This window comes from Thalassococcus profundi (genome assembly GCF_003344785.1).
GTDB classification, from domain to species: Bacteria; Pseudomonadota; Alphaproteobacteria; order Rhodobacterales; family Rhodobacteraceae; genus Puniceibacterium; species Puniceibacterium profundi.
In genome coordinates, this window is sequence record NZ_QPMK01000002.1 from 277,192 (window position 1) to 333,744 (window position 56,553).

The 56,553-nt window shown below is 66.2% G+C and carries 54 protein-coding genes (2 of these 54 cut by a window edge); 28 read left to right on the forward strand and 26 right to left on the reverse strand.

Going from position 1 to position 56,553, the window contains the following annotated elements:
- From DU478_RS03685 to cysQ, 5 genes are all read right to left on the reverse strand, one after another.
- A protein-coding gene (locus DU478_RS03685) for a glycosyltransferase family 4 protein (RefSeq protein WP_114509582.1) crosses the window boundary here: on the reverse strand, positions 1–655 show its 5' portion. The gene continues 524 nt to the left of window position 1, outside the view; 655 of the gene's 1,179 nt are visible here — the first part of the coding sequence; the start codon lies at positions 653–655; its stop codon lies off the left edge, out of view.
- Positions 645–1,628 (reverse strand): UDP-glucose 4-epimerase GalE, encoded by a 984-nt coding sequence (gene galE, locus DU478_RS03690; protein WP_114509583.1) that lies wholly within the window; start codon positions 1,626–1,628, stop codon positions 645–647. Before galE ends, DU478_RS03685 begins: the two co-directional genes overlap by 11 nt.
- Positions 1,629–1,634: 6 nt before the next feature.
- Positions 1,635–2,528 carry a UTP--glucose-1-phosphate uridylyltransferase GalU gene (gene galU / locus DU478_RS03695; RefSeq protein ID WP_114509584.1) on the reverse strand — a complete coding sequence of 298 codons (894 nt, stop codon included), beginning with the start codon at positions 2,526–2,528 and terminating at the stop codon, positions 1,635–1,637.
- 149 nt (positions 2,529–2,677) lie between these two features.
- Positions 2,678–3,907, reverse strand: coding sequence for a glycosyltransferase family 2 protein (locus tag DU478_RS03700; RefSeq protein ID WP_114509585.1), 1,230 nt, complete (start codon positions 3,905–3,907; stop codon positions 2,678–2,680).
- Positions 3,908–3,911: 4 nt separating this feature from the next.
- A complete protein-coding gene (gene cysQ, locus DU478_RS03705) occupies positions 3,912–4,709 on the reverse strand; it encodes a 3'(2'),5'-bisphosphate nucleotidase CysQ (protein WP_114509586.1) in 798 nt (265 codons plus the stop codon).
- 126 nt (positions 4,710–4,835) lie between these two features.
- Here cysQ and DU478_RS03710 point away from each other — a divergent pair, with 126 nt between their 5' ends.
- Positions 4,836–5,666 (forward strand): ABC transporter permease, encoded by an 831-nt coding sequence (locus DU478_RS03710; RefSeq protein WP_114509587.1) that lies wholly within the window; start codon positions 4,836–4,838, stop codon positions 5,664–5,666.
- Entirely contained in the window at positions 5,663–6,262 is a 600-nt protein-coding gene (locus tag DU478_RS03715; protein ID WP_114509588.1) for a COG3650 family protein, read from the forward strand. Before DU478_RS03710 ends, DU478_RS03715 begins: the two co-directional genes overlap by 4 nt.
- 20 nt (positions 6,263–6,282) lie before the next feature.
- On the opposite strand, the gene DU478_RS03720 is transcribed toward DU478_RS03715, so the two are convergent.
- The gene (locus tag DU478_RS03720; protein WP_114509589.1) at positions 6,283–6,888 is read right to left on the reverse strand and encodes an alpha-ketoglutarate-dependent dioxygenase AlkB family protein; all 606 of its coding nucleotides are present in this window, start codon (positions 6,886–6,888) and stop codon (positions 6,283–6,285) included.
- Positions 6,889–7,109: 221 nt separating this feature from the next.
- Here DU478_RS03720 and dnaK point away from each other — a divergent pair, with 221 nt between their 5' ends.
- Positions 7,110–9,023 carry a molecular chaperone DnaK gene (dnaK, locus tag DU478_RS03725; RefSeq protein WP_114509590.1) on the forward strand — a complete coding sequence of 638 codons (1,914 nt, stop codon included), beginning with the start codon at positions 7,110–7,112 and terminating at the stop codon, positions 9,021–9,023.
- Positions 9,024–9,102: 79 nt separating this feature from the next.
- Entirely contained in the window at positions 9,103–10,260 is a 1,158-nt protein-coding gene (dnaJ, locus tag DU478_RS03730) for a molecular chaperone DnaJ (RefSeq protein ID WP_114509591.1), read from the forward strand.
- Between the two features lie 140 nt (positions 10,261–10,400).
- Here dnaJ and DU478_RS03735 read toward each other — a convergent pair whose 3' ends face one another.
- Both DU478_RS03735 and DU478_RS03740 read right to left on the reverse strand, forming a co-directional pair.
- Positions 10,401–10,769 (reverse strand): histidine triad nucleotide-binding protein, encoded by a 369-nt coding sequence (locus DU478_RS03735; protein WP_114509592.1) that lies wholly within the window; start codon positions 10,767–10,769, stop codon positions 10,401–10,403.
- A gap of 13 nt (positions 10,770–10,782) precedes the next feature.
- On the reverse strand, positions 10,783–12,360 hold the full coding sequence (locus tag DU478_RS03740; RefSeq protein WP_114509593.1) for a DUF5928 domain-containing protein: 1,578 nt from the start codon (positions 12,358–12,360) through the stop codon (positions 10,783–10,785).
- A gap of 141 nt (positions 12,361–12,501) precedes the next feature.
- Here DU478_RS03740 and DU478_RS03745 point away from each other — a divergent pair, with 141 nt between their 5' ends.
- Positions 12,502–13,320 carry a sulfotransferase family protein gene (locus DU478_RS03745; RefSeq protein ID WP_114509594.1) on the forward strand — a complete coding sequence of 273 codons (819 nt, stop codon included), beginning with the start codon at positions 12,502–12,504 and terminating at the stop codon, positions 13,318–13,320.
- Positions 13,321–13,429: 109 nt separating this feature from the next.
- Here the strand turns inward: DU478_RS03745 and DU478_RS03750 are convergent, their stop codons facing one another.
- Both DU478_RS03750 and DU478_RS03755 read right to left on the reverse strand, forming a co-directional pair.
- Complete coding sequence (locus DU478_RS03750) at positions 13,430–14,224, reverse strand: TIM barrel protein (protein WP_114509595.1); 795 nt, start codon at positions 14,222–14,224, stop codon at positions 13,430–13,432.
- 3 nt (positions 14,225–14,227) lie between these two features.
- Positions 14,228–14,818: a DUF1285 domain-containing protein gene (locus DU478_RS03755; protein ID WP_114509596.1), complete on the reverse strand. Its 591-nt coding sequence runs from the start codon at positions 14,816–14,818 to the stop codon at positions 14,228–14,230.
- Between the two features lie 70 nt (positions 14,819–14,888).
- On the opposite strand from DU478_RS03755, the gene DU478_RS03760 reads away from it, so the two are divergent.
- From DU478_RS03760 to DU478_RS03775, 4 genes are read left to right on the forward strand one after another with little or no spacing between them, the layout of a single operon-like run.
- Entirely contained in the window at positions 14,889–15,896 is a 1,008-nt protein-coding gene (locus DU478_RS03760) for an AAA family ATPase (protein ID WP_114509597.1), read from the forward strand.
- Positions 15,893–16,768 carry a DUF58 domain-containing protein gene (locus DU478_RS03765; protein WP_114509598.1) on the forward strand — a complete coding sequence of 292 codons (876 nt, stop codon included), beginning with the start codon at positions 15,893–15,895 and terminating at the stop codon, positions 16,766–16,768. The genes DU478_RS03760 and DU478_RS03765 overlap by 4 nt, the downstream gene beginning before the upstream one ends.
- Positions 16,765–19,527, forward strand: a complete 2,763-nt coding sequence (locus DU478_RS03770) for a DUF4159 domain-containing protein (RefSeq protein WP_114509599.1) — start codon at positions 16,765–16,767, stop codon at positions 19,525–19,527. Before DU478_RS03765 ends, DU478_RS03770 begins: the two co-directional genes overlap by 4 nt.
- Complete coding sequence (locus DU478_RS03775; protein ID WP_114509600.1) at positions 19,524–21,566, forward strand: glutamine amidotransferase; 2,043 nt, start codon at positions 19,524–19,526, stop codon at positions 21,564–21,566. The genes DU478_RS03770 and DU478_RS03775 overlap by 4 nt, the downstream gene beginning before the upstream one ends.
- A 62-nt stretch (positions 21,567–21,628) precedes the next feature.
- Here the strand turns inward: DU478_RS03775 and DU478_RS03780 are convergent, their stop codons facing one another.
- Genes DU478_RS03780 through DU478_RS03790 form a run of 3 tightly spaced genes read right to left on the reverse strand, consistent with a single transcriptional unit; the run spans position 21,629 to position 23,164 of the window.
- Positions 21,629–21,991, reverse strand: a complete 363-nt coding sequence (locus DU478_RS03780) for a hypothetical protein (protein ID WP_114509714.1) — start codon at positions 21,989–21,991, stop codon at positions 21,629–21,631.
- Between the two features lie 37 nt (positions 21,992–22,028).
- Positions 22,029–22,754 carry a DUF599 domain-containing protein gene (locus DU478_RS03785; protein ID WP_114509601.1) on the reverse strand — a complete coding sequence of 242 codons (726 nt, stop codon included), beginning with the start codon at positions 22,752–22,754 and terminating at the stop codon, positions 22,029–22,031.
- Positions 22,754–23,164, reverse strand: coding sequence for a CopD family protein (locus tag DU478_RS03790; RefSeq protein WP_114509602.1), 411 nt, complete (start codon positions 23,162–23,164; stop codon positions 22,754–22,756). The genes DU478_RS03785 and DU478_RS03790 overlap by 1 nt, the downstream gene beginning before the upstream one ends.
- 117 nt (positions 23,165–23,281) lie before the next feature.
- Between DU478_RS03790 and DU478_RS03795 the strand changes: the two genes are divergently transcribed.
- The 7 genes from DU478_RS03795 (at position 23,282) to DU478_RS03825 (ending at position 29,911) form a co-directional block, all read left to right on the forward strand.
- Positions 23,282–24,730, forward strand: coding sequence for an FAD-linked oxidase C-terminal domain-containing protein (locus DU478_RS03795; protein ID WP_114509603.1), 1,449 nt, complete (start codon positions 23,282–23,284; stop codon positions 24,728–24,730).
- A gap of 48 nt (positions 24,731–24,778) precedes the next feature.
- Positions 24,779–25,882, forward strand: a complete 1,104-nt coding sequence (glcE, locus tag DU478_RS03800; protein ID WP_199488285.1) for a glycolate oxidase subunit GlcE — start codon at positions 24,779–24,781, stop codon at positions 25,880–25,882.
- A complete protein-coding gene (locus DU478_RS03805; RefSeq protein ID WP_114509605.1) occupies positions 25,879–26,217 on the forward strand; it encodes a hypothetical protein in 339 nt (112 codons plus the stop codon). Before glcE ends, DU478_RS03805 begins: the two co-directional genes overlap by 4 nt.
- Positions 26,218–27,585, forward strand: coding sequence for a glycolate oxidase subunit GlcF (gene glcF / locus DU478_RS03810; protein ID WP_114509606.1), 1,368 nt, complete (start codon positions 26,218–26,220; stop codon positions 27,583–27,585).
- Between the two features lie 118 nt (positions 27,586–27,703).
- On the forward strand, positions 27,704–28,468 hold the full coding sequence (locus DU478_RS03815; RefSeq protein WP_233501105.1) for a trypsin-like serine peptidase: 765 nt from the start codon (positions 27,704–27,706) through the stop codon (positions 28,466–28,468).
- Entirely contained in the window at positions 28,465–29,307 is an 843-nt protein-coding gene (locus tag DU478_RS03820) for a trypsin-like serine peptidase (protein WP_233501097.1), read from the forward strand. The genes DU478_RS03815 and DU478_RS03820 overlap by 4 nt, the downstream gene beginning before the upstream one ends.
- Before the next feature lie 136 nt (positions 29,308–29,443).
- Entirely contained in the window at positions 29,444–29,911 is a 468-nt protein-coding gene (locus tag DU478_RS03825) for an Hsp20 family protein (protein WP_114509608.1), read from the forward strand.
- Positions 29,912–29,967: 56 nt separating this feature from the next.
- Here the strand turns inward: DU478_RS03825 and DU478_RS03830 are convergent, their stop codons facing one another.
- Positions 29,968–30,939, reverse strand: coding sequence for an NAD(P)-dependent alcohol dehydrogenase (locus tag DU478_RS03830; RefSeq protein ID WP_114509609.1), 972 nt, complete (start codon positions 30,937–30,939; stop codon positions 29,968–29,970).
- Between the two features lie 162 nt (positions 30,940–31,101).
- Positions 31,102–32,577 carry an NAD-dependent succinate-semialdehyde dehydrogenase gene (locus DU478_RS03835; protein WP_114509610.1) on the reverse strand — a complete coding sequence of 492 codons (1,476 nt, stop codon included), beginning with the start codon at positions 32,575–32,577 and terminating at the stop codon, positions 31,102–31,104.
- A 78-nt stretch (positions 32,578–32,655) separates the two neighbouring features.
- Here DU478_RS03835 and DU478_RS03840 point away from each other — a divergent pair, with 78 nt between their 5' ends.
- On the forward strand, positions 32,656–33,447 hold the full coding sequence (locus DU478_RS03840) for an alpha/beta hydrolase (protein ID WP_114509611.1): 792 nt from the start codon (positions 32,656–32,658) through the stop codon (positions 33,445–33,447).
- Positions 33,448–33,668: 221 nt separating this feature from the next.
- Positions 33,669–34,874, forward strand: coding sequence for a M24 family metallopeptidase (locus DU478_RS03845; RefSeq protein WP_114509612.1), 1,206 nt, complete (start codon positions 33,669–33,671; stop codon positions 34,872–34,874).
- A 48-nt stretch (positions 34,875–34,922) separates the two neighbouring features.
- On the opposite strand, the gene DU478_RS03850 is transcribed toward DU478_RS03845, so the two are convergent.
- The 4 genes from DU478_RS03850 to DU478_RS03865 form a co-directional block, all read right to left on the reverse strand.
- The gene (locus DU478_RS03850) at positions 34,923–35,477 is read right to left on the reverse strand and encodes a hypothetical protein (protein WP_114509613.1); all 555 of its coding nucleotides are present in this window, start codon (positions 35,475–35,477) and stop codon (positions 34,923–34,925) included.
- 77 nt (positions 35,478–35,554) lie between these two features.
- Positions 35,555–35,890: a cupin domain-containing protein gene (locus DU478_RS03855; RefSeq protein ID WP_114509614.1), complete on the reverse strand. Its 336-nt coding sequence runs from the start codon at positions 35,888–35,890 to the stop codon at positions 35,555–35,557.
- A gap of 140 nt (positions 35,891–36,030) precedes the next feature.
- Positions 36,031–36,843: a cyclase family protein gene (locus DU478_RS03860; RefSeq protein WP_114509615.1), complete on the reverse strand. Its 813-nt coding sequence runs from the start codon at positions 36,841–36,843 to the stop codon at positions 36,031–36,033.
- A gap of 85 nt (positions 36,844–36,928) precedes the next feature.
- Positions 36,929–37,357 (reverse strand): organic hydroperoxide resistance protein, encoded by a 429-nt coding sequence (locus DU478_RS03865; protein ID WP_114509616.1) that lies wholly within the window; start codon positions 37,355–37,357, stop codon positions 36,929–36,931.
- 131 nt (positions 37,358–37,488) lie between these two features.
- Between DU478_RS03865 and DU478_RS03870 the strand changes: the two genes are divergently transcribed.
- From DU478_RS03870 to DU478_RS03910, 9 genes are all read left to right on the forward strand, one after another.
- Positions 37,489–37,935 (forward strand): MarR family winged helix-turn-helix transcriptional regulator, encoded by a 447-nt coding sequence (locus DU478_RS03870; RefSeq protein WP_114509617.1) that lies wholly within the window; start codon positions 37,489–37,491, stop codon positions 37,933–37,935.
- Between the two features lie 115 nt (positions 37,936–38,050).
- Positions 38,051–39,127, forward strand: coding sequence for a hypothetical protein (locus DU478_RS03875; protein WP_114509618.1), 1,077 nt, complete (start codon positions 38,051–38,053; stop codon positions 39,125–39,127).
- Between the two features lie 4 nt (positions 39,128–39,131).
- Positions 39,132–39,395 carry a hypothetical protein gene (locus DU478_RS03880; protein WP_114509619.1) on the forward strand — a complete coding sequence of 88 codons (264 nt, stop codon included), beginning with the start codon at positions 39,132–39,134 and terminating at the stop codon, positions 39,393–39,395.
- 84 nt (positions 39,396–39,479) lie between these two features.
- Positions 39,480–40,598, forward strand: coding sequence for a hypothetical protein (locus tag DU478_RS03885; protein ID WP_114509620.1), 1,119 nt, complete (start codon positions 39,480–39,482; stop codon positions 40,596–40,598).
- Between the two features lie 15 nt (positions 40,599–40,613).
- Positions 40,614–42,548 carry an AAA family ATPase gene (locus DU478_RS03890; protein WP_114509621.1) on the forward strand — a complete coding sequence of 645 codons (1,935 nt, stop codon included), beginning with the start codon at positions 40,614–40,616 and terminating at the stop codon, positions 42,546–42,548.
- A 274-nt stretch (positions 42,549–42,822) separates the two neighbouring features.
- Positions 42,823–44,169: a DUF6638 family protein gene (locus DU478_RS03895; RefSeq protein WP_114509622.1), complete on the forward strand. Its 1,347-nt coding sequence runs from the start codon at positions 42,823–42,825 to the stop codon at positions 44,167–44,169.
- Between the two features lie 4 nt (positions 44,170–44,173).
- Complete coding sequence (locus tag DU478_RS03900; RefSeq protein ID WP_114509623.1) at positions 44,174–44,440, forward strand: hypothetical protein; 267 nt, start codon at positions 44,174–44,176, stop codon at positions 44,438–44,440.
- Positions 44,441–44,452: 12 nt separating this feature from the next.
- A complete protein-coding gene (locus DU478_RS03905) occupies positions 44,453–45,103 on the forward strand; it encodes a DUF1523 family protein (protein WP_114509624.1) in 651 nt (216 codons plus the stop codon).
- Between the two features lie 122 nt (positions 45,104–45,225).
- Positions 45,226–46,143, forward strand: coding sequence for a calcium-binding protein (locus DU478_RS03910; RefSeq protein ID WP_158545733.1), 918 nt, complete (start codon positions 45,226–45,228; stop codon positions 46,141–46,143).
- A gap of 2 nt (positions 46,144–46,145) precedes the next feature.
- Here DU478_RS03910 and DU478_RS03915 read toward each other — a convergent pair whose 3' ends face one another.
- The 7 genes from DU478_RS03915 to xsc form a co-directional block, all read right to left on the reverse strand.
- Positions 46,146–47,018, reverse strand: coding sequence for a dimethyl sulfoxide reductase anchor subunit family protein (locus DU478_RS03915; protein WP_114509626.1), 873 nt, complete (start codon positions 47,016–47,018; stop codon positions 46,146–46,148).
- Between the two features lies 1 nt (position 47,019).
- Positions 47,020–47,766 (reverse strand): 4Fe-4S dicluster domain-containing protein, encoded by a 747-nt coding sequence (locus DU478_RS03920; protein WP_114509627.1) that lies wholly within the window; start codon positions 47,764–47,766, stop codon positions 47,020–47,022.
- Entirely contained in the window at positions 47,763–47,915 is a 153-nt protein-coding gene (locus DU478_RS22845) for a hypothetical protein (RefSeq protein WP_158545734.1), read from the reverse strand. The genes DU478_RS03920 and DU478_RS22845 overlap by 4 nt, the downstream gene beginning before the upstream one ends.
- 115 nt (positions 47,916–48,030) lie before the next feature.
- Positions 48,031–50,871 (reverse strand): molybdopterin oxidoreductase family protein, encoded by a 2,841-nt coding sequence (locus tag DU478_RS03925; RefSeq protein WP_114509628.1) that lies wholly within the window; start codon positions 50,869–50,871, stop codon positions 48,031–48,033.
- Positions 50,872–50,998: 127 nt separating this feature from the next.
- Positions 50,999–52,075, reverse strand: a complete 1,077-nt coding sequence (locus DU478_RS03930; RefSeq protein WP_114509629.1) for an acetate/propionate family kinase — start codon at positions 52,073–52,075, stop codon at positions 50,999–51,001.
- The gene (locus DU478_RS03935; RefSeq protein ID WP_114509630.1) at positions 52,072–53,004 is read right to left on the reverse strand and encodes a phosphate acyltransferase; all 933 of its coding nucleotides are present in this window, start codon (positions 53,002–53,004) and stop codon (positions 52,072–52,074) included. The genes DU478_RS03930 and DU478_RS03935 overlap by 4 nt, the downstream gene beginning before the upstream one ends.
- A 264-nt stretch (positions 53,005–53,268) precedes the next feature.
- The gene (gene xsc / locus DU478_RS03940) at positions 53,269–55,041 is read right to left on the reverse strand and encodes a sulfoacetaldehyde acetyltransferase (protein WP_114509631.1); all 1,773 of its coding nucleotides are present in this window, start codon (positions 55,039–55,041) and stop codon (positions 53,269–53,271) included.
- A 265-nt stretch (positions 55,042–55,306) separates the two neighbouring features.
- On the opposite strand from xsc, the gene DU478_RS03945 reads away from it, so the two are divergent.
- Positions 55,307–56,553, forward strand: the 5' portion of a protein-coding gene (locus tag DU478_RS03945) for a hypothetical protein (RefSeq protein ID WP_114509632.1). Its footprint extends 148 nt past the window's final position; the window shows 1,247 of its 1,395 coding nt (coding positions 1–1,247); the start codon lies at positions 55,307–55,309; the stop codon falls past the right edge of the window.

Genomic DNA, 56,553 nt, shown 5'->3' on the forward strand with positions numbered 1-56,553 from the left:
CCTCCGGTACCGATACCCCCAGATGCGCCACCACCGTGCGCGGGCGGTGCGGCGCGGCCAGGCGCAGCACGTCCGCCTCGGTCGCCTTGGAATTGCACAGGATGACATCGGCGCGCGCTGCGGCGGTGTCGAGGAATGTCCGGGCGCGGGTCACCGATTGCGGGGTCTGCACCTCGGGATGGTCGATGGGGATCGTGTCGTGGATCATCACCGTCGAAACGGCGCCGCAGCGGTCCAGAGCGGTCCAGAAGCCGCGTGCGGGCCGGGTGTTGCCGACGTTGAAATACTGCACCCCGCGCGGCAGATGCCGCCGCAACATGCGCCTCAACCCGGCATGGGTGCAGCGATCCAGCGCGATGCGCCTCATGTCGGATTCCGCCCGCGCCCGCAGCGGCGCATCGCGGCGGCGCAGCCGCGACAGCAGGTCCCGGCGTCCCCAGTCCTGCGCCGCGATCCGGCGCGCCAGGTCGCGGCAGCCGTCGCCGTCCAGAAGCAGGTACCCGAGGTTCGTGCGCAGCAGTCCGAACAGCGGCCCGAACTCCGGCAGATGTGTCAGGTAGGCGTGTTCGACCCGGTCCACCCCGGTAAAGGCCTGTCCCGTGCGGCTGACCAGCCGGGTCAGGTCCAGGAGTTTTACCGGTCCGTCATCGCTCATAATGCCCGGTCCGCTGCCAGCGCCACGCATCCGCGATCATCTGGTCGAGAGTCGAGCGTTGCGGCTGCCAGCCCAGCTCTGCCTCGGCGCGGGTGGAGCCCGACACCAGCTTGGTCGCGTCGCCCGCGCGGCGCGGGCCTTCGGTGATCGGCACTTCGGTATTGGTGACGGCACGCGACGCGTCGACCACCTCGCGCACGGAAAAGCCGCGGCCGGTGCCAAGGTTGAAGACCCGGCTGCCGCGCTTGTCCTGCAGCCATTTGAGCCCCAGCACATGCGCGTCGACCAGATCGCAGACATGCACGTAATCGCGGATACAGGTGCCGTCGGGCGTGTCGTAATCGGTGCCGTGCAGGGTCAGCGCCGGACGCTTGCCGGCGATGGCGTCCAGCATCAGCGGCACAAGGTGCGTTTCGGGCTGGTGAAACTCGCCGACCTCCGCTTCCGGATCGGCACCGGCGACGTTGAAATAGCGGAAGATCACATACTTCAGCCCGAAGGCGTAGTCGAAATCCCGCAGGATATCCTCGATCGCACGCTTGGACGCGCCATAGGCGTTCAGCGGCTGCTGCGGGCTGTCCTCGTCCAGAACAACGTTGTCCTGTTCGCCGTAGGTGGCGCAGGTCGAGCTGAAGACGAAATCCAGGCACCCGGCCTCCACCGCCGCTTCGATCAAGGTGAGCGACCCGGTGACGTTGTTGCGCCAGTAAAGCCCCGGCTTGGTCATCGCTTCGCCCACCTGGCTCAGCGCGGCGAAGTGCATGACGGCCACTGGTTGCCAACGGCCGAAAACGGCGTCGAGCCGCGCGCGATCCAGCAGATCGCCCTGTTCGAACGGACCGAACTTGACCGCATCCTGCCAGCCCGTCGACAGATTGTCGTAAACAACCGGGGTGAACCCGGCCTGCGCCAGTGCCTTGCAGGCGTGCGAGCCGATGTAGCCCGCGCCGCCGGTCACAAGGACATGGCTCACGCCCCGTTACTCCGCCGCTTTGTCGAGCGCCACGATCTCGTGGATATAGCGCCGAAGATCATCCTTCAGGTCGTCGCGCGCCAGGCCGAAGGCGACTGTCGCCTGGAGGAACCCGGCCTTGGACCCGCAATCGAAGCGCTGGCCGCCGAAGCGCAGGCCATAGACGCCGTCATTGCCGCCGATCTCTTGCGCGATGGCGTCTGTCAGCTGGATTTCTCCGCCCGCGCCGGATTTCATCTTGTTGAGATTCTTCAGGATTTGCGGCGTCAGGATGTACCGCCCGATCACCGCGAGGTTCGACGGCGCCGTGCCCTTCTTGGGCTTTTCGACCATGCCCTTGACTTCGACCAGATTGCCGTTGTCTTCCTGCACATCGAGGATGCCGTATTTCTCGGCCATGTCCGCGGGCACTTCCATCGCCGCGACCATGTTGCCGCCGGTTTCCTCGTAGGCTTCGACCATCTGCTGCAGGCAGGGCTTCTCGGCCGCGATCACGTCGTCGGGCAGCATGACCGCGAAAGGTTCGTTGCCGACCAGACGCCGCGCGCACCAGACCGCGTGGCCCAGACCCAGCGCCTTGTGCTGGCGGATGTAGGCGATCTCGCCCGAATCCATGTTGGTAGATTTGAGGATCTCCAGAAGCTCGGTCTTCTCGGCCTTGCGCAGTTCTTGTTCCAGTTGCGGCGCATGGTCGAAATAATCTTCGAGCGCGCCCTTGCCGCGCGAGGTGACGAAGATGAACTCCCGAATGCCGGCGGCGCGCGCTTCGTCGATGGCGTATTGCACCAGCGGGCGGTCGACCAGCGTCATGATCTCTTTCGGCACCGATTTGGTCGCGGGCAAGAAGCGCGTCCCCAGCCCGGCCACCGGAAAGATCGCCTTGGTCACCTTGTTTCGCATTTACCCGCTCCTTGGTTTCAATCGCTTACGCGGCAGCCTCTCGCCGCCTTTGCCGCATGTCATACCGCAACGCGGCATCACACGGCCATAGGCAAGTTTTATCATACGCCGGCAAACGCGCGAAACCGGCGGGTCGTTGCAATTTCCGGTCAGAAACGCCGTAATTCAGCGAAAAGCGCCTTTTCCTGGGCAACCCTGCCCGCCAGAGTGCGCGCCTGGACCAGTGGCTCCGCCCGATCGCTGCGCCCGAACTGGCCGCCAGTCTGTTCCCAGAAACCGTCTGGGTGAAACCGCATCCGGTGATACAGCGCCGTCGGCGAAAAGCGGAAGACCGTCACGATCTGACCGGCCGCGACCGCGCTTCGCGCCTGCTTTTGCAGGATCGCGCGCTGCCAGCTGCGGCCCGAAAGCGCCAGATGCGCCGCGCCGGGGCGGGCGGGAAAGTCGAGAAACGGCCCGGAGGGCTCCGGCAGGGGGGCGGGCGCAGACAAGGCACGCCCCTGCCCGTCCTTCCAGCCGCGCCGCAATCCAAGCAACAGGCGCGCCACATCGCCGGCACCCAGAGGCCCGCGCTGCATCCAGGCCAGCAGCCGCGCGCGCTGCGCCCTGCGAAAGGCGTTCCAGGCAGGACCCCGTGCCGCTTCGTCGCAATGCTTGCGCAGGAACACTGCCAGCGACGCCCCGATCTCCGTCAGGTCGCGCGGGCTGCGGTCACGGTTGCGACGTGCGCTGGGGGCATAGCCATGGTGCACCTGCGCCATCGGCACCAGGACCGTACCATAGCCGGCGCGGTGCAGCCGCATGTTGAGATCGGTCTCGTCCAGGTAGAAACGGAAGGCCGGATCGAAGCCGCCAAGCTCTGCAAGCACCTGCCGGCGCACCGCCATGTTGGTGCCCTCGGTCTTGACCGCGTGGCCCGCCGGCACGTCGGGTTCGAACGGCTCCGTCCCCGGCTCGGACAGGGGATGGGCGGTGCCGGTCGCGTCGACACTGCGCGCCCGCCACTGAAAACCGATGCCGTTGCGGCCGCGCACAAAGCCGCCGGTGGCCGCGATCCCGGGGTCGTCGAAGGGGGCCGTCAGGTGGCGCAGCCAGGACGGTTCGGCCACCGCATCGTCGTCGATGAAGGCGACGATATCCCCGGCCGCCGCCACGATGCCCGCGTTGCGCGCGGCCGAGATGTTGGCCGCGTCGAAGGGGATGCACTTGATGCGTGCCGAATCGTCGCGGGCATCCACCGCGGCGGCCCCGCGCGGACAGGTGACGGCGATCACCTCGATGCGCGGATGATCGAGTTGCGAGAGGCCCGTCAGGCAAAGGTCGAGCGCGTCGGGCCGGCCGCGGCTGACGACAACGACGCTGACGCTTGGCCCGGCCACCGGGTCAGCCGTCCTTGAGCGTGATCCCGGGGGCGTAGGCGATGAAGAAGGGATTGGCGTAATTGAGCTTGCCATAGGCCAGCGGCGTGTGATCGTCGAAGCGCACGACGCGCCCGCCCGCCCCGGCCAGAACCGCATGTCCCGCCGCCGTGTCCCATTCCATCGTGCGCCCGAGGCGGGGATACAGATCGGCCTCTCCGGTCGCCACAAGACAGAACTTGAGCGACGACCCGGCGCTGGTCATGTCCTTGACCTCGTATTTCGCGATGTAGTCGTCGGTCGCCTGGTCGCGGTGGGATTTCGACGCCACCACCATCAGCGCGCTGTTGTTCGGGGTCGACACGCGGATCGGCCGCGTTTCTCCGGGCGTTTCGGGATCGAATTCCCCGGTTTCCTCGACCGACTTTCCGACGCTGTCGGTGTAGAACATGCGTTTCTTGGCCGGTGCGTAGACCACGCCGCGCACCGGGCAGCCATCTTCGACCAGCGCGATGTTCACGGTGAAATCGCCGCGGCGGTTGATGAATTCCTTGGTCCCGTCCAGCGGATCGACGATCAGGAAGGTGGTGGCATCCACCCTGTGGCTCGCCGCCTGTTCCTCGGTCACCAGCGCGACGTCGGGAAAGGCGGCGCGCAGCCCGTCCGAGATCAGCTCGTCCGCGGCCTTGTCGGCGGCGGTCACCGGGCTGTCGTCGGCCTTGACCTCAACGTCCATCTGGTCGGCGTCGTAGATCTCCATGATCTTGACACCGGCCTCGATCGCCAGGCGGCGCATTTCTCGGGTCAGGGTTTCGTAATTCATCGGGCCATCCTTCCGCCGCGGCTGCTCGGATTCATTGATTTAAAACACTCCGCCCCTTATGCTGCGGCAAAAGCGGATGGGCAAGGCACGCTTGCCGCAACAAGCCGCGCAGTCGGAGCAGGCCACATGTTTCAGCAATCCGCCCCCAAGACGCGGCTGGGATCGGCGATCTACATCGCCGAGCTTGTCTATCACAACTCGGTCCGGGCGGTGCGAAAGACCCACGGCAATGCCGTGATGTCGATCCTGATGAACATGCTGCAGACGGCGATCTTCGTGCTGGCGTTCTACTTCATGTTCATGATCCTCGGGCTGCGCGGCACGGCCCTGCGCGGCGATTTCATGATCTACATCATGACCGGCATCTTCCTGTACATGACGCATTCCAAGACCCTGGGCGCCGTCGCCGGGTCCGAGGGACCCGCCAGCCCGATGATGCAGCACGCGCCGATGAACACCGCCATCGCCATCCTTTCGGCGATGCTGTCGACGCTCTACATCCAGATGCTGTCGCTCTTCGTGATCCTGTTCATCTACGACGTGGCCTTCAATCCCTTCGTGCTCGAGGAAATCCACGATCCCATCGGCTGCATCGCGATGATCCTGCTGGCGTGGTTCTCGGGCGCGGCCATCGGCATGGTGCTGCTGGCCGCGAAACCGTGGTTCCCGACGCCGGTGTCGATCATCTCGACCGTCTATCAGCGCGCCAACATGATCGCGTCGGGCAAGATGTTCGTCGCCAACACGCTGCCACCCGCGATGCTGGCGATGTTCGACTGGAACCCACTGTTCCATGCCATCGACCAGTCGCGCGGCTATGCCTTCATCGACTACAACCCGCGCAATTCCAGCTGGGAATACGCGCTCTATTTCTCGCTCGTCTTCCTGATGATCGGGTTGATGGGCGAATTCTACACCCGCAAACACGCATCCGCCTCCTGGAGCGCCCGCCGATGATCCGCTTCGCCCTCGCCCTGTGTGTCGCCTGCCTCGCCGCCCTGCCCGCCCTAGCGCAGGACATCCGCTATCCGGCGCTCTTCGACGTCGCCGGCGTGGCGGCGAACGACGTGCTCAACATCCGCGCGGAACCCGACAGCGGGGCCGAAATCCTGGGCTCCTTCGCCCCGAAGGAAACCGGGATCGAGGTTCTGAGCCTCAACGACACCGGGCGCTGGGGCCTCGTGAACGTCGACGAACGCTCGGGCTGGGTGTCCATGGCGTTCCTGCGGCCGCAATTCCCCGGCACCGGCGCGCTGCCGCAGACCTTCGTCTGTTTCGGGACCGAACCGTTCTGGCGGCTGGACGCGACGCAGAACGGCACCAGCGCCTTCGGCGAGGTCACCGATCCCCCGACCGAGTTCGCCACCGGTCCCGTCATCGACGCCCGGGGCCGCACCGATGTCATGGCGCTGACCGCCGACGGATTGGTCGTCGTCCTGCGCCGCAACCTGTGCAGCGACGGCATGTCCGACCGCGCCTACGGCCTGTCGTCCGACATCGTCGTGAACGGCGAGGCGGTCTATTCCGGCTGCTGTACGGTGTCGCAGAAATAGCGACCCGGCGCCGCGCCCGTTCAGGTCACCACCCTCAGGGTCAGGTTGATCCGCCCACCGTTGGGCAGCAGCGTCGAGGACCCGAACCTGATCCGGTCCACGCCGTGATGGCGCAGCCGCGCATCGCCGCCCATCACCACCACGTCGCCCGATCCCAGCCAGACCGATTCAGTTTTGCCGCCGCGCTCCGCGTTGCCCATGCGGAAGAGCCCGTCGTCGCCAAGGCTCACCGACACCACCGGCTGGCTGAAATCGGCCTCGTCGCGGTCCTGGTGCAGGCCCATGCGCGCGCCCTCTCCGTACCAGTTGATCAGGCAGCATTCGGGCTGGCGCGGCGTCCCGGCGACCGCATCCCAGATCGCCAGCACCGACGTCGGGATCGGCGGCCAGGGCACGCCCTGCGGATGCGTTTCGGCATAGCGATACCCCTTGCGGTCGGTGATCCATCCGAAACGCCCCGCTGCGGACATGCGCACCGACATCGGCCGCCCGCGCGGCGTCACCGGCTGCACCAGCGGCGCCGCGGCCAGGACGGCGCGCAGATCGGCCACCAGCGCCTCTTGCGCCGCGCGGTCGAGGAAGCCCTGGTGAATCTCGAAACCCCGGAGTCGCAAAATCGTCGCCATGGCGGAGATATCCCGCAAAGCCCTGCGCAAATGCAAAGAAAAAGCCGCCAATTCGCGGATTCGGCCAGTTCGGGCCGCTTGCAGCACCCTGACCCCCTCCTTATATACCCTGCGAAGCGCGGGCCGGGTCCGTCTCGGCAGCGCGGAACCATCGGGGCAAGGATGCCGTAACGGGTCCGCGTTCCGCTCATCGCCTTGAATGACTAGAAGGGATCGAAAACATGGCCAAAGTGATTGGTATCGACCTCGGCACCACCAACAGCTGCATCGCCATCATGGATGGCTCCCAGCCGCGTGTGATCGAGAACTCCGAAGGGGCGCGCACGACGCCCTCCATCGTCGCCTTTACTGACGACGAACGCCTCGTGGGCCAGCCGGCGAAACGCCAGGCGGTCACAAACCCCGAAAATACCATCTTCGGCGTCAAGCGCCTGATCGGCCGTCGCAACGACGACAGCGATCTGGCCAAGGACCGCAAGAACATGCCGTTCGAGGTGATCGACGGCGGCAACGGCGACGCATGGGTGCGCGCCAAGGGTGACAAGTACAGCCCCTCCCAGATTTCCGCCTTCATCCTGCAAAAGATGAAGGAAACCGCCGAGAGCTATCTTGGCGAAGAGGTGACGCAGGCCGTCATCACCGTGCCCGCCTATTTCAACGATGCCCAGCGCCAGGCAACCAAGGACGCCGGCAAGATCGCGGGCCTCGAAGTGCTGCGCATCATCAACGAGCCGACCGCGGCGGCGCTGGCGTACGGTCTCGACAAGAAGGAAGCGCGCACGATCGCGGTTTATGACCTTGGCGGCGGCACCTTCGACGTGACCATCCTCGAGATCGACGACGGCCTGTTCGAAGTGAAGTCGACCAACGGCGACACCTTCCTGGGTGGCGAAGATTTCGACATGCGGATCGTCAACTACCTGGCCGACGAGTTCAAAAAAGAGAACCAGGTCGACCTGACCAAGGACAAGATGGCGCTGCAGCGTCTCAAGGAAGCCGCCGAGAAGGCCAAGATCGAGCTGTCCTCCGCATCGCAGACCGAGATCAACCAGCCGTTCATCTCCATGGGCTCCAATGGCCAGCCGCTGCACATGGTCATGAAGCTGACCCGCGCCAAGCTGGAATCGCTGGTGGGTGATCTCATCAAGGGGTCGATCAAGCCCTGCCAGGCGGCTCTCAAGGACGCGGGCCTGTCGACCTCGGACATCGACGAGGTGGTTCTGGTCGGCGGTATGACCCGGATGCCGAAAGTCATCGAAGAGGTGACCAAGTTCTTCGGGAAAGAGCCGCACAAGGGTGTGAACCCGGACGAGGTGGTGGCGATGGGCGCGGCCATCCAGGCCGGCGTTCTGCAGGGCGACGTCAAGGATGTCGTGCTTCTCGACGTGACCCCGCTGAGCCTGGGGATCGAAACGCTGGGCGGTGTCTTCACCCGCCTCATCGACCGCAACACCACGATCCCGACGAAGAAGAGCCAGATCTTCTCGACCGCCGAGGACAACCAGAACGCGGTGACCATCCGGGTCTTCCAGGGTGAGCGCGAGATGGCGTCCGACAACAAGATGCTCGGCCAGTTCAACCTCGAGCAGATCCCGCCGGCACCGCGCGGCATGCCGCAGATCGAGGTGACCTTCGACATCGACGCCAACGGTATCGTCTCCGTGTCGGCCAAGGACAAGGGCACGAACAAGGAGCAGAAGATCACCATCCAGGCATCGGGCGGCCTGTCCGACGATGACATCGAAAAGATGGTCAAGGACGCCGAAGCCAATGCCGAAGGCGACAAGAAGCGCCGCGAGCTGGTCGAGGCCCGCAACCAGGCCGAAAGCCTCATCCATTCGACCGAGAAGTCGATGGAAGAGCATTCGGACAAGGTTGACCCGACCACGATCGAGGCGATCGAACTGGCCATCGCTGCGCTCAAGGACGATCTGGAGAACGACGATCCGGACAAGATCAAGTCGGGCATCCAGAACGTGACCGAAGCCGCGATGAAGCTGGGTGAGGCCATCTACAAGGCCCAGGCCGACGAGGGCGACGACGCCCCCAAGGCCGCGGACGAAGGCGGGGCCCGGGGCGACGACGACATCGTCGATGCCGATTTCGAAGACCTCGACGACAGCAAGCGGGCCTGACGCCGCGCCTCGGAACCAATCAGGGGCCGGTCCGGACACCGGGCCGGCCCCTCGACGTTTCGTGCCAAAGGAGGGCTAGATGTCCAAACGCGATTATTACGATGTGCTCGGCCTGAAAAAAGGCGCATCGCCCGACGAGATCAAGAAGGCCTATCGCACCAAGGCCAAGGAACTGCACCCGGACCGGAACGCCGACAATCCTCAGGCGGAGAACCAGTTCAAGGAAGCCAACGAAGCCTACGAGGTCCTGAAGGACGCCGACAAGAAGGCCGCCTATGACCGCTATGGCCACGCCGCGTTCGAAGGCGGCATGGGCGGCGGCGGCGGTCCGCGCGGCGGCGGTTTCCCCGGCGGCGGACAGGGCGACTTTGCCTCGGCCTTTTCGGATGTGTTCGACGATCTCTTCGGCGATTTCATGGGCGGCGGACGCGGCGGCGGACGCCAGCGCGCGGCGCGCGGCGCCGACTTGCGCTACAACCTGCGCGTCACGCTCGAGGATGCCTATAACGGGCTGCAGAAATCGATCACCGTTCCGACCTCGGTGCAATGCGGATCCTGCAACGGCTCGGGCGCCGAAGGCGGTGCCGAGCCCACCACCTGCCCGACCTGTTCGGGCATGGGCAAGGTGCGCGCGACGCAAGGGTTCTTCACGGTGGAACGGACCTGTCCGACCTGTTCGGGTCTGGGCCAAATCATCAAGAATCCGTGCAACAGCTGCGGCGGCGCGGGCCGGGTGCAGAAGGAACGCGCCCTGTCAGTGAACATCCCCGCAGGCGTCGAAACCGGCACGCGCATCCGTCTTGCCGGCGAAGGCGAGGCCGGTATGCGCGGCGGCCCTCCGGGCGACCTCTACATCTTCATCGAGGTCAAGCCGCACGACCTGTTCGAACGCGAAGGCAACGCGCTGCACTGCCGGGTGCCGGTCTCCATGGCTTCGGCGGCCTTGGGCGGCGATATCGAGGTGCCGACCATCGACGGCGGCCGCAGCCGGGTGAAAATTCCGGCCGGTAGCCAGTCGGGCCGCCAGATGCGCCTGCGTGGCAAGGGCATGCCGGCCCTGCGCGGTGGTGCGGCGGGCGACATGTTTATCGAACTGGCGGTGGAAACCCCGGTGAACCTCACATCGCGGCAAAAGGAACTGCTGCGCGAATTCGAGGATCTCTCCGAGGACAACAACCCGGAATCGAAAAGCTTCTTCTCGTCAGTGAAAAGCTTCTGGGATTCGATGAAGGGCTGACGCGCCCCGTTATCCTGGACGACAAACGCCGCGTCGGCCCCACCGGCGCGGCGTTTTTTTCGTCACGTCACGTCGGCCACAGGCGTGGCGGGCCGCGCCCGCCGAATCCAGCGTGCGCGCAGGGCGCGCACTCCGCCGGATCACGCCTTGGCCAGCATCCGGCCCAGCGGACGGCCAGACAGGATGTGCACATGCAGATGCGGCACCTCCTGCACCCCATGCTCCCCGGCGTTCGAAATCATCCGGAACCCGTCCGTCGCCACGCCCTCCAGTTCGCAAACCTTGCCGATGGCGCGGGTGTAATCGACGATCTCGGCATCCGTCGCCTCCTGCGCAAAATGGTCGTAGCAGACGTACGGCCCCTTGGGGATCACCAGAACATGGCTGGGCGCCTGAGGATAAAGATCGCGGAACGCCAGCGTGTGTTCGGTCTCCAGCACCGTGGTGTTGGGAATCTCCCCGCGCAGGATCTTGGCAAAGATGTTCTGGTCGTCATAGGCATAGGCCATCGTCGCGGGCTCCTCAGTCAGCGAAAAGATAGTCGGTCATGGCGATCTCCATCGCCCGGTCCTGCGGGATCGTCAGGAAGTCTGCGATCAGACGCGCATTGGTTTCCGGCGGGTCGATCTCGCGCATCCGGGCATGGTTCTGGAACCCGGCATCGCGGATGCGGTCGGATTCGTGGGTCATGTCGTGGCGGATCGTCGGCAGCAGCCGGGCCAGCGTCTCGCGCGGGGTGCGGTCGCCCGCCAGCCCCACCCGCATGGCATGGCCGATCAGATAGTCGTCGCTGAACTGGCATTCGACTTCCAGAAGCCGCGTCACCGACCGGTCGCCGCAGAAATCCTCCAGCAGGTCGAGGTTCGCCGGGTCCATGCAGACGATCAGCCGGTCGGTTTCGTAGTAATCGAACAGCATCCGCATCAGCGCTCGCCGGTGCCGATGCCGCTTGCCCAGCGTCGACTGGATGCCGCCCAGGTCGGGCAGCGCCGTGCTCTCTTCGTTGAAGAGATATTCGATGGCGGGCACGTTGGTCACCTGACGGATGCGCTCAAGCAGGCGTTTGGCCACATGCCATTTCTTGCAGACCACGATCAGCAATTCGCGTTCGCGCCCCAGAGAGCTTTCGGTTTCCCAGAACCGCGAGGCAAAACGCCGCCCGATCCGGCCCTTGCTGGTCAGGAACTTGTAGAGCGACCGGCCCTCGTTCGAGATCTGGAACCGCGTGCCTTCAGAGGAATAGAGCACCCCGAGACGGCGCTTGAGCTCCGTCGCCTCGGGGCTGATCTTGCGGGCGAACAGGAAATCCTGGCTCAGCAGCAGGTCGTAGTGATCGTTGTAGAAGGTCACCGGCATGCCGTAGTCGGAAAACATCAGAAACGTCAGCGTCCGGCTGTCGATCTCGTTCTCGGGCACGAGGTGGCGCACGAGGGTCTGGAAAAACGTCTCGTCCGGGATCCAGGTGGTTCTGAAGAACCGCATGACATCCGGCCGGTCGCGGCAGAAGTCGAGGATCCATTCCACAGTGCGTCGGCGCAGACACCACCATTGGCTGCCGATCTGGAGTTGCAGATCGTCCGGGATCGCCCGCGTCAGTCCCAGCTGTTTCTGCAATGCGAAGGCGGCGTAGAACCGGCGTTTCTGGGTGCGTTCGTTGAACCAGTGCCGGTAGATCAGCCGCTCTTCCTTCCAGCCGGTCTTGATCCAGTCCGACGCGAAATAGTCGAAGCTTTCGATATAGTCGACCTCGCGCCGGTCGAGGAATTCATGCGCGTATTGCGCAGACTTGATCGCCATGCAGTCGCCCGACAGCATGTAGAAATGCGTGGCGCGGGGAAAAGCCTCCACCGCCGCCTCGGTGGCCAGCAGCGTCGCCTGCACCAGGCTCCATTCGCCCCAGCCGCATTTGATCCGTTTCTTCGCGAAGGTGACGTTCGGATTGGCATCGAGCGCCTTGCGGATGCGCGCGAAATCAACGGCCTTCGCGCGGGCATCGAAATGGATCGAAATGTAATCGCCCACGGCCGTCAGGCTCTGCGCCTGCTTGATGATGGCGTCAGGATCCTTGTGGCACAGCAGAATAAACGCAATTTTCGCCATATCCGAAACAGTCTGCCTTATTCTTGCCCGATTGTTTATGTTGATACGGGTGAACAGGCGTTGAACAAACCCGGTTTGTTTGCTTTTTTGGCGCTATAAGCCGCCCGTGACAAGTGCGGCACGGATTTCGGAGGCAGGAGCATGGGGTTTCCAGGGACTTGGATGACCGAGAGCGAGAGCGTGGTGTATCGGGTCGTGCCGAAATGCGCCTGCTCCACCATCGGTCAGATCATGTTTTATTCGGACCATGGAAAGTTCTTCGACGGCGACATTCACGACGCCGAGAAGGGGCTGCACAAATGGGCCCGCGAGGACAGCCAGAAGCTGATCAACGCCAACGTCAAGACCCACACGTCCTATGCCTTTACCTGCGTGCGCAATCCGTACACGCGCATCCTGTCGTCCTTCTTCGACAAGATCTGCGGCATCCAGCGTAACGGCAAACGCTACCGCGGAAACCTCGTACCGCTGTTGATCCAGAAATACGGGATCGAGGTCGGCGGCGACGACGGCAAGGAAGAGTTCGACCAGATCCGCAGCTTCCGCCGGTTCCTGCTCTTCGTGCGCGACACCATCCGCTGGCGCCGCCCGATGGAGCCGGACATCCACTGGTCGGCGATGTCGGGCCATGTCAGCACCTTCATCGTCAACGGCGGCCGCTACAACAAGATCTTCTGGACCGAGGCCTTCAACGACGGGATGCAAGATGTGCTGAGCGCCATCGACACCCCGCACAAGGTCGACCTGGGCAGCATCCCGCGTTTCAACGAATCGGAAGGCCACGGACCCAAGCGGGCGCATCCGGTAGAAGATTATTTCGACGACATGGCCATGCACCTGATCTACGAGATCTACCGCCGCGATTTCGACCTGTTCAAATACGACTTCGAAAATCCGGCCAACAAGATGCCGATCGGCGAGATCGACCTGGACGAGGTTCATGCCAAGTTGGGCGACTGACCGCGCCGAAAATGTTTCGCATCAATTCGGACTCACTTTACTCTGCCTGAAGCCAAGGATTTCAAAGCGTTGAGTGACGCTTTCCGTTTCGGGTCACACGCAAAACGCTCTAGTTCAACTGGTTGCCGTATTCCTCGAACGCGTCCTGCACCCCTTTGATCCAGTCCGGGGGGTCATCCGGCCATGGCGTGAATTCGGCACTGATGGTGCCGTTGTAGCCGCTTTGCAGGATGTCGCGCAGCAGTGCCGCCTCTTCGGCGCGCGCCATGTTCGGGGCGCCGCGTTTTTCCAGCCCGGCGATCTGCACATGGGTAGCGCGGTGGCCGTAATCCGCCCAGACCTGCCGTGCGTTGCCGTGGATGCGGCTGGCGTGCCAGGCGTCGAACTGCAAACCGACGTTGCTGCGATCCACGGCATCGAGGATTCGCGCCGCCAGCGCGAAATCGCCCAGAAAATAGCCGGGCATGTCGCCGGGATTGAGCGGTTCGATGGTCAGCCGCCGGTCCGGAGTCCAGTCGGCCGCCAAGCGCAGATTTTTCACGAAAGTGTCAAAGGCCGCGGGGTCGGTCGTCCGCCCGGCCATCACGTGGATGCACCCTACCCCGAGATGCCGGGCATAGGTTCGCGCGATGGCGAATTGCGTCATGAACCGCGCCGTCGCGCCGGGGACCGCCGCGCAGCCCCGCGCGCCTCTCTCCCACTGGTTCTCCGCGGTGTTGACCAGAACCATCTCGGACCCGCTGGCGGTCAGCGCGCGGTCCCATGCCGCCAGCGAATGGTCGTAGGGAAACAGACATTCCACCGCATCAAAGCCGGAATCCCGCGCCAGGGACGGGCGGACCAGCAGCGGCGCATCCCACGTCAGCGTGGTGATGTTGGCAACAAGTCGCGGCGTTTTTGGCATGGCTCACCCTGGAAGATCGTCCGAGGGTATCATGGGAAAGAACTGCCCGCCCGACCAAAGACCGAACCAGCGCTTTCCATCGACCTCGTGGTGCGCGCCCAGCTCCACCAGCCGGTAAAAGCTCTTGCGGTCGATCAACGCCTCGAGATTGGCCCGGATCAGCACGTAGGGCGACGGCTCTCCGGTCTCGGCGTCGCGGACCACGCGGATCGGATGGTCCGGCCCGGCGGCGGCGGAATCGCCGACATGAGTGTGAAAGGTCAGGAGCTGGTCTTTTCCATCTCCCTCGGCCTCGAAATCGGTGGCGACGAACGGCGCGTCATCCACGGTGATTCCGACCTTTTCCACCGGCGTCACGAGGAAATATTTGTCGCCGTCCTTGCGCAGGATGGTCGAGAAGAGCTTGACCAGCTCGAATCTGCCGATCGGCGTTCCAAGATAGAACCAGGTGCCGTCGCGGGCGATCCGCATGTCCAGATCGCCGCAGAACGGCGGATTCCATTTGTGCACAGGCGGAAGGCCTTTCGCCTTGGCGCTGCGCACCGACGCCGCGATCCCCTCTGCCGAGGGTGTCACAACATTTTGTGTGCTCATTGCTTTTGCCATTTCTCTGCTGCGCGATACACTCTCTCCTATTCGAGGTAGCCTGCACAGGAGAATTTCCATGGCCGACGCCGAAAATCTGGTCGCCGACATTGAGGCGCTGGAGCGCAAGCTGGCGGAAGCCAAGCAGGCGATCACCAAGCGGTTCATCGGGCAGGAGCGTGTCGTGGACCTGACCCTGTCGGCCTTGCTCTGCGGCGGACATGCGATCCTGATCGGCCTGCCCGGCTTGGGCAAGACGCGCCTGGTTGAGACGCTGAGCACGGTCATGGGCCTGAACGGCAACCGCGTGCAGTTCACGCCCGACCTGATGCCCGCCGACATCCTCGGCTCCGAGGTTCTGGAAACCGGCGCCGACGGCAGCCGCGGGTTCAAGTTCATCCCCGGCCCGATCTTCTGCCAACTTCTGATGGCGGACGAGATCAACCGCGCCTCGCCCCGCACGCAGTCTGCGCTCTTGCAGGCGATGCAGGAAAAGGTCGTGACCGTCGCCGGCATGGACCGCAAGCTCGACGCGCCGTTCCACGTGCTGGCGACGCAGAATCCGATCGAACAGGAAGGCACCTATCCCCTGCCCGAGGCGCAGCTTGACCGCTTTCTCGTGCAGATCGACGTGGCCTATCCCGACCGCGCCACCGAACGCGACATCCTTCTGGCCACCACCGGCACCGAGGATGCGCAGTCGCATCAGGTGTTCGACACCGAAAGCCTGCTTGCCGCGCAGACCTTGCTGCGCCGGATGCCCGTGGGCGACGCGGTGGTCGAGATGATCCTCGATCTGGTGCGCGCCTTCCGCCCCTCCGATCCGTCGGCGGGCGAGCGCGTGCGCGAAACCGTGGCCTGGGGCCCCGGCCCGCGCGCCGCGCAGGCGCTGATGCTGACCGTCCGCGCCCGCGCGCTTCTTCAGGGCCGGCTGGCGCCGTCGCCCGAGGATGTGCTCGACATGGCGCGCCCGGTGCTCACCCACCGCATGGCGCTGTCCTTCTCGGCCAAGGCCCGCGGCGAAGACCTCGGCGCGCTGATCGACCACGTGGCGCAGGGCATGATGCGCACCGAGGCCGCTGCGTGATACCAGCCCTCGCCCTAAGGCAGCAGGCAGAAGAGGAGGCGGCCCGTCTGCCCGCGCTGCTCGCCCGCGCCGAGAAACTGGCGGGCACCGTCCTCTTGGGCGAACATGGCCGCCGGCGGGCGGGCCAGGGCGACGATTTCTGGCAGTACCGCCCGCTGCAACCGGGCGATTCCCGCCGCAGCATCGATTGGCGCCGTTCGGCAAAGGGCGATTCGGATTTCGTCCGCGAACGCGAATGGCAGATCGCGCAAAGCGTGCTGCTCTGGCTCGATGGCGCGGCCTCGATGCGGTTTTCCAGCGACAAGAACCTGCCCACCAAGGCCGAACGCGCGCGGCTGCTGACCCTGGCGGCGGCGATCCTGCTCATCCGCGGCGGCGAACGCGTCGGCCTGACCGGCTGGACCCTTCCACCCCGGCGCGGGCAGGAACAGGTGCTGCGGCTCGCCGAAGCCTTTACCACGGACGATCCCGACGATTATGCCACGCCCGAGGCGCGCGGCATGCTGCCCCACGCCCGCGCCATCTTTGTCTCGGACTTCCTCGGCAACCTCGATCCGGTCGAAGCGGCGCTGACCAAGGCCGCCGACCGCGGCGTTCGCGGCGTCATGCTGCAGGTTCTCGACCCGGCCGAAGAGGCGTTTCCCTTCGAAGGCCGCACCATCTTTGAAAGCGTCGGCAAGTCGGTCGCGCACGAGACGCTCAAAGCCGGCGACCTGCGCAGCCGCTATCTAGACCGGCTGGCCGAGCGCAAGGCGCGGCTCGACACGCTGTGCCGACTCACCGGCTGGCAATACCGCTGCCATCACACCAACGCATCGGCGCAATCCGCGCTCCTGTGGATCTACCGCGCCATGGACGGAGGTCACGGATGACCCTTTTCGGCGCGCTCGGTTTCACCGCGCCCTGGCTGCTGCTGGGGCTGCTGGCCCTGCCGATCCTCTGGCTGATCCTGCGCGCGGTGCCGCCCGCGCCGATCCGCCGCCTGTTTCCGGGCGTGGTGCTGCTGCTTGGACTCAAGGATGACGAACAGGTCAGCGACCGCACGCCCTGGTGGCTCTTGCTGCTGCGCATGCTCGCCGTGGCGGCGGTGATCCTCGGCCTCGCCGGTCCTGTGCTGAACCCTGAACCCGAAGCCGCCGGATCGGGCGATGGCCCGCTGCTGGTGGTGATGGACGCCAGCTGGGCCAGCGCCGCCGACTGGCGCGCCCGGATCGAAGCGACGGACGCGCTGCTGGTGCAGGCGTCGCGCGCCGACCGCACCGCCGCGCTGGTGCGCCTGACCGATCCGGAGCCGCCGGTGTTCCAATCAGCCGACAGCCTGCGCAGTTCGCTGCCCGGCGTTGTGCCCGACCCCTGGCAGCCCGGTCCCGAAGAGGTGGCGCGCTTCATCGCCGCCCTGCCCGAGGGTGGCTTCGACACCTTCTGGCTCTCCGACGGGCTGGCGCGCGACGACCGCGAAGAGATGCTGGCGGCGCTTGAGGATCGCGGCGCGGTCACGGTCTTCGAAAGCCCGCGCAGCCTCTATGCGCTGCAACCCGCCACCTATGCCGACGGCAACGTGGTCCTGAACCTGCGCCGCCTGCGCCCCGGCCCCGAGGCCGAAGTCTCCATCGCCGCGCACGGTCTGGACCCGGCGGGCAACCCGGCCATCCTCGCCCGCATTCCGGGCCGGTTCGAGAGCGATGCGCGCGAGGCCACCGCCGAGCTATCGCTGCCGGCGGAACTGCGTGCCCGCATCACCCGCTTCGAGATCGAGGGCCAGCGCAGCGCCGGAGCCGTGGCGCTGCCCGACGATTCCCTGCGCCGCCGCGAGGTCGCGCTGATCGCCGGCAGCCAGGACCGCGAGGGGCTCGAACTGCTCTCGCCGTTGCACTACCTCACCCGCGCGCTGGAACCCAATGTCGATCTGCTGGACGGCGCTCTCATGGACATCCTGCCCGCAAACCCGGACGTGATCGTGCTGGCCGATGTCGCCACGCTCAGCGCCGCCGAGGAAGACGCGGTGCTGGAATGGATGGAGAACGGCGGGCTGCTCCTGCGCTTTGCCGGGCCGCGGCTGGCCGCAAGCGACGTCAGCCGCGACTCCGAAGATCCGCTGATGCCGGTGCGCCTGCGTGCGGGCGGCCGAACCGTCGGCGGTGCGATGAGCTGGGGCGAGCCGAAATCGCTGGCGCCCTTCGCGTCGGAAAGCCCGTTCTTCGGGCTGGAGATCCCCGAGGACGTCACCGTCACCGCCCAGGTCATGGCGCAGCCCGACCCGACGCTGGCCGACCGCGTCATTGCGCAGCTCGACGACGGCACGCCGCTGGTCACCCGCAAGCGCGTTGGCCAGGGGCAGGTCGTGCTGGTGCATGTCACCGCCAATGCCGAATGGTCGTCGCTGCCGCTCTCGGGCCTTTTCGTGCAGATGCTCGAACGTCTGGCCGTCTCCTCGACCCCCGCCATGCCCGAGGTGCAGGACATGGAGGGCACGGTCTGGCAGCCCGAGATGGTGCTCGACGCCTTTGGCGCGCCGCGCGATGCGGGCAACCTGCCGGGCGTCGCGGGCGAGGACCTTGTCACCGCGCCGCTGGGTCCCGACCTGCGCCCCGGTCTCTACCAGGGCGCGGAGCGGAGCCTTGCCCGCAACGTGGTGACCGCAGACACGGCGCTGGAGCCGGTCGTCTGGCCGCAAAACGTGCCGGTGCAGGGCATGATCCGGGCGCAGGAAACGCCGCTGGCGGGCTGGCTGCTGGCGCTGGCCATAGCCCTGCTGCTGGCGGACGTGATCGCGTCGCTGGCGCTGTCGGGCCGGTTGCGCAGCGCACGGGCCGCGGCGACCGTGCTTGCGGCTCTGATGCTGATGCCGCAGACCGGGCGCGCGCAGGATACGACCGACGCCATGGCGCTGGCCGCGACCTCAGAGGTGACGCTGGCGCATGTGCTGACAGGCGACGACCGCATCGACGACACCGCGCAGGCGGGGCTGCGCGGCCTGTCGGACACGCTGTTCTTCCGCACATCGGTCGAACCCGCCGACCCCATGGGCGTCGACCTCGAAACCGACGAACTGGCGTTCTTCCCGTTCCTCTACTGGCCGGTGACACCCGACCAGCCGACGCCCTCGGCCGAGGCCTATGCCAAGCTCAACACCTACCTGCGCTCGGGCGGCATGATCCTCTTCGACACCCGCGACGCCGACGTCGCCCGGTTCGGCGGATCGAGCCCCAACGGACGCAAGCTGCAGGCGCTGGCGGAACCGCTGGACATCCCGCCGCTGGAGCCGATCCCGCAGGACCACGTCCTGACCCGCACCTTCTACCTGTTGCAGGACTTCCCGGGCCGCCACGCCGGCCGCGACGTCTGGGTCGAAGCGGCGCCGCCCGATGCGGAGCTGATCGAAGGCATGCCCTTCCGCAACCTCAACGACAACGTCACACCCGTGGTCATTGGCGGCAACGACTGGGCCACCGCCTGGGCAACCGACGCGCGCGGCAACCCGAGCTTTCCCGTAGGCCGCGGTTTCGCCGGAGAACGGCAGCGCGAGATCGCCTACCGCTTCGGCGTCAACCTGGTCATGCACGTGCTGACCGGGAACTACAAATCCGACCAGGTGCACGTGCCTGCGCTTCTCGACAGGCTTGGACAATGACCGGAACCATCCTCTTCGACCCGCTTCTGCCCTGGCCGCTGGTGGCGGCTCTGGCCGCTTTGGCAGCTCTTGGCGTGGTGCTGGCGCTTTGGCGCGGGCTGTCGGGCTGGGCCTTGCGCGCGCTTGCGGGCCTGGTGCTGGTCGGCGCGCTGGCGCAGCCGTCCTACCAGGTCGAGGACCGCGCGCCGCTGTCGGATATCGTGCTCATGCTCGTCGACACCAGCGCCAGCCAGCGGCTGGCCGAGCGCGCGGGCGTCACCGAAGAGGCCGCGACAACGCTCGAGGCGCGGCTTGCAGGCCGTCCCAATACCGAGGTGCGCCGCATCGAGGTCGGCGACGGCGAGGAGGACACCGGCACGCTGCTGATGTCGGCGCTGAACGCGGCGCTGGCCGAAGAACCGCGCGCCCGGATCGCGGGCATCCTGCTTCTGTCCGACGGGCGGCTGCATGACCTGGAACGCGCGCCGGATTTGCCCGCGCCTATGCATCTTCTGATGACGGGTCTCGAGACCGACTGGGATCGCCGCCTGATCGTCCGCAACGCGCCCGCTTTTGCGATCCTGGGCGAACCGGTGCAGCTGACCCTGCGGATCGAGGATGACGGGGCCGCACCGGAGGTGGACAGCACGACGCTGAACATCTCTGTCGACGGGGCCGAACCGCAAAGCTTCGAGGTCGCCGTGGGGCAGGACATCGAATTGCCCGTGACCCTGCCGCACGGCGGGCGCAACGTGATCCAGTTCACCGTGCCCGAGGCCGACGGAGAGCTGACCGACCGCAACAACTCGGCGCTGGTGCAGATCAATGGCGTCCGCGACCGGCTGCGCGTGCTGCTTGTCTCGGGCGAGCCGCATGCGGGCGGGCGCACCTGGCGCAACCTGCTGAAATCCGACAGTTCGGTCGACCTCGTGCATTTCACCATCCTGCGTCCGCCGGAAAAACAGGACGGCGTGCCGGTCACCGAACTGTCGCTGATCGCCTTTCCAACCCGCGAACTGTTCCTCGAGAAGATCGAGGATTTCGACCTGATCATCTTCGACCGCTACAAGCGGCGCGGCATCCTGCCGTCGATCTACCTCGATAACGTGCGCAACTACGTCGAGAACGGCGGCGCCGTGCTGATCGCCGCCGGTCCCGATTTCGCCAGCGCCGACAGCCTGTACCGATCGCCCCTGTCCGAGGTGCTGCCCGCGGAACCCACGGCGCGCGTGGTCGAGGAAGGTTACCGTCCCGCCATCACGGACCTTGGCGAACGCCACCCGGTCACCGCCGGCCTCACCGGTCAAGAGAGCTGGGGCCGCTGGCTGCGCCAGATCGAGGTGACGCCCGGCGACAGCGGCGACGTTGTGATGTCCGGCGTCGAGGATCGGCCTTTGCTGGTGCTCGACCGCGTGGGCGAAGGCCGCGTCGCATTGATGGCGTCGGATCACGCCTGGCTCTGGAACCGTGGTTACGAGGGCGGCGGACCGCAACTGGAGCTGTTGCGCCGGCTCGCGCACTGGATGATGAAGGAACCCGAGCTGGAAGAAGAGGCGCTCTTTGCCGAGCCCACCGGGCAGACTATGCGCATCATCCGCCGCACGCTGGAAGAGTCGGTCGGGACCGTGACCGTCACCCGCCCCGATGGCGAGACCGAAGAGGTCACGCTGGAAGAGGTGAGTCCCGGACGGTTCGAGGCGATCTATGAAGGGCCGCAGATCGGGCTCTACCGGCTGAGCGAGGGCGACCAGAACGCCGTCATCGGCCTAGGCCCCGCCGCGCCGCGCGAGTTCGAGCAGACCATCGCCTCGGCCGACGCGCTGGAGCCGGTGATCGACACCATGCGCGGCGGCGCGCCGCGGCTCGAAGACGGGCTGCCGCAACTGCGCGAGGTCAGCATGGGCCGCCCCGCCGCCGGGCGTGGCTGGATCGGCCTGACACCGCGTGACGCCTACGAGACGCTGAACGTCACGCAGACCCCGATCCTGCCGGCCTGGCTGGTGCTGCTGCTGGCCTCGGCGCTGATTGTCGGCGCCTGGCTGCGCGAAGGGCGCAGCTGAGCCAGCCGCGCGAAAATAAGCCTTGAACGCAGGGATCGCGCGTTGGCCTTTGCCTGGGCATTTCAGCCTTCTGGGGATAGCTCCATCTCGTAAACCGGTCCGGTCCAACCGTGGACCGAACACTTGGCGCGGATGAACACACGGCGCGTGCCGTCGGGCACGGTCACCGCGCTCAGCGACCGGGTGAAGGGCTGTTCGGCGACATGCGGATGCATCAGCTCGCGCACCGCGATCACGTGGCCATCGGCATCGACCACGTCCCAGCCATCGGCGTAATGATCCCATCCGGTGTCGGGATGTTTCAGCGTCACCTCGAACCGCCAGCCCATGCCGACCTTCTCGGCGGTGGCCGCGACCACCTCGGGCTCTTCGGCAAGCGCCAGTGCGGGGGTGCTTAGGGCAAGGATCACGGCAATCGGTTTCATGTCGGCCATCCTATCAGTATCGGCGCGGCGGCACGCGTCACGTGTGCGTGTCGAACATGTCATCGGAGGAGTCCAGCAAAACCCGCCGCGACTCCGACGCGAATTCACGGCGCAGGATCACCAGCGCCGTGAAGAGCGCCGCCAGGATCAGCGCCGCCCCGCCCAGCAGCCAGGCCGCCGCGGCGATGCCGAAATAGACCGACCGCAGCCCGCGGTTATAGCCGCGCGCGGCGGTGACGTTGATCTCTCCGGCCTTGGCGGCGCGGGGCATCGCCAGGGGGTCCTGCGGGTCGTTCGGCACCGCCGCCATGAGCACGGCGCAATACCCGAACAGCCGGTGCGACCAGACGAATTTCAGAAAGGCGTTGGTGGCGAAGACCAGCATCAGCATCAGCTTGACCTCCCAGACGAAGGTCGGCGCGCGGTCGAAGGTCAGGTCCTCGGCCACCCCCCGCAACAGGTCCGCGTTGCCGATCAGCGCCAGACCGCCGCCGATGGCGATCATGCTGGCCGAGGCGAAGAACGCCGTGCCCTGCCGCAGGTTGCCGATGATCTGCGAATCGAAGATGCGCGGATCGCGGCTGACGAAGTGTTTCATCCACTCGCGCCGGTAGTCCGCCATCAGCGCCGACACCGAAGGCCGCGTGCGCGGCGGATGTTCGATCAGCTGGGTCGAAGCAACCCAGACCAGCAGCAGGATCGCAACGGCGACCCGGTCGAGGGTCGAGAACAGTGCGATCTGCTCCAGCAGGTTCACCGGCATCAGAACGGCTTGACCACGACGACCCAGAGGATCGCGATGACCCCGAACACGCTGATCTCGTTGAAGATGCGCAGATAGCGGTCGGATTCGGTGAAGACCCCCCGCCGCGCCCGCAGCACCATGCGCCCGGTCCAGCCGTAATGCGCCGCAAGTGCCAGCACCAGCGCCAGCTTGACCCAGACCCAAGGCGCGAAGCCCCACTGGCCGCCGAGCCAGAGCCCGGTCAGAAGCGCGATCACCCCGAGCCCGGCGGAAAAGCGATAGAGCCGGATGGTCAGGTCGCCGAGCGGCCCGAAGTCGTTCAGCGCGGCATATTCGCGCTTCCAGTAGATCAGCGCGCGGGGCACGGCGAAGATGCTGGTCATCCAGCCCATCACGCAGAGAATGTGTATGATCTTGACCCAAGCCATGGCGAATCCCTGCGCCAGCGCGCAAGAATGCGCAAGATGCCGCAGGGAGCCGCCCCAAAAGTTTTTGCGAACGCGTCATTTTGGTATAGATATCTTACCAATCAGGAGGGAACCGCCATGCAGATGCCCACACCGGACTCCGCCATCCTAGCCCGCAAACCGCAGATCGTGGCGCGCCTGCAGAAGGTGCTGGCGCCGGACGCGGTGATTTCCGAAGAGGCCGAAACCCGCGCCTACGAATGCGATGCGCTGACCGCCTACCGCTGCCCGCCGCTGGCGGTGGTCCTGCCCGCCTCGACCGAAGAGGTGTCGGCGGTGCTGCGCATCTGTCACGAGGAAGACGTGCCGGTGGTGCCGCGCGGGTCGGGCACGTCGCTGGCCGGCGGCGCACTGCCGACCGCGGACTGCGTGATCCTTGGTGTCGCACGGCTGACCGAGGTTCTGGAGACCGACTACGACAACCGCTTCATCCGCGTCCAGACGGGGCGCACCAACCTGAGCGTCACCGGCGCCGTGGAGGAGAACGGTTTCTTCTATGCTCCTGACCCGTCGAGCCAGCTGGCCTGCGCCATCGCCGGCAACATCGCGATGAACTCGGGCGGCGCGCATTGCCTGAAATACGGGGTCACCACCAACAACCTGCTGGGCGTCACCATGGTGATGATGGACGGCACCGTGACCGAGATCGGCGGCGCGCATCTGGATGCGGCGGGCTATGACCTCTTGGGCCTGATCTGCGGGTCCGAAGGCCAGTTGGGCGTGGTCACCGAGGCGACGCTGCGCATCCTGCACAAGCCCGAAGGCGCGCGACCCGTCCTGATGGGATTCGACAGCAACGAGGTCGCGGGCGAATGTGTGTCGGACATCATCAAGGCGGGCGTCCTGCCGGTGGCGATCGAATTCATGGACCGCCCCTGCATCGAGGCCTGCGAAGCCTTTGCCAAGGCCGGCTACCCGATGTGCGAGGCGCTGCTGATCGTCGAGGTCGAAGGTTCGGATGCCGAGATCGACGAACAGCTGGGCCTGATCCTGCAGATCGCGCGCCGCCACAACCCGGTGGAGCTGCGCGAGGCCAAGGATGCCGACGAGGCCGGGCGCATCTGGCTGGGCCGCAAGTCGGCGTTTGGCGCAATGGGGCAGATCAACGACTACATGTGCCTTGACGGCACGATCCCGGTATCGTCCCTGCCGCATGTGCTGGGCCGCATCCGCGACTTGTCGGACCAGTACGGGCTCAAGGTCGCCAACGTCTTCCACGCGGGCGACGGCAACATGCATCCGCTGATTCTCTTCGATGCCAACAAGGAGGGCGACCTGGAACTCTGCGAGGCGTTGGGGGCGGACATCCTGCGGCTTTGCGTCGAGGTCGGCGGCTGCCTGACCGGCGAGCATGGGGTGGGCATCGAGAAGCGCGACCTGATGGTGGACCAGTACGATCCCGCCGACCTGGAGTGCCAGATGGCGGTCAAGGACGTGTTCGATCCGCAATGGCTGCTCAATCCCGCGAAGGTGTTTCCGCTGGATGCCTCGGAAAGCCGCCGCAGCCTTGCGCTGGCGGCGGAGTGACGACCGGGGCGCTGCCCCGGACCCCGGAGGTTTATTGGCAAGATGAAGATGATCCCAGAGACCGAGGCCGAGCTGGCCGAGAGCATCGCGGCGGCTACCGGTCCGTTGCACGTTCGCGGCGGCGGCACCCGCAGCGCCGGCGCGCCGCGCGGCGAGATTTTGCAGACCGGCGGGCTGAGCGGTATCACGCTTTACGAGCCCGGCGCGCTGACGATGGTGGCGCAGGCGGGCACGCCGCTGTCGGAGGTCGAGGCGGCGCTCGAGGCCGAGGGCCAGCGGCTGGCTTTCGAGCCGATGGATCACCGGCCGCTGCTGGGCACCGAGGGCACGCCCACCATCGGCGGGGTCGTCGCCGCCAACGTGTCAGGTCCGCGCCGCATCCAGGCCGGCGCCTGCCGGGATTTCATGCTGGGCGTGCGGTTCGTCGACGGCGCGGGCACCGTGGTCAAGAACGGCGGGCGGGTGATGAAGAACGTCACCGGCTACGATCTGGTGAAGCTGATGACCGGCAGCCGCGGCACGCTCGGGGTGCTGACCGAGGTCAGCTTCAAGGTCCTGCCGAAGCCCGCCTTCGAGGCTTCGCTTGTGTTGCACGGGCTGGACGCCGGGGCTGCGGTGGCGGCGCTGTCCTCGGCGTTGGGATCGCCCTTCGAGGTGTCGGGCGCCGCGCATGACCCGGCGGAGGGCGGTCGCACGCTTTTGCGGCTCGAGGGGTTCGAGGCGTCGGTGCGCTATCGCCTGAACCAGCTGACCGAGCGGCTGGGCGGCGAGGTCACGGTGCTGGAAGACGAGGACAGCACCGAGGTCTGGCGCGGACTGCGCGACGTCACCGCCTTTGCCGGGACCGAGGGCGACGTCTGGCGGCTGTCGGTCAAACCCTCGGACGCGGCGGCAGTGCTGGACCGGATGGGCGGCGAAGTGCGGACGCTGCTTGACTGGGGCGGCGGGCTGATCTGGGCGCTCGCGCCCGAGAGCACCGACCTGCGCGGGCGGCTGCACGGGGTGGGCGGTCATGCGACGCGTGTCCGTGCCAAGGACACGGACCTGCCGGTCTTTCATCCCGAACCCGCCCCGCTGGCACAGGTCAGCGCCGGGCTGCGCCAGCGCTTCGATCCGCGCGGCATCCTGAACCCCGGGTTGATGGGCACATGACCGACAGCCAGCTCTGGGCCTTCGCGGTCACGTTCCTGGCCGGGCCGTTCATCTACCTGATGCTGGTGCGCGCGCAGACGCCGCTGGTGCTGCTGCCTCTGGCTCTGGCGACCTTGGGCAGCACGGGGGCCGCCTTTGCGCTGAGCAAGTCGCAGCTGATCTGGTCGCTGGGGTCGCTCTGGCTGGCCTGGGTGCTGACGGTGACGCTGCTTGTGCTGGCGCTGAAACAACGGCTGACGCAGCCTCGCGCCTGGCGGGCCTGCTTCGTCATCGGCCTTCTTGCAACGACGCTGCCTTGGTTCGGCCTCGCTGCGGCACAAATGATGGTATCCTAAATGCAGACGACCTTTACCGAGAAACAGCTCGAGAAGCCCGACTTCAAACGCAGCAACGAGATCCTGCGCGCCTGCGTGCATTGCGGGTTCTGCACCGCGACCTGCCCGACCTACCAGGTGCTGGGCGACGAGTTGGACAGCCCGCGCGGCCGCATCTACCTGATCAAGGACATGCTTGAGAACGAGCGGGTGCCGGACGAGAAGACCGTGCGCCACATCGACCGCTGCCTGTCCTGCCTCGCCTGCATGACCACCTGCCCCTCGGGCGTGCATTACATGCACCTGGTGGACCACGCCCGCGCCTATATCGAGGAAAAGTACGACCGGCCCTGGTCGGATCGCGCGCTGCGCTGGATCCTGTCGAAGATCCTGCCCTACCCGACCCGCTTTCGCGTGGCGCTGCTGGGGGCAAAGATCGGTCGGCCCTTCGCCTTCTTGATGCCGGACGCGCGGCTCAAGGCGATGCTGGAAATGGCGCCCAAGACCATCCCGCCGGTCAGCCGCAACGACGATCCGCAAAGCTTTGCGCCCACCGCCCCGCGCCGGAAGCGTGTCGCACTGATGACCGGCTGCGCGCAGAAGGCGCTCAACACCGACATCAACGATGCCACCATCCGCCACCTCACGCGGCTGGGCTGCGAGGTGGTCGTGGCCAGGGGCGCCGGCTGCTGCGGCGCGCTCACCCATCACATGGGCAAGGTGGACGAAAGCCATGCATCGGCGGCGACCAATATCCGCGCCTGGGTGCGCGAGATGGATGGCGACGGGCTGGATGCCATCGTCGTCAACACCAGCGGTTGCGGCACGACGGTCAAGGATTACGGTCACATGTTCCGCAATGACAAACTGGCCGAGGAGGCCGCGCGGGTTTCGGCCATCGCCAAGGACGTGTCCGAAGTGCTGATCGACCTTGCCAAGGACGCGCCGGAGGACGAGGCGCCGCGCCCCGCCCGCGACGGGATCGCCGGGATCGACGCGCCGCATGGCTCCGACCCCTGTCCCGAAGGCCTGGTCGTGGCCTATCACGCCGCTTGTTCCCTGCAGCACGGCCAGCAGATCAAGACCTATCCCAAGGACCTGCTCAAACGCGCGGGCTTTACCGTGGTCGAACCGGCGGACAGCCATCTGTGCTGCGGCTCTGCAGGCACCTACAACCTGATGCAGCCCGAGATTTCCAAGCAGCTGAAGGCCCGTAAACTGCGCACCCTTGCCGCGAAAAAGCCCGATGTGATCGCCGCCGGCAACATCGGCTGCATGATGCAGCTGGCGGGCGGAGCCGAGGTGCCGGTGGTCCACACGGTCGAGCTTCTGGACTGGGCGGCGGGCGGTCCCAAACCGGCGGCCATGCGCGCCGGTGACAGGAGATAATTTCGGGCAAATAAGGCAGAAGCGCCCCAATTTTGCCGCATCTCGTGCCTATCACCGGGACTGCTGCTGAAGGAGATGTCCCGTGCGCCTGATTATGGGCATTGCCACCTGTGTCTTGATGTTTCTGCCCGTCGCTTCCCAGGCCGACGGGCTGTTTTCGCTGAATTCCACGCTTTACGGCCGCGAATGGGACGCGGTCGGCCGTCTCGAGATCGCCGGAGAGGCGTTCTGCACCGGCGCGCTCATCGCGCCCGATCTTGTGCTGACCGCCGCACATTGCGTATTCGACCCCGAAACCGGGGAACGCGTCGCCACCGACGAGATCCAGTTCCTCGCCGGCTGGCGCAACGGGCGCGCCGCCGCCTACCGCCGCGTGCGCCGTGCCGAACCGCATCCCGAATACGACTTTCGCGCCGCCTCCGACGCCGGCCGGGTCCGGGTGGACATCGCGCTGCTGGAATTGCAGCACCCGATCCGCAACGGCACGATCCAGCCGTTCGAGACCGGCAGCCGTCCCGATACCGGGGCCGAGGTCGGCGTCGTCTCCTATGCGCATGACCGCGCAGATGCGCCCAGCCTGCAGGATCTCTGCGACGTGATCTCGCGCCAGCAGGGCGTGCTGGTGATGTCCTGCACGGTGGATTTCGGAAGCTCCGGCTCTCCGGTCTTTTCCTTCGACGGCGACGCACCGCAGATCGTGTCGGTGGTGTCGGCCAAGGCCGAGGCCGATGGCGAAGCCGTGTCGCTCGGCACGTCGCTCGCCGGCCCGCTGTCAGAGCTGCGGGCCCTGATCGAGATGGACACGCGGCAGCTGACCGGCACCAGCCTGCAGCGTCCGGGCGTGCGGAACGACGCCACCGGCGCAAAGTTCGTGCGGCCGTGAGCGTGGTGCGCCTCCTCGCCGCCCTGGCGCTGTGCCTGGGCGTCACGCTGCCTGGCATCGCGCTGGCGCAGGACATGAACGGCTTGATCCCGATGCAGCGGCGCGGAGAGATCCTGGGCTGGGAAGCGGTTGGGCGCGTCGATCTGCCTGGCGGCATGTGCACCGGTGTGCTGATCGCCCCGGACGTGGCGCTGACCGCGGCGCATTGCGTCTATGACGCGCGCGGTGATCTGATCCCCGCGCGGGGCATCCTGTTCCGGGCCGGGTACTATCGCGGCCAGTCGATGGCCGATAGGCGCGTCGCGGCGGTCTATGCGCATCCGAACTATGTCGACGACACCAGCGGCCGGGTTTCCGGCGCGTCGATGGTCTTCGACGTGGCGCTCCTTCGGCTCGCGGCGCCGATTTCCTCGTCCGAGGCCGAACCCTTCGGGATCTTCGATGGCACGTTGGACGATCTGCCGGTCACGGTCGTCTCTTACGGCAACGGTCGGTCGGAGTACCTGTCGCGGCAGTCGGAATGCGCGGTCCTGCGCCGCTACGCCGCGGGCCAGATCGTCTTTGACTGCAACGTCACCTACGGGTCTTCGGGCGCGCCGGTCTTTGCCCGTACCCAGGGCCGCATTCGCATCCTGGCGCTGGTGTCGGCCATCGCCGAGGAACAGGATGTCGGCCGCCAGGGCGAATCCTACGGCATGGCGCTGCCCGAGCGGGTGGCCGAGCTCAAGGCGCTGATGCGCCGCGACGACGCGCTGCCCAAGGTCACCACCGGGGCCCGGCGGGTGCAGGTGGGCCAGCGCATGACGGCTCCCGGCGGCGCGCGTTTCGTGCGCCCCTGAGGGGTCTTGAAACGGCAAAATTGCCTCCCCAAATATATGTCATCGGAACGCCTAGACAGGGTTCCGGGATTGACAGACGCCTGTCCCGCGACGGGAAGGCGCATATGACAATGGTATCGCTCAATGGAGGATTCCCATGCGAAGCTTTGATCTTGCACCGCTCTACCGTGCAACCGTCGGGTTCGACCAGATCGCCGACATGATGGACCGGGTGCTGGCCAACGACGTGGCACAGCCGACCTATCCGCCTTACAACATCGAAAAGACCGCCGACGATGCCTACCGCATCTCGATCGCCGTGGCCGGTTTTTCCGATGCCGACCTGAATGTCGAGGTGAAGGATCACGCGCTTGTCGTCTCGGCCCGCAAGGCCGAGGACACGCAAGAGCGCACCTACCTGCATCGCGGCATCGCGACCCGCGCTTTCGAGCGCCGGTTCCAGCTGGCCGATCACGTCCGTGTCGTGGGCGCCAGCCATGCCGACGGAATGCTGCACATTGACCTGCAGCGCGAGATCCCCGAGGCGCTGAAACCGCGCCGGATCGAGATTGCCAAGGCCGACAGCGTCTCCAAGGACGTCGTGGACGCGAACACCGTAAACTGATCGGCGCCACCGTATGACGCACCCGAAGCCCCGGCATCCGCCGGGGCTTTTTCGTCTCATCCGTCGGGCATGGTCAGCACCGTCGCTCCCGCGCGGCTGCGCGTTTCGACACGAGCATAGGCATCACGGATATGCTCGAGCGGAAAGGTGGAATCGATGACCGGGCGCAACTTGCCGTCGTTCACCATCTCGACGAGACGCGCGAGATCGGCCGCGGTGTCGTCGCTGACCGCGATCCGCACCTGCGGGCCGCCGAAAAGCCGCGCGCGCAGGCTGGCCAAAATCTCGGCGATCTCGAAATTCAATGGCACGAACACTCCGTCGCGCGCCAGCAGGTGCTTCAGATGTCGTGGCCGTACCGCACCCACCGTGTCGAGCACCACATCGTATTGCCCCCAGTCGCGCACCGGCTGCACATGGCGGTCGATCATCCGCACCGCACCCAGATCGTGCCCCAGCCCGGCCCGCGCCGCGCTGGCGACGCCGGTGACCTTGGCCTTCATCGCGCGGGCGATCTGCGTGGCATAGGCCCCGACCCCGCCGGTCGCACCGACGATCAGTACGCGCTGCCCCCCCTTCAGTTGCGCGACGTCGCGCAGGAACACCAGCGCCGCCAGCCCGCCGAAGGGCAGCGCCGCGGCCTCTGCATCGGTGAGGTCGTCAGGCGTCGGAACGACCGCGCCATCCGCCTTGATGGCCAGGTATTCCGCATGCGCGCCCAGCCCGGCGCTGCCAAAGACCCGCTGCCCGACCGTGAAACCCTCGACTTCGTCTCCCAGTACCGCGACCTCTCCGGCAAAGTCGGCACCAAGGATCGGCTTGCGCGGCGCGGTGACCCCGAACATCAGCCGCCCGGGCAAGGCCAGAATGCCCGGAAAGGCCGCGGCGCGCAGACGCCAGTCGGCGGTCGTCACGGCGGCGGCCCGGACCCGCACGAGAATCTCGCCCGGTCCCGGCTCCGGTTGCGGCACATCGGTCACGGCGACGACCGACGGCGGGCCGTAGCGTTTGTAGACAGCGGCTTGCATGGCGGGCGCTCCGGTTTTGCTGGATCCGAATGAGGGCCGCGACGCTACCGGGGCATTGAGCGCGTGCCAAGGCTGGAAAGCCTTACCTTCAACACGGCAAAAGAACACAAAAAAGCCCCCCGGCCTCGACGGTCGGGGGGCTGCTGACGCGTCCCGGTCGGATCAGACCGCCAGGCAGACGTATTTCATCTCGAGGTAGTCCTCGATGCCGTGGTGGCTGCCTTCGCGGCCAAGGCCGGACTGCTTGACGCCGCCGAAGGGTGCGACCTCGGTCGAGATGATGCCGGTGTTCACGCCGACGATGCCGTATTCCAGCGCCTCGGCCACCTTGTAGACCCGGCTCAGATCCTTGGCGTAGAAATACGACGCCAGGCCGAAGATCGTGTCGTTGGCCAGTTCGATCACCTCGTCCTCGTCCTCGAACTTGAAGAGCGGGGCGAGGGGGCCAAAGGTTTCTTCGGTCGAGAAGGCCATGTCCTTGGTCGCGCCCGTGACGATGGTCGGGCCGAAGAAGTTGCCGGACATCTCGTGCGCTTCGCCGCCCAGGATCACCTTGGCGCCCTTGGCCTTGGCGTCGGCGATATGCTCCTGCACCTTGTCGATGGCGTCGTGGTTGATGAGCGGACCAAGGTCGGTGCCCTCTTCGAGACCGTCGCCGACCTTCATCTTCTCGACCCGCGCTTTCAGCTTCTCGGCAAAGGCGTCATAGACGCCCGCCTGAACGTAAAGCCGGTTGGCGCAGACGCAGGTCTGGCCGTTGTTGCGGAACTTGCACATGATGGCGCCTTCGACCGCGGCATCGAGGTCGGCGTCGTCGAAGACGATAAAGGGCGCATTGCCGCCCAACTCCATGGAGCATTTCATCACCTGGTCGGCGGCCTGCTTGAGCAGGATGCGCCCCACTTCGGTCGAGCCGGTGAAGGTCAGCTTGCGCACGGCGGGGTTCTCGCAGAATTCCTTGCCCACGGCAGAGGCCGAGGACGAGGTCACCACGTTGAAGACGCCCGCCGGGATACCCGCGCGTTCCGCCAGAACACCCAGAACGATGGCCGAGAGCGGCGTTTCCTTGGCGGGACGCGCGACAAAGGCGCAGCCGGCGGCCAGCGCCGGGCCGGCCTTGCGGGTGATCATGGCGTTCGGAAAGTTCCAGGGCGTGATCGACGCGGCGACGCCGATCGGCTGCTTCATCACCATGATGCGCTTGTCGCGCTGGTGGCCGGGTATCATCTCGCCGTAGACGCGCTTGGCCTCCTCGCCGAAGAATTCGATGAAGGACGCGCCATAGCCTATCTCGCCCTTGGCTTCGGCCAGCGGCTTGCCCTGTTCGGCAGTCAGGATCAGGCCCAGGTCGTGCTGGTTCTCCATCATCAGGTCGAACCACTTGCGCATCACGGCGGCGCGTTCCTTGCCGGTCCACTTGGCCCAGTCCTTCTGGGCCTTTTCGGCCTTGGCGATGGCATCAGCCACCTGATCGCGGCTCAGGTCGGCGACCTGCGCGACCACGTCGCCGCGGGCCGGGTTGGTCACGTCGAAGGTGCCGTTGTCGCCGTCCACCCACTGACCGCCGATATAGGCGCGGGTTTCCAGCAGTGACGGGTCGTTGAGAAGGCTGGCGAGGTTTGTGGTCTGGTCGAGCATGAGTCTCTCCGGTTTCGGTACTGCGCGCGGCAGGGGATCTGCTATGCGTATAGTCCAGCGCCCAAAGGAGGGAAAGCCATGGACCTGGACGACGCCTATGACAATGCCGGACATATCACGGGATCGGACGAATATCCGCCCCGCTGGGCCGCCGAGGCCGAGGCGTTCCGTCAACGTCAGGGGGTCATCGGCCGGGCGCGTCTGGGGCTGATGTACGGCCATGGAACGCGGCAGGCCTTCGATTTGTTCCTGCCGGACCTGACGCCCAGGGGCCTGCTGATCTTCGTACACGGCGGCTATTGGCGGCGCTTCGACCGCTCGCTCTGGTCGCATTTCGCGACCGGCGCGCTGGGGCACGAATGGGCGGTCGCGATGCCCTCTTACGACCTCGTGCCACGGGTGCGCATTTCGCACATCACGCAGCAGGTGGCCCAAGCCATCGGCGTGATGGCCCGGGAGGTCGCGGGCCCGATCCGTCTGGTCGGACATTCCGCCGGGGGTCACCTGGTCGCGCGGATGCTGGCGCCCGAGATGCTGGCCGCCGATGTGGCCGGGCGGATCGAGCACGCGATGGCGATTTCGGCCGTCTCCGACCTGCGCCCGCTCTGCGACCTGGCGATGAACGCAGATTTCCGTCTCGACGCAGCCGAGGCCCATGCCGAAAGCCCGATCTTCCAGCCCCGTCCCGAGGTGCCCGTCACGGTCTGGGTTGGGGCCGAGGAACGACCGGTCTTCCTCGACCAGTCGCGCTGGCTGGCCGAGGCCTGGCGGGCAGGGCACATCATCGACGAGGGCAAGCACCATTTCGACGTGATCGACGGTCTGCAGGACCCCGACAGCGCCATGGTCAGGCGGCTGCTGACGCTTTAGGAACATCGTCGCTGCATCCGCGCGGGAAGACGCACCGGCCCTCTTGCCCAGCGTCAAATTCCATCGTATCGCTTGCGCCAGAGGCGGGCCGATGGCGTCGGCCCCCGTGGTCTTCCACACCTCTTTTCAGTCCTGAACGCCGGGACCTTTCTTTGTCGCAACGCGGCGGAGCGGGTCAACGGCACACCCTCCGACCAAGCGGCAACCAGACGGAGGGTCACATGACGGAACGTCCCGAATCCTACCGCTTTCACAACGGCACCAAGGCGCCCCTGCCCTTCGCGCCCGCCGAATACGACGCGCGCCTCGCCGGTCTGCGCCGCAGCATGGCCGAGCTGGGCGTCGACGCCTGCGTGCTGACCTCGATGCACGCGATCGCCTACTACTCCGGCTTTCTCTACTGTTCGTTCGGACGGCCCTATGGCCTTGTCGTGACGAATACCGACAGCATCACCATCAGCGCCGGGATCGACGCGGGCCAACCCTGGCGGCGCTGTCACGGCGACAACATCACCTACACAGACTGGCAACGCGACAACTTCTGGCGCGCGATCCTGTCGGTCACCGGCCCGGGCCGTGCCATCGGGTACGAGGCGGATCACCTGACGCTGCAGGGCATGGGCAAGCTCGACCACTTCCTGCAGCCGCGCGCCAAGGTCGCGGTCAACGACGCCGCGATGCGCCAACGCTTGCACAAGTCCGCCGCCGAGATCGCGCTCATCCGCGAAGGCGCGCGGGTGGCGGATGTGGGCGGCTACGCGATCCGCGACGTGATCCGCGAAGGCACACGCGAGATCGACGTGGCCATGGCCGGCCGCGATGCGATGGAGGCCGAGATCGCCCGCGCCTTCCCGGAGGCCGAGTATCGCGACACCTGGGTCTGGTTTCAGTCGGGGTTGAACACCGACGGCGCCCACAACCCGGTCACGGCGCGCAGGCTGGAACGCGGCGACATCCTGTCGCTCAACACCTTCCCGATGATCTCGGGCTACTACACCGCCCTCGAACGGACGCTCTTCGTCGGAGAGGCGGACGACGCCTCGCTGGCGATCTGGGAGGCGAACGTGGCCACCCACGAATACGGCATGTCGCTGCTGAAACCGGGGTTCACCTGCGCCGCGGTGACGCAAAAGATCAACGCCTTCCTCGCCGAGCGCGACCTTCTGCAGTACCGCACCTTCGGCTACGGCCATTCCTTCGGCGTGCTGTCGCATTACTACGGGCGCGAAGCCGGGCTGGAACTGCGCGAGGATATCGACGCGGTGCTGGAGCCGGGCATGGTCATCTCGATGGAACCGATGCTGACCATCCCCGCGGGCCAGCCGGGCGCGGGCGGGTATCGCGAACACGACATCCTGGTGATCACCGAAGAGGGCGCCGAGAACATCACCGGCTATCCCTACGGTCCAGGGTTCAACATCGTCTGATCCCCTGCGCGGCCCCGGCACCCGCCGGGGCCGTGCATCGCGGCCTGTCTACTGTCCGAACCCGGCCAGCGCCCCGAAATCCATCGACTCGAGAGCCGCGGTCATGGTCGCGGTATCCGCGCCGCTGACCTGGACAAGGAACCGATTGGCGACAAGCCCGGTCATCTCGCCATCCTGGATCATGAAGCGCTGCCGCCCCACCCGTTCGATCTGAAACCCCATGGCAGCGGCATTGGTGACCATCGCCGCCATGCTGGCCACCATCGGGTTGTCGGCCATGAGCGTGATCTTGTAGCTTTCGTCGCCCGCCTCCGACGTGTAGGTCGCTTCGGCCCCGACGCCGCCGCCCATCATCGCAAGGCCCTGGTTCATCTCGCTGCTGACTTCGCGCGTCCAGCCGTCAGGTGCTTCGGGCAGGAACGACCCCAGCTGGTTGGTCTTGGCCTCCAAGAGCTTGTTGCGGGCGAAATCGAGCTCGTCCAGCGCGTACTGGATGTCTCCGTCCGCATAGGCGTCCTGCGCGGCGGTCAGGGCATCGGAAATCTCGTCGGCTGCGGCAAGACCGGGCAGGAGGAGGGCTGCGGAAAGAAGAAAGTGTTTCATAATGGCTCCGTCACGGGTGAAATATGGCGCAGTCTAGCGGCGTCCCCTGCGCGGGCAAGCAAGGAATACCCTGCCTGTCAAAGCCGGATCACATAGTCCTTGCGCGTGGTCTCGACCACTTCCCAGGTGCCGGTAAAGCCGGGGCGGATGATGAAGCTATCTCCGGCCTCATATCGCTGCGGCGCGCCCCCGTCTTCGGTCAGGATCGAGACGCCCGACAGGATGCGGCAATATTCCCATTCGTCATACCGGATGCGCCATTTGCCCGGGGTCGCCTCCCAGATGCCGCAATAGAGCCCGTCTCGCTCTTCGAGGTTCCAGGTGGTGAACCGGGGATCGCCCGAAATGACCCGGCCGGGCGCAGGGGCGTCGTGTTCTGGAGGAACGGATGTGGTGACGGGAAGGATATGCATGGCAGGCTCCGGATCGGGTCTGCCCAGCAGAGCGCGCGGCGGACTCTGAGGCAAGCGAAATTGCTGCGCGCGAAACAATCCCGGCGACCGCGCAGAACGCGGCCGCCGGGCACTGGTTAAACGAGCACTCGTTTAAAACCTCACACCATCGCGATGATCCGCGCGGGTCCGCCGGTGCCGCCGCGCATCTTGGGCGCGCCGATGAACACCGTGGCGCCCGAGGCGGGCAACTGGTCGAGGTTGGCGATGCATTCGATCCCGAACCGCCCCTGCGGCAGCCAGGCGTAATGCGCGGCGAAATCCGCGGAGGTGCCGGGATCGAGCGACAGCGTGTCCGACGCGATCGACGCCGCGCCGGTTTCCAGCAGCATCTGTGCCGCCTCGACATGGAAGCCGGGGAAGTGCATCGCCTCGCCGTCGAAGTTGCGGAAGCCGTCGCCCTCGGCTTTTTCGCCCCAGCCGGAGTAGAGCGCAACGCAGGCATTGTCGGGGATCTCTCCATTGGCGTCGATCCAGGCCTGGATGTCGTCCGGAGTGAGCGTGGTGTCGGCGTCCTCGGCCGCGCGCGCGGCGATGTCGATCTTGACCAGCGGGCAGATCAGCGTTGCGATGTCGATCTCGTCCACCGACGCACCATCGGCGGAAAAGTGCAGCGGCGCGTCGATATGGGTGCCGGTGTGTTCGTTCACGGTGTGCCGTTGCAGGTTGAAGCCGTGTTCGCCGAAGTTGTAGACCTGCTCGGTCGAGACACCCGGCTCTCCGAAGAACGTCGGGAAGTCCGGCGACAGCGTATGCGTCAGGTCGGTCATCCCGGAATGCGCCGCCGCCCTTGTCTGGCTCGGCAAACCTCCTGCAAGCGCCGCACCCGCGCCCGCAAGCCCCGCGGTCCGGAAAAAGCTGCGCCGCGACAGCATCCTGTCCTTCACGGCGTTCATCACGCAGATATCACACATGGTCGTCTCCCTGTTCCTGTTGGACGCGGCCAAGGTGCCGCCACGCAAGAGTGCGCGGCGGCCCGGCGGCCGGTCAATGACGTGATCAGGCCAGTTCGGGCGTGACCGACAGACCCTTGGTGACGGCGTTGGAATAGGGGCAGACGTGGTGGCCGCCGGCGATCAGGTCCTTGGCGGTGGCCTCGTCCACGCCCGGCAGGCTGACCTTGATCTTCACGTCGAGGCCGAAGCCGTTATCGTCGCGCGGCCCGATGCCCACGGTGACCTGCACCGACGCGTCGTCGGGCACCTTGATCTTCTGCTGGCCCGCATAGAACCGCATCGCGCCCATGAAGCAGGCGGCGTAGCCGCTGGCAAAAAGCTTTTCGGGGTTCAGCGCATCGCCGCCAGGGCCGCCCATTTCCTTTGGCACGGCCAGTTCGGTGCTGAACGTGCCGTCATCGGTGCCGGTCTTGCCGTCACGGCCGCCGCCGGTGGCGGTGGCAGAAGTGGAATAGACGATCTTGCTGGGCATGGATGCCTCCTTTCGCTGTCGGGCGCAATTTTGTTCGTATGCGCTTAAATCGTGTACGATACAAAGGAAGGACTCTCGTCGGGATAGTCAACAGCCTTGCGATCAAATCGTGCGCGATCTAAGTACGGTTCATGACAAACACGGGGCCTAGCGGACTGGAGCAGATGCTCTGCTTCGACATCTACGCCGCGAACCATGCGTTCGCGCGGGTCTACAAGCCGTTGCTTGATCCTCTGGGCCTGACCTATCCGCAGTTTCTTGTCATGCTGGTGCTCTGGGCCGAGGCGCCGCTGAGCGTCGGCACCATCGGCAAGCGTCTTGGCCTCAGCTCCAACACGCTCACGCCGCTGCTGAAACGACTGGCCCAGACAGGGTACGTGACACGCCGCCGCGACGGCGCGGACGAAAGACGCGTGCAGGTGGATCTGACCGAGTCGGGCGCGGCGTTGCGCGAACGCGCGGATCATGTCCAGCAATGCGCGACCCGCGCCACGGGCATGTCACTTGAGGACATGCAGGCTTTGCAAGACCAGTTGCAGCGGCTTTCGGCGCATTTGCTCGAGTCGGGCCGCGCATAGCGCTTTTCTTTGTCCGCGGCTTTTGCAAAACTCCGTTCAGATTACAGACGTGAAGGGATGTAAACACCCTTCACATTGACTATATACCGAGCAGGTCATTATCCCGGAGGGTCCGATGTCAGATTTCGATGCGCAGGTGCGCGAAAGCCAGGAACAGGTGCTGGATGCGCAGGCGAAGATCGCCGAGCTGACCACCCGCATCGAGACCGCCCGCGCCAAGATGGCCAATGGCGAAGACGCGATGATCGACATCGAGAACGCCACGCTCGAGGACGTGCACGCCCACACCGATGTTATGAACGCCAATATCGCCGAGTTGATCATGGGCCTCGACGATGTCACTGCCGCCTTCTCAAAGGATTTCGACGAGATGCGGACCAAGACCGGCTGGGAAACCTTCGTCGGCATATTCTCGGACGCCAAGGCGGAATCAATGCGGCAGGACCGCATCCGCATGGCCAGTATCGACGACAAGCTGCAGGACCTGATCAGCAAGTCCGACGTGATCGTCGGCCTGCTCGAAGGCCAGCTGACGATGCTCAACGAACAGAAGGCCTCGGTCGAGGCGAACCTGACCGAAACCCTCGACGAGCGCGAATTCACCGTGGGCGAACTCGAGGCCGTGAAGGCCGAGATCCTCGCGATGGATCCCAAGATCATCGAAATCGAGAACAAGATCGCGGTGGAACAGGACGCCGCGGCGCGCACCAAGCTGGAAACCGAACTCGCGGACCTGAACGCCCGCTACAACGTGCTGGTCCAGGACGAACAGGTCAAGCTGGCGAAGTCCCAGACGCTCGAACGCTACATCGAGAAGGGCAAGACCTGGATCGACAGCCTCCAGAACCAGGCGGCGACCCAGATGGTGCTGATCAACAAGCTGCGCACCGACACCAAGCAGCGCGTGGTGCTCTACGACGCGCTGTCCAAGTCGCTCAAGACCGCGCAGCAGCAGGACGTCGCGCACCGCATCAACGAGATCGGCGTGCAGACCGACAAGGAGGCGCAAGCCGCCATGGCCGCCATCGGCACGGCGACGAACCAGCGCATGGCGGACATGATGGAAAAGCACGAGGACCACATGGTTTTTGCCCGCGAGGTGCTGGAGCAGAAGGCCAAGGCCGACGAACGCTTTGCCCGGCGGTTCGCCCAGATCGTGGAAAAGCACGACAAGAACCTCTACGGGTCCTGATCCGATGCCGAATGGCACCGCCAAAGCAGTCTTTCGCAGCGCCGGTCCGGCGCTGTGGCTGGTCGGCTCGGCCGCAGCAGCGATGGTGACCTTGGCAGCCTTTATGCAAGGCGCCGATACGGTCGGGTCCATCACGGCCTTCGTGGCCGTCGGCTGTCTGCTCAGAACCTTCGGGGTCGGCGGAGGGAGCCGCCGGGACGACGATCCCACCAGCCACTCCGGCACGGGGTCGGGCGACTGGCTAGCGGGCGGCGAAAACGATGACTGACCCCTGGCACGCTTCGGTGAGCGGCCGGGACACCCTGACGGTGCCCGGTCCCCGATGCTTGACGACGCATGGACCGGAGATGACATGACCGACTTTTCCCGCGACCACGTCGGGCTGAGCGATCATTTCGCCTCGCGCCGCTACTTCGCCAAGTTCGAGGCGATCACGGCGCACCTGGGCCGGGTTGCCGCCGTGCTGCACACCGAAGACCGGCTGAGCAAGGAAGAGGTCAACGTGATCGCTCGCTACGTGCGCGGCCTGGCCTTCACCTTTCGCGCGCTGTCTCTGAAATACCTTCTGGTCGGACGCGACACAGGGCAGTTCTTCGGGTCACTGACCATGGACGATCACGAGTCCGGCTTCCCGGTCGCGTCGGAGCTGCTGGTCATGGCCAACGATGCCCAGCAGGCCGCGCGCCATCTGGATAGTCTGCCCGAGGCCAAGGCGCTGAAAGCACAGATGGTGGAGCAGATCGTCGGCGCCCAGACCATCCCCACCCGCCTGCAATACGCGCTGAGCCAGCGGCTCTACTACGAGGAACTGCGCATGGGGCAGCTCTTCTGGGCGCGCAACGATCCCGAGGCGCGCTGGCTCGAAGGGTCGCACCCGCGCACCCGCTACCTGCTGCACTGGGCGGTCTACGACAGCCAGGTCAACCTGCCGGTGATCTACCTGATGGAGGTCGAGGACACCGGCCGCACCGCCCTGCCGGTGGACGAGCAGCGCTGGCCCGAGGTGCAGGCGCACCTGATGGGGCAGGCGCTGGGCGGGCTGAAGCTTCTGACCATCGCCAAGGCCTTCGACGAAGCTTTCGATGAGGTACACCCCAAGCGGCTGCGCCGCCTCCATCTGGGTCCGATGTACTCGCACAGCTACACCCGGCAAAGCGGCCCGATCCGCGACGTGCTGGCCGAGGCGCACGCGCCCAAGGGCCAGGACTGGACGCTGGCCTTTACCCTGGAAGAGCTGGAAAGCGAGCGCGTCATCGAACAGCGCGCCGGATGGTTCGGCACGGTGCAGCGCGAGGTCTTCGCGCTCGATCCGTTCTCGGGCCGCAGCGCGGACACCGGCGCCACCCGTACAGACCGGATGATCGTCCTGCCTGAACGTCCCTTCCAGGTGCTGACCGAAAAGAACCCGCCCGGCTTCGCGACGGTGCGCAAATTCGTCGTGAGCCCGCAGGGCCGTGTTCTGGTGTATTGAAGAGGGCCGATTGAGATGAGCGTGACCGCCGACCTGATGGAACTGCGCGAAGAGGATATCCGCAAGCATTACGATGCGGCTGTGGCGCTGCTGAGCGGCTTCGACCACGCGCCGCGCATCGCCAAGGGCGGCGCCGCGGCGGCTCCCGAACGGTCGGCGGGGCTTGGCACGCGGCGGACCTTCCGGTCCACCACGCCGGGGCTGGTGACGCGCCAGACCGCGCGGCCCGAAGGCGTGCAGCTGCTGGCGCGGATCGAGGCGGCAGAGGGCGACGACCCGCTGGTGTCTCCGGTGCAAGCCAGCGTCATGTCGGCCCTGCGCCGCGCACTCTCCATCGCGCTCGCAGTGGGCGAGACCTTCTCGGATGCGACCGGCCTCGGCGATCTCAAGCGCGGCAACCTGCAAGGCACGCTCGCCGCCGACCGCAAGACCGAGTTCTCCGAACTGCTGAGCGCCGAGGCGCTGGCGGTGGCGCATGTCTTCGGCAATGCGCTGGCCTTCCTGCTGGGCCCGCAGACGTCGGAAACCTCGGTCGAGGTCGGCGAGGTCGAGGAGCTTTTGACCGACAACGCCCAGCTGGCGCTGCACGGGGTCCTGTGGGAGCTGGACCAGGACATCGCCGCCCATGCCTCAGGCGACGCGCGGCTGGTGGCCACCGTCGCCGCCTTTGCCGAAGCGCTGATGGACAAGGCCGCCCTGCGCGCGCAGGGCGCCGCGCGCACCGGTGCCTTTACCGACGCGGGCTGGCGGGTGGAGGCGGACGATTTCACCATCCGCGGCTTCACCCCGGCGACCCGGGCGCGCGGCACGACCCTGACCATGCAGTTCAAGAAGCCGCACCAGGTCGTCGGCAACCACATCGCCAAGTACCAGGCGATGCGGCTGGCCAAGATGCTGATGGCCTACGACTTCGACCGCAAGCTGAACCCGTTCGCGGAACTGGGCGGTTTCAGCTTCACCTTCATGGGCGACGGCAAGCCGGGCACGGGCAAGACCACGCTGATCCAGATGATGGCGGGGATGATCCACGATTATTGCCAGGTGGCGGGCTACCCGTTCCGCTACCAGAACCTCAGCACCGACAACATCGACAGCTACCAGGGCAAGTCCGGCCAGAATGCCAAGGCCTTCATCGACACGATCCTCGATCCTGGCGTGATCGGCTTCGGCACCATCGACGACATCGACACGCTGGCGGGCAAGCGCGGCGACCGGCAGTCGAGCGCCGGGCAGCTGGAAATCACCTCGGTCCTGATGGAAAGCTTTGCCGGGGCCAACACGGTGGTGCGCGGGAACTGCACCTTCGGCATGTTCTCGAATTATCCCGAAAACGTGGACGACGCCCTGCGCCAGCGCGCCGGAGCGCGGTTCCTCGTCGATGGGCCGCAGACGCGCGAGGATTACATCGACATCCTGGCGCTGCTGATGGGCAAGAACCACGACATCCCGCTGGGCGATCACGCGCTTTACGAGGCGCAGGCGATCCAGAAGGCCGTCGCGGCCAGTTTCGCATCGCACGCACGTCCGCACGAGGCCGGGCTGCTGGAGGTCTTCGACCGGGTGCAATCAAAGGTCGGAGAGCTGGACACCATCGCCAAACTGGGGACGTACCTGAAGGCGATCCAGGAGGCGGACGAACGGTTCACCGGTCGCGCGATCAAGAACATCACCGACGCGGTGAAGGTCCGCGCGATGGATTTCGAACTGCCGGACGAATGGATGGAAAATCCGGACCTGTTCCTCTTCAAGAGCTACGACGAGAAGGCGGCGATGATCGCGGACCTGCGCAAGCCCATCACCGTGGAGATGGTGATCCAGGAGATCAACCGCTACGCGGACAGCGAATTCCGCTACGCCGACAAGTCCGACGAAGCCGCCATCGACGCGATGGTGCGGGATTTCGGGCGGCAGGAAGAAGCGAAACGGCGCTACCTGGAGGGGAAAGGATGAGCGGCCCGCGTCGCCTCTGCTGCAGCGCGTGTGAGCGCCGGCGGGAGCGAGGGGCCAGCCCCTCGCGCTCCCCGGAGGTTTATTGGCAAGATGAAGGCGGGAGCGTCCGGAAAACGACGAAGGCTTTGGTACGGGGGGCGTCGGAGTGCGCCTGTGGTCTCGGAACGCCGGTCTCGCGGTCCCGGCTGTGCGGCGGGAAGACATGGGCGGGCAATGCCGCGAGATCGCGCGCAGCTACGGGCGTCTTCCGTGGTGGTCACATGAAGGATGCGGCATGAGACGCCTCATCGAAGCCGGCCTCATGTTCGGAAACCTCGTCAAGGTGGACAGCCCGGCGCTGGTGGAGCGCTACAACCGGGCGCTCATGCATCTGACAGGCAGGACCACGGCGCTGACGGAGTTTCACATCGACATCTCGGGGTATTCGCCCGAGGTGGGTGATGCGCTGGACGATCCGCTCTACCTCAACCACAACGGGGTGAACCGGCAGTTCATCCTGCTCACCACGCAACAGAAGACCGCACCGCTCCTGGGGGCCAAGTTCTCCACCTCGCGCGGCATACTCCGGCAGTTCATCGAGGAGAACGAGCGCGAGCTCTTCGCCCTGACCGCGCGGGACGCGGTGGCGGGAGAGCTCTTGAACTCGGTCTACGACGTCAGCGACCCGGCGCGGCTTTTCGACATTCACACCGTGAGGATCGAGGCCGACACGACGACCGGCACCGTGCGTGAGGCGGACCGGCTGGCGCAGATGGTCGACCGGTTCATGACCGAAGAGGACGCCTGGTACGACGACGTGCTGATCGCCGACATGATCTCCCTGTCGAAAAAGACTGGCGACGTGGTGCGCAACCCGGTGCGGCTGAGCCAGATGGAATTCCGGCAGGAAAATTTCTGGACCGCGCATTTCGGCGGTCTCTACCTCTTTCGCACGCAGGCCGACCCGGCGCTGATCCGCACGGGCGACGACCCCGAACCGGGCACGCTGCCGATCGAGGCGATCGACATCACCGACCGCAACCGCGTCGCCCGGTTCCTCGACGCCAACGGCATGGCCGAACCCATCGTCAAGGCGCGCGGGCTCGATGCCGCGGCGATCCTGCGGCAGAAGATGGATTTCATCGTCGTCGACGCGGCGCAGGATGCGGGCCTCGACCTCACCGGGGCCACACGGCGCGACATTCGCGGCCTCGCCCGGCGTCACGGCGACAGGCTGCCCGAGGCCTGGCACGGGCTGAACCGTTTGGTGGCCTGGGCCGAGGGCACCGGTCCCTGGCCGCAGATCAGCTCGGACCATCCGAGCTATTTCCTGAGCCTGCGGGCCGCGGACACGCCCGACAAGGACCTTGTGAACATGCTGCTGGCAGAGCTGGCGCCCTCAGACATCCGGCAGCTCTTCATCTGCCACAAGGACCTGTTCTACCGCCTCTACCGCGACTGGGGCGAAACCAAGAAGACATACGTGGTGGACTTTCTCACCCGCGAATATCAGGTGGACAAGGTGGGGGCCCGCCGCGCACTCTTTGGCCACGAGGCCGCAATGGCCGAACCCGAACCGGCCCCCGCCGCGCCCGAGGACCTGATCCGGCGCGTCGGCCCCTGGGGCGCCGTCAGGAGGTAGGAACATGTTTGCCTTGGCGCGGTTGTTTGTCGTGGCCTTCGTCGTTCTGACGATTGTCTATATCTGCGTGTCGCTCTATTCCCGCTCGGTGCGCCGCGGCAAGCTCGAGGCGGAATGGGACGAAGAGGGCATGACCGGCGACCGCGACGCCTTCATCCGGCAGGGCCTGAAGGAGTACGACAATTCGCTGCGTCGCAAGCTGATCCTGGGTGTGTATATCGTGCCCATGTGTCTGGTAGGTCTGATCATCTACCTGAACAATTTTCACTGAGGGGGCCGGGTCATGGTCTACGTCAAATGGGTCTTCATCATCGCCTTCTGGGTGCTGTTCGGGGCGTTCCTGCATTACACCCTGCCGCAGAAGGACATCGTGCGGATCACCGACACCTACCTGGAACGGATCGACTTCGGCGAGAACTCGGTCTTCTGGGCCCATGCGGCGACGGGCGACAATCCGAACCAGACCAACCGCGACGTGTTCTTCATCCAGACCTTCCTGCCCGACAACAAGCCGATGATCTATCGCAACGAGGACACGGGCTGGGGCTGGCCGCCGTATTTCAAGTTCGACACGTCAAACCTGCAGGCCGAGGCGTCGGATCTGGAATCGAAATCCACCGGCGGCGCGGCGCAATGGGCGCTGATCCGCCACTACGGCTGGCGCAACGAATTCCTGTCGATCTATCCCAACGCCATTTCCGTGCGCGCGGTGGACGGACCGGACGCCAGCAAGGGCATTCCCTGGATCAACATCCTCATCCTCACCACGCTCGCCGCGATGTTCTGGGCGGTCTGGGTGCGCTGGCGCCGGTTCCGGCAGGCACGCATCGACCCGGTGCTGGCGGACATGGGCGACAGCATCGAGGCGGGACGCGATTCCCTGGCGGCCCGGCGGGGGCGGTTCCGGCGTTGGCTGGACAGCTGGCGCGCCTGATACCCGCCCGATTGTTTCGTATTTGAGCCATAATATCCGCCAACTTGGCGGATACTCCCCATACCCGAGACTCCACGCGGCCTGCGCGGAGCAGGGTAACGAGGGGCGCGACGGTTATGCTCATGATACTGGGTCTGGTTGGCACCGCGATCGCCGGCGGCACGCTTGCAGCGATGCTCGACGGCGACAACACCATCTTCGGCACACGGGACAATGACGAGATCGACGCCGGCGGCGGCGACGATTTCGTGCAGGGCCGTCATGGTCATGACGAGATCGACGGCGGCGACGGCAACGATACGCTCTTCGGGGCGCAGGGGCACGATACGCTCGATGGCGGCGACGGTGACGACGTGCTGCACGGCGCCCAGAACAACGACGCCCTCACGGGCGGCGAGGGCAACGATTCGCTTTACGGCGGTGTCGCGCATGACACGCTGGACGGCGGGCCGGGCGACGACCTGGTGGACGGCCAGACCGGGCGCGACCTCGCGTTCGGCGGCGAGGGCCACGACACGATGGTGGGCGGTGCCGGGTTCGACACGATGTCGGGCGATGCGGGTGACGACCTGCTGATGGGCGATGCCTCGAACGACTGGCTGGACGGCGGCGCGGGCAACGACACGCTGGAGGGCGGAATCGAGCATGACACGCTGATCGGCGGCGACGGCATCGACGTGCTGCACGGCGAACGCGGCGACGACGTGCTGGCCGCGGGCGGGGGCGACCGGGCCACCGGGGGCGAGGGCCGCGACACCTTCGTGCGCGTGATCGACGACGGCCCCGAGGCCTGGTTCGAGGACTTCACCCCGGGCCAGGACACGCTGGTGGTGACCTATCCCGACGCGGCCGAGGTGCCGGAGTTCGGAGATCTCGATTTCAGCTACGATGACGAATTCGATGAAACCCGCGTGACGTTGAAGACCGACCTGGGCGATCGGCTGGTCTGCTACCTGCCGGGCGTCACCCCGTCGGACATCACCCCCGAGATGGTGGATTTCCTCAGCCAGTCCGAGGCAGCGGCGCTGCTGGCCGCCTGACTTTACCGCGCGCCGTAATAGAGGCCGACCACGTGCTCGGCCTCTGCAAAGAACAGCCAGCGCGACACCAGCACGCCGGCCACATGGCTCAGCACCGCCACCAGCGCCAGCAGGTGGCCGAAGGGTAGAAGCAGCAGCGCCACCGGCACCACCAGCATCAGGATCAGCGCGATAGCCCGCAGCTTGAGCGCATGGCGCCGGCCCACGACGAAGACCATCTCGCGCATCAGGTAATTGCTGCCGGTATGCGGCGGCTCAAAAGCGCGGACGGCCCCGCGCGACCCGAGCCCCGTGGCGGTGCCGATATCGGTGCCGGACTGGCTGAGCCGCCGGTCGCCCAGACACCACCAGGCCACCTGCACCGCCCCTGCCAAAAGCAGCAGCACCAGCGCCGTCGTGACCCGCCCGGCCAAAAGCGCCCCGCCCGCCAGAGACAGCGCGAGGAACAGCGCCGGGGTCAGCGGCATGTTCCAGCGCGGGACGGTTTTCAGCTGGGTGTAGATCATCGACGTGGTGAACACCGTACCGAGGCTCAACAGCGCGCCCAGCCAGCCGAGCGGCGCGACATGCCAGCCGCCCAGAACGAGGCAGGCGGCGTAAACCCCGATGATCGTCAACGTCGCCACCGCGCAGACCGCTTCGCGGCTGAGCCAGCTCGACCGCCATTGCGTGAATGCCTTGAGCGCACGTTCGGGATGGCCGAGATGCAGCGCCGAGGACAGCAGCCCGCCGACGGCCATCAGATAGGCGATGAGGAAGAAGACGAAACCGACCCAGCCGCTAGGTGGCGTCGGGTCGATGCCGAGCCAGAAGAGCAGCCCGAAACCCAGCCCCGAAAAGGTGGTGAAGGCAATGATCGACGGCGCCGGATGCATGTCAGAGCGTCTCCAGCGCGCGGTCGAGCCAGGCGAGGAAGCCGCGCGGCTCTTCGGCCACAGGTTCGAGGAACGGCGCCAGGACCGACTGGTCGGTCCAGCGGTCGCGGGGGCGCGGCGGCAGGTACTTGTTGACGGGTTTCGTGCCCTGTTCCGGCATCAGGTCCATGCCGCCGCGCTCCGCGACCAGCTGGCTGACCGCGCTGTCCGGATCGCCGAGATCGCCGAAGTGCCGCGCACCCGAGGGGCAGGTGCGCACGCAGGCGGGCACCCGGTCCTCTTCGGGCAGGTTGTCGTTGTAGATGCGGTCGACGCAGAGCGTGCATTTCTTCATAACGCCCTCGGCCGCATCCATCTCGCGCGCGCCGTAGGGACAGGCCCAGGCGCACAAGCCGCAGCCGATGCAGTCCGACTCATTCACCAGCACGATCCCGTCCTCGGTCCGCTTGTAGCTGGCGCCGGTGGGGCAGACGGTGACGCAGGGCGCGTCTTCGCAATGCAGGCAGGATTTCGGGAAATGCACCAGCTGGGCCGGGCCGGTCTCGGGCTGCACCTCGTAGCTGTGCACGCGGTTCAGGAAGGTGCCCGACGGATCGGCGCCGTAGGGCTCCTGGTCAGAGAGCGGCGCGCCGTAGTTTTCCGTGTTCCAGCCCTTGCAGCTGATGACGCAGGCATGACAGCCGACGCAGGTGTCGAGGTCGATGACAAGGCCCATCTTGCGGTCGGTGGTTTCGGGCAGATCGGTCATGCGGAGCTCCGCGCCGGCTCCGCCGCGATCTGCGACACCGGCTCTTCGCGGGTCGGGTCCCAGCTGGCGACGAACCAGATGAAGGTGCCGAGCATCACCGCCACGAAAACCGCGATGGCCAGCAGGGTGCGTTTCATCGCGCGGGTCATGGCCGGCCCTCGCGCGTGTGGCTGCGGTTATCGCGCCGCAATCCCGTGCCGGGATACGAGAGACGCTGTCTCTCGTGCTCTCTGAGGGTTATTGTGAACCGAAGAAGGGTGCGGGTCATGAGCCCACCGTCCATCGCAGCGTGCCGGGGGCCGGCGGCACGGGCGAGCCTTGCGCGTGGAAGACCGGCAGCGACTCTCCGGGATCGGCGGATTTTTCCAGCCGCACCCGCAGGTCGAACCAGGCGGCCTGTCCGGTGATCGGATCCGAATTGGCCCAGCGCAGCCCGTCGCCCTTGGGCGGCAGAAGCTCGTGGATGAGATGGTTGAGCAGGAACCCCCTGGTTGCTTCGGGCGCATCCTTGTCCAGCGCCCAGGCGCCCTTGCGCTTGCCGATGGCGTTCCAGGTCCAGACCGTGTTGGGGTTGAGCGCGGCCATGTGGGCGCAGGGCACGGTGATGCTGCCGTGGCTCGAGATCACCCGCACCCAGTCGCCGTCGCGCAATTTCAGTTTCTCCATCCAGTAGGTCGGCAGGTAGAGCGGGTTGCGCCCGTGGATCTGCCGCAGCCAGGCGTTCTGGCTGCCCCAGCTATGATACATCGCCATCGGCCGCTGGGTCAGCGCGTGGATCGGGAATTCGACCGGATCCTCGTGCCCGTCCGACAGCGGCGGGTACCAGATCGGCAGCGGGTCCATGGTCGCCTTCATGCGACCGCGCAGGTGCTCGGGCGGCTGTCGGTCTCCCTTGCCTTCGGCGGCCAGCTGGAACTTGCGCAGCGGCTCCACGTAGAGCTGAAAGAGATAGGGTTGCGGGCTGTCGTAGAATCCCATCGACACCGCCCAGTCCTGGTAGGCCGCGTTCCAGGGTTTGAAATAGGCGGCCTCGGGCGCGATATGGAATTGCCTGAAACCGCCGTTGGCGATGTAGCTGTCGAGCTGCGCCTCGTTCGGATCGCCCTTGCCGTCGGTCAGCCCCTTCGGCCCCAGCCGGAACCCCGCCAGCGGACCGAGGCCGGGCTTGCGCTGGTGGTGGGTGATGTAATCGGCATAGTCTGCGTATTTCTGCGAGCCGTCGGCCTTGGTGAAGCCGGGCAGCTTCAGCCGCGCGCCGAGATCGCAGAGCACCGACTGAAAGCCGCGCACGCCTGCGTGGCCGGGGCGGTCGGGCGGCACCACCGGCCAGCGGATCGCGTCGGCGGCGGCGTCGGGTTCGGATATCGGACGATCGAGCAGCGAGATGCAGTCGTGGCGTTCCAGGTACGTCGTGTCGGGCAGGATCAGGTCGGCATAGGCGACCATCTCGGACGAATAGGCATCGGAACAGATGATCCGCGGGATCACGTAGTCGCCATTTTCGTCGGTGTCGGTCAGCATCTCCATCACGCCGCGCGTGTTCATCGACGAATTCCACGCCATGTTCGCCATGTAGAGAAACAGCGTTTCGATCTTGTAAGGATCGCCGGCATGCGCGTTGGAAATCACCATGTGCATCAGGCCATGGGCGCTGAGCGGATTTTCCCAGGTGAAGGCCTTGTCGATGCGTGCGGGCGTGCCGTCCTCCCTGAGCGCCAGATGCTCGGGCCCGCGGGGAAAGCCCAGGTGCGGGCCGTTCAGCGGACTGCCGGGTTTGGTATAGCTGTGCGGGGTCGGATGTGCCTCCACGGGCCGCGGATAGGGCGGTTTGAACCGGAAGCCGCCGGGCGTCTCGACGCTGCCAAGCAGGATCTGCAGCATGTGCAGGGCGCGGCAGGTCTGGAAGCCGTTGGAATGGGCGCTGACGCCGCGCATGGCGTGAAAGCTGACCGGGCGGCCGATCATCTGGGTGTGAGTCTCACCGCGGAAATCGGTCCATTCCCGGTCGAGCACAATGGGATCACCAAAGGCCACCTCGGCCAGTTCGGCGGCAATGCGGCGGATGCGGGCGGCGGGGATGCCGCAGCGGGTCTCGACCGCCTCGGGAGAATATTTCCCGTCGAGGTAACGTTCGGCCATCAGGTGCATGACCGGGCGGTGGGTCACGCCCGCATGCCGATACTTGCCCGCGAGGTCGGGCCGCACCCTCGGCTTGTCGAAGGCGGCGAGCTTTCCGGTGGCGCGGTCGATGACCTGCGGTTTGCCGTCCTCGTCGCGCAGGAACAACCCGTGCTCGGGCGACTTGGGATCGAGGTTCACCAGAACCGGCGCGTTGGTGTAGCGCGCGAGGTAGTCGAGGTCGATCTTGCCCGCGCGCAGAAGCTCGTGCACCAGCGCCAGAATGAAGAGACCGTCGGTACCGGGCGTAATGCCGACCCAGTCGTCGGCGATGGCGTTGTAGCCCGACCGGATCGGGTTGACGCCGATGACCTTGGCGCCGCGTTCCTTGAGCCGGCCCAGCCCCATCTTGATCGGGTTGCTGTCGTGATCCTCGGCCACGCCGAAGAGCATGAAGAGCTTCGTATGCTCCCAGTCCGGCTGGCCGAACTCCCAGAACGCGCCGCCCATGGTGTAGATACCCGCGGTCGCCATGTTGACGCTGCAGAACCCGCCGTGGGCGGCGTAGTTGGGCGTGCCGAAGTTCTGCGCCCAGAAACTGGTGAAGCTTTGCGACTGGTCGCGCCCGGTGAAGAAGGCGAGCTTTTCCGGCGCCGTGTCGCGGATCGGCTGCAGCCAGTCGACGGCGGTCTGCAAGGCCTCGTCCCAGCTGATCTCCTCGAACTCGCCCGACCCGCGCGGTCCAACGCGGCGCAAGGGCGCGCGCAGGCGGGCGGGGGCGTTGTGCTGCATGATCCCGGCGCTGCCCTTGGCGCAGAGCACGCCCTTGTTGACCGGGTGGTCGCGGTTGCCCTCGATATAGGCGACCTTGCCGTCCTTCAGGTGCACGTTGATGCCGCAGCGGCAGGCGCACATGTAGCAGGTGGTCTTGCGCACCTCGTCCGACACGGGCGGCGACGTGTCGAGATCTGGCTGGCTCAGGCCCATGACTTGCCCTTGGTTAGGATTGCGTCCGACGCTAGGCGATCCACCGGAATGGAGAAAGATTTTTCTGTCCGGTCGGCGAAAAACCGAACGCTTGCGCAGGTTTGAGCGGCCGGGCGCGACAGGCGTTTCATGGCGCCTCCAGCAGCTGCAACGTGTCGGCGGCGATCCGGCGTTCCTCTGCGGCGGGGACGACGTGATGCGGCACCGGCCCGGCCCAGACGAGGCCCTGCATGATCCGGTCGCGGATCGGGGCGGCGTGTTCGCCGATGCCGCCGGTGAAGGCCACCGCATCGAGGCCCTCCATCGCCGCGATCATCGAACCGGCATGGCGGCAGGCCCAGTAGACGAAGTGATCGACCGCGAAGCGCGCGGCGGGATCGTCCGAGGCCAGCAGGCCGCGCATGTCCGAGGTGTCGCCCGAGAGACCCAGAAGCCCCGCGCGCTTGTTCAGCAGGTCGGTCGTGACGTCGATGCCGTGCTGCGCCGCCAGCGCCAGAACCGCATTGGCGTCGATGCTGCCGGACCGCGTGCCCATGGTCAGCCCCTCGAGCGGCGAATAGCCCATGGTCGTGGCGACGGACCGGTTCGCCTTGATCGCGCAAAGCGACACGCCGTTGCCCAGGTGACAGGCCAGCAGGCGGTCGGGCACCGGGGCGCCGGTGATCCGCGGCAGCGCCTCGACCAGCGAGGCGTAGCTGATGCCGTGAAAGCCGTAACGGCGGTATCCCTCGGCGGTGACATCAGGCGGCAGGGCATAGGTCGTGGCGACGGCAGGGTTTGTGGCGTGAAAGGCGGTGTCGAAACAGGCGACCTGCGGCAGGTCGGGCGCACTCGCCGCCAGCGCCTCGATCCCGGCGAGGTTGTGCGGGTTGTGCAGCGGGGCGAGCGGGATGCAGGCGCGGATCGCGTCGAGGGTCGGGGGCGTAATCCGCTCCGGCCGGGTCAGCGTCGCGCCACCATGCACAACACGGTGACCGGCCGCCGTGACTGCATTGAGCGGATGACCCGCGTCTGCCAGCGCGCCCAGCAGCGCATCCAGTGCCGCGCCATGATCGGGGACGGACAGCGACCGGTCCACGTCCCCCAGCGTGATCCGGCCCGCGCCGCCGATCTCGGACACGGCGCCCGACAGCACGGGCGACAGGTCGCGGTCGAAGAGCGCGATCTTGATCGAGGACGATCCGGCGTTGACGACCAGGATCATCGTGCCGCCAGGATCGCGCCCAGCGCGGCAGAGGCGATGCGGTCCGGCGCCGCCTGCGCCCGCGAGGTAAGCAGGATCGGCACCTTGGCTCCCAGCACCACCCCCGCGCAGCAGCACCCCATGCCGAGGCTCATCAGCTTGAAGAGCGCATTGCCGCTGGTGATGTTGGGGACCAGCATGATGTCGGCGTCGCCCGCCACGTCGGACTCGAAGTTCTTCACCTGCGCGGCTTCAGCGGAAAAGATCAGGTCCAGCGCCATCGGCCCCTGCACGATGGCCTGCGGCAGGTGATCCTTCGCCCAAAGCGCGATGTCGCGCGCCTCCATCGTGTTGGGCACCGAGGGGATCGGGTCTTCGGTCGGGGCGAGGATGCCCGCCTTGGGCCGTCCGGTGCCCAGGAGTTGCGACAGGGCGACTGCATGGGCGAGGCAGGCCTGCCGGGTCTCGACGTCGGGATCGACGTTGAGCGCCGCGTCGGTCAGCAGAAGGGGCCGTTCGGAGGTCGGGCTGGTGATGTGGAACACATGGCCGCAGCGCGCGCCCTTTTCCCGCAGACCGGCGCTGGAGGGCAGCAGCCCCTTGAGGAAGGTCGAGGTGTGGACCTGCCCCTTCATGATCGCATCCGCCTCGCCCTCGCGCGCCAGGCGTGCGGCTTCGGGGGCGGCATGTTCGTGCGGGGCGTGGATCAGCCGCATCCCGCCGATGTCCCAGCCGATGCGCTCGGCGGTGGCGCGAATCTTGGTCTCGTCCCCGATCAGGATCGGGTCGGCCAGGCCCATCTCCGCCGCTTCGCGCAGGCCTTGCAAAGGGTTCTCGGCCCCGGCATTGACCAGCGCCACCCGAGGCGCCGGATGCGCGCGGGCACGGTCGAGCAGAGTCGGCGGACATTCGGCGCGGGTGCGGGACAGGAAGGGAAAGGGGTCGGTCATCAAGTGATCTCTTTTCCGGGACAGCCCCAGACTGCCTTTGGGCAAGGCCGCGTCAACCCCGCTTGAAACGGGCCGAGTGCCGGGCGAGTGGCAGTCCGCCGGGGTGCCGCTCGTACCTCTCCGCAACGCACTTTATCCCGGCCAAGTCCGTCGTACATTCCCACTACGCGCCTTGTTCAACCAAAGCGGCAGCCCGGTGGGGCGGGCTGCCGCTGGCCCGGCACCTGCGGTGCTGTTCGGGCCGGGCGCAATTCGCGAACGTGCTCACACCCCCTGCGGCCGCATGTCGGCCCTGTCGATCCCGGCCACCGCCACCGGCTTCTTCATCGCATCGCGGCGGAAGGGCTCGCCCAGTTCCTGGTTGATCAGCGCCTCGATCAGCGTGGTCTTGCCGTGCTGCATCTGGTCGGTGATCGCCTGCTCCAGCGCCGCCGTCAGCTCTTCCATCCTGCGCGCCTGAACCCCCTGCAATCCGCAGGCCTGCGCGATACCCGCGTAGCTCACCCCGTCGTCCAGTTCCGTGCCGACGAAATTGTCGTCATACCACAGGGTCGAGTTCCGCTTTTCCGCGCCCCATTGGTAGTTGCGGAAGACCACCATGGTGATCGCGGGCCATTCCGGACGGCCGATGGCGGTCAACTCTGTCACTGCGATGCCGAAAGCACCGTCGCCCGCAAAGCCCACCACCGGCACGTCCGGGCAGCCGATCTTGGCGCCGATGATGCTGGGCAGGCCATAGCCGCAGGGGCCGAAGAGCCCGGGGGCGAGGTATTTCCGCCCCTCCTCGAAACTCGGGTAGGCATTGCCGATGGCGCAGTTGTTGCCGATGTCCGAGCTGATGATCGCCTCTCGCGGCAGCGCGCTCTGGATCGCGCGCCAGGCCATGCGGGGACTCATCCAGTCCGGTTTTGCCTTGCGGGCGCGTTCGTTCCAGGTGGTGCCGGGATCGTCGTCCTCGTGATCCATGCTCGAAAGCTGCTGCGCCCAAGCGGATTTCGTCTGCGCGATGGTGTCGAGCCGGGCGCGCTGGCTTTCGTCGGAAACCTCCCCGATCTTGTCGAGCAGCGCCTCTGCCACCTTCTTCGCATCGCCCACGATGCCGACGCTGACCTTCTTGGTCAGGCCGATGCGGTCGGGGTTGATGTCCACTTGGATGATCGCCGCGTCCTTGGGCCAGTAGTCGATGCCATAGCCCGGCAGGGTCGAGAACGGGTTGAGCCGCGTGCCGAGGCACAGCACCACGTCGGCCTGCGCGATCAGTTCCATCCCCGCCTTGGACCCGTTGTAGCCCAGCGGCCCGGCGAATTGCGGATGCGAGCCCGGGAAGGCGTCGTTGTGCTGATAGCCCACGCAGACCGGAGCCGCGAGTTTCTCGGCCAGCTTGATAGTCGACGGGATCGCCCCCGCCAGCACCACGCCCGCACCGTTCAGGATCACCGGGAATTTCGCCTGCGACAGCAGCTCGGCCGCCTTCGCGATGGCGGTTTCGCCGCCGCCGGGGCGTTCGAACTCCACGACCTCGGGGATCTCGATGTCGATCACCTGCGTCCAGAAATCCCGCGGCATGTTGATCTGCGCGGGCGCCGAGGCGCGCTTCGCCTGCAGGATCACCCGGTTCAGCACCTCGGCCACTCGCGAGGGATCGCGCACCTCTTCCTGGTAGGCGACCATGTCCTCGAACAGCTTCATCTGCTCGACTTCCTGGAACCCGCCCATGCCGATGGTCTTGTTGGCGGCCTGGGGCGTGACCAACAACAGCGGCGTGTGGTTCCAGTAGGCGGTCTTTACCGCCGTCACGAAATTGGTGATGCCGGGGCCGTTCTGCGCGATCATCATGCTCATCTTGCCCGATGCGCGGGTATAGCCGTCGGCCATCATCCCGCCCGACCCTTCGTGCGCGCAGTCCCAGAAGGTGATGCCGGCGCGGGGAAAGAGGTCGGAAATCGGCATGAAGGCCGACCCGATGATGCCGAAGGCATGTTCGATCCCGTGCCGCTGCAGGGTTTTCACAAAGGCTTCTTCGGTGGTCATCTTCATGGGCGACATCCTCTGGGGTCGGGGTTGCACGATACCTAAAGCCGCCGGGACGGGGGCGATAGGGCCAGCGTGCGCGGCGCAATAAGTCCAGAGCGGCGCCAGCGACAACACCGGGACAGGCGCGGCGATATTGCCATAGCCTGCAACTTATGTCCCGTGCGGGGCAGAAGGCACAAGACTCCGGCAGCCGCGGTTGATACCCTGCCGCCTGCGCACCGGGGCATGGGGGGCCTGCGGGGCGCATGTTGCGAGGGCTCAAGCCGGGATGCCGAACCCCATTGCCTATCTTGCGCTGGCGATCTGGCCGATCGCCACGGTAATGCTGTTCCGCCGCCTGCCGGTGGAACGGGCGCTGATCCTGTCGATCCTCGTCGGATACCTGTTCCTGCCCGAACCGCCCGCGGCCTTCGACCTGCCGCTGATCCCGCCGCTGCACAAGCACAATATCCCGGCGCTCGCGGCCTTCGCCTGCTGCCTGTGGATGTTCGGGCTGCGCGGGTCGATCCTGCCGCAATCCATGATCGGCCGTGTGCTGCTCGTCACTTACGTGTTCTCGCCCATGGTCACGGTCTTCACCAACCCCGAAGTGGTGTTCTTCGGGCGCATCGGCCTGCCGGGGCTGGGCCTCAAGGATGCCATCGCCCTGCCCCTGCAACAGTTCCTGGGCGTGCTGCCGTTCCTGCTCGGGCGGCGGTTCCTCGCGGACGGCGGGTCGCAGCGCGATCTGCTCAAGGCCTTCGTGATCTGGGGGCTGGTCTATTCGCTGCTCATGCTGATCGAGGTGCGCCTGTCGCCGCAGCTCAACATGTGGATCTACGGCTACTACCAGCACCTCTTTGCGCAGGCGATCCGCGACGACGGGTTCCGCCCGGTGGTGTTCCTCTACCACGGGCTGTGGGTGGCGTTCTTCTGCATGACCACGGCGGTCTCTGCCGTGGCGCTCTGGCGGCAGGACGCCGAGAAGCGCAAGATCGGCTACCTGATCGCCGGCGGCTATCTTGCCGTGGTTCTGGTGCTGGCGAAATCTCTGGGCGCGCTGATCTTCTTCGTGGTGCTGCTGCCCTGCGTGCTGCTGCTGGGGCGGATCATGCAGATCAAGGTGGCGATCGTCATCGGCGCGCTGGCGGTGGCCTACCCGATCCTGAAGGGCGCCGACATCATTCCGCAGGACAAGCTGCTCGAACAGGTGGCGAGTATCGACCAGACCCGCGCCGATTCGCTGCAGTTCCGCTTCGACAACGAGAACATCCTGCTCGAACGCGCCTATCTGAAACCGGTCTTCGGCTGGGGCAGCTGGGGGCGCAACCAGATCCTCGACCCGGTCACGGGCGAGATGCTGACGGTGTCCGACGGGCGCTGGGTCATCGTCATCGGCATCTACGGCTGGGTCGGGTTCCTCGCTGAATTCGGTTTGCTGCTGCTGCCGCTGATCCTGCTCTGGCGCGAGGCTATCGCGGATCGCGACGGCCGGGTGTCGGCCTATATCGCGCCACTGTCCCTGCTTTTGGCGAT

Coding starts and splice junctions, on each gene's coding strand:
- DU478_RS03750 (WP_114509595.1), bottom strand. CDS start 14,224: ATGCCAAAAACGCCGCGACTTGTTGCCAACATCACCACGCTGACGTGG.
- DU478_RS03895 (WP_114509622.1), top strand. CDS start 42,823: ATGAGACGCCTCATCGAAGCCGGCCTCATGTTCGGAAACCTCGTCAAG.
- DU478_RS03775 (WP_114509600.1), top strand. CDS start 19,524: ATGACCGGAACCATCCTCTTCGACCCGCTTCTGCCCTGGCCGCTGGTG.
- DU478_RS03745 (WP_114509594.1), top strand. CDS start 12,502: ATGGGGTTTCCAGGGACTTGGATGACCGAGAGCGAGAGCGTGGTGTAT.
- glcF (WP_114509606.1), top strand. CDS start 26,218: ATGCAGACGACCTTTACCGAGAAACAGCTCGAGAAGCCCGACTTCAAA.
- DU478_RS03740 (WP_114509593.1), bottom strand. CDS start 12,360: ATGGCGAAAATTGCGTTTATTCTGCTGTGCCACAAGGATCCTGACGCC.
- DU478_RS03710 (WP_114509587.1), top strand. CDS start 4,836: ATGTTTCAGCAATCCGCCCCCAAGACGCGGCTGGGATCGGCGATCTAC.
- DU478_RS03805 (WP_114509605.1), top strand. CDS start 25,879: ATGACCGACAGCCAGCTCTGGGCCTTCGCGGTCACGTTCCTGGCCGGG.
- glcE (WP_199488285.1), top strand. CDS start 24,779: ATGATCCCAGAGACCGAGGCCGAGCTGGCCGAGAGCATCGCGGCGGCT.
- DU478_RS03900 (WP_114509623.1), top strand. CDS start 44,174: ATGTTTGCCTTGGCGCGGTTGTTTGTCGTGGCCTTCGTCGTTCTGACG.
- DU478_RS03850 (WP_114509613.1), bottom strand. CDS start 35,477: ATGAAACACTTTCTTCTTTCCGCAGCCCTCCTCCTGCCCGGTCTTGCC.
- DU478_RS03870 (WP_114509617.1), top strand. CDS start 37,489: ATGACAAACACGGGGCCTAGCGGACTGGAGCAGATGCTCTGCTTCGAC.
- DU478_RS03855 (WP_114509614.1), bottom strand. CDS start 35,890: ATGCATATCCTTCCCGTCACCACATCCGTTCCTCCAGAACACGACGCC.
- DU478_RS03865 (WP_114509616.1), bottom strand. CDS start 37,357: ATGCCCAGCAAGATCGTCTATTCCACTTCTGCCACCGCCACCGGCGGC.
- DU478_RS03935 (WP_114509630.1), bottom strand. CDS start 53,004: ATGACCGACCCCTTTCCCTTCCTGTCCCGCACCCGCGCCGAATGTCCG.
- DU478_RS03875 (WP_114509618.1), top strand. CDS start 38,051: ATGTCAGATTTCGATGCGCAGGTGCGCGAAAGCCAGGAACAGGTGCTG.
- DU478_RS03880 (WP_114509619.1), top strand. CDS start 39,132: ATGCCGAATGGCACCGCCAAAGCAGTCTTTCGCAGCGCCGGTCCGGCG.
- cysQ (WP_114509586.1), bottom strand. CDS start 4,709: ATGAATTACGAAACCCTGACCCGAGAAATGCGCCGCCTGGCGATCGAG.
- DU478_RS03925 (WP_114509628.1), bottom strand. CDS start 50,871: ATGGGCCTGAGCCAGCCAGATCTCGACACGTCGCCGCCCGTGTCGGAC.
- xsc (WP_114509631.1), bottom strand. CDS start 55,041: ATGAAGATGACCACCGAAGAAGCCTTTGTGAAAACCCTGCAGCGGCAC.
- DU478_RS03840 (WP_114509611.1), top strand. CDS start 32,656: ATGGACCTGGACGACGCCTATGACAATGCCGGACATATCACGGGATCG.
- DU478_RS22845 (WP_158545734.1), bottom strand. CDS start 47,915: ATGACCCGCGCGATGAAACGCACCCTGCTGGCCATCGCGGTTTTCGTG.
- DU478_RS03760 (WP_114509597.1), top strand. CDS start 14,889: ATGGCCGACGCCGAAAATCTGGTCGCCGACATTGAGGCGCTGGAGCGC.
- DU478_RS03835 (WP_114509610.1), bottom strand. CDS start 32,577: ATGCTCGACCAGACCACAAACCTCGCCAGCCTTCTCAACGACCCGTCA.
- DU478_RS03930 (WP_114509629.1), bottom strand. CDS start 52,075: ATGATCCTGGTCGTCAACGCCGGATCGTCCTCGATCAAGATCGCGCTC.
- DU478_RS03715 (WP_114509588.1), top strand. CDS start 5,663: ATGATCCGCTTCGCCCTCGCCCTGTGTGTCGCCTGCCTCGCCGCCCTG.
- DU478_RS03905 (WP_114509624.1), top strand. CDS start 44,453: ATGGTCTACGTCAAATGGGTCTTCATCATCGCCTTCTGGGTGCTGTTC.
- DU478_RS03830 (WP_114509609.1), bottom strand. CDS start 30,939: ATGCAAGCCGCTGTCTACAAACGCTACGGCCCGCCGTCGGTCGTCGCC.
- dnaK (WP_114509590.1), top strand. CDS start 7,110: ATGGCCAAAGTGATTGGTATCGACCTCGGCACCACCAACAGCTGCATC.
- DU478_RS03720 (WP_114509589.1), bottom strand. CDS start 6,888: ATGGCGACGATTTTGCGACTCCGGGGTTTCGAGATTCACCAGGGCTTC.
- DU478_RS03815 (WP_233501105.1), top strand. CDS start 27,704: ATGTTTCTGCCCGTCGCTTCCCAGGCCGACGGGCTGTTTTCGCTGAAT.
- galU (WP_114509584.1), bottom strand. CDS start 2,528: ATGCGAAACAAGGTGACCAAGGCGATCTTTCCGGTGGCCGGGCTGGGG.
- DU478_RS03780 (WP_114509714.1), bottom strand. CDS start 21,991: ATGAAACCGATTGCCGTGATCCTTGCCCTAAGCACCCCCGCACTGGCG.
- DU478_RS03845 (WP_114509612.1), top strand. CDS start 33,669: ATGACGGAACGTCCCGAATCCTACCGCTTTCACAACGGCACCAAGGCG.
- DU478_RS03785 (WP_114509601.1), bottom strand. CDS start 22,754: ATGCCGGTGAACCTGCTGGAGCAGATCGCACTGTTCTCGACCCTCGAC.
- DU478_RS03825 (WP_114509608.1), top strand. CDS start 29,444: ATGCGAAGCTTTGATCTTGCACCGCTCTACCGTGCAACCGTCGGGTTC.
- DU478_RS03910 (WP_158545733.1), top strand. CDS start 45,226: ATGATACTGGGTCTGGTTGGCACCGCGATCGCCGGCGGCACGCTTGCA.
- dnaJ (WP_114509591.1), top strand. CDS start 9,103: ATGTCCAAACGCGATTATTACGATGTGCTCGGCCTGAAAAAAGGCGCA.
- DU478_RS03885 (WP_114509620.1), top strand. CDS start 39,480: ATGACCGACTTTTCCCGCGACCACGTCGGGCTGAGCGATCATTTCGCC.
- DU478_RS03915 (WP_114509626.1), bottom strand. CDS start 47,018: ATGCATCCGGCGCCGTCGATCATTGCCTTCACCACCTTTTCGGGGCTG.
- DU478_RS03755 (WP_114509596.1), bottom strand. CDS start 14,818: ATGAGCACACAAAATGTTGTGACACCCTCGGCAGAGGGGATCGCGGCG.
- DU478_RS03790 (WP_114509602.1), bottom strand. CDS start 23,164: ATGGCTTGGGTCAAGATCATACACATTCTCTGCGTGATGGGCTGGATG.
- DU478_RS03795 (WP_114509603.1), top strand. CDS start 23,282: ATGCAGATGCCCACACCGGACTCCGCCATCCTAGCCCGCAAACCGCAG.
- DU478_RS03770 (WP_114509599.1), top strand. CDS start 16,765: ATGACCCTTTTCGGCGCGCTCGGTTTCACCGCGCCCTGGCTGCTGCTG.
- DU478_RS03860 (WP_114509615.1), bottom strand. CDS start 36,843: ATGTGTGATATCTGCGTGATGAACGCCGTGAAGGACAGGATGCTGTCG.
- DU478_RS03890 (WP_114509621.1), top strand. CDS start 40,614: ATGAGCGTGACCGCCGACCTGATGGAACTGCGCGAAGAGGATATCCGC.
- DU478_RS03920 (WP_114509627.1), bottom strand. CDS start 47,766: ATGACCGATCTGCCCGAAACCACCGACCGCAAGATGGGCCTTGTCATC.
- DU478_RS03735 (WP_114509592.1), bottom strand. CDS start 10,769: ATGGCCTATGCCTATGACGACCAGAACATCTTTGCCAAGATCCTGCGC.